The sequence below is a fragment of the Pseudomonas paraversuta genome (assembly GCF_904063065.1).
Taxonomy (GTDB): domain Bacteria; phylum Pseudomonadota; class Gammaproteobacteria; order Pseudomonadales; family Pseudomonadaceae; genus Aquipseudomonas; species Aquipseudomonas paraversuta.
Map to the genome: position 1 here is coordinate 171,700 of NZ_CAJFCL010000008.1, position 57,131 is coordinate 228,830.

Below are 57,131 nucleotides of genomic sequence, written 5' to 3' on the forward strand. Positions count from 1 at the left end.
GCCTGCTGAAACCCCGGAGGCGGCGACGGTTGCGGCCTATCTGCAAGCTCACCCGGATTTCTTCAGCCAGCGTGAGGAGTTGCTCCTGTCGCTGCGGATTCCTCACCAGCGCGGCGATACGATTTCGCTGGTAGAACGACAGCTGGAACTGTTGCGTGGCCGTAATATCGAGATGCGTCATCGTTTGTCACAGTTGATGGACGTAGCCCGCGACAACGATCGGCTGTTCGAAAAAACCCGTCGTCTGAACCTTGCCTTGATGGACGCCACCAGCCTTGAAGAGCTGGTGATTGCCGTCGAAGACAGCCTGCGTCAGGACTTTCAGGTGCCGTTCGTCAGCCTGGTGCTGTTTGGTGACAATCCCATGCCGGTCGGTCGTTGGGTCAGCAGCGCCGATGCTCAGCGTGCCCTGGGTGGCTTGCTGACTGAAGGCAAGGCCGTCAGTGGCAGCTTGCGTGAGCATGAACTGGACTTTTTGTTCGGTGAAGAGCAGCGCAAAGAGATTGGTTCCACCGCGGTGGTGGCTCTCAATCATCTGGGGCTGCATGGTGTTCTGGCCCTTGCCAGCCGCGATCCGCAGCACTACAAAAGCTCGGTAGGCACGCTGTTCCTCGGTTATATCGCGCAAGTACTGGGCCGTGTATTGCCGCGCTTCACCAACGCCCTGCGCCCGGTACGTTAGTCATGGAGCGACAGCTGGACGCTTACTGCACCCACCTGCGCAGTGAGCGCCAAGTGTCGCCCCATACGCTGCAGGCCTACCGCCGCGACCTGAACAAGGTGCTGGCGTTTTGCAGCAAAGAATCAATTGCCGGCTGGCGCGCACTGGATATCCAGCGCCTGCGCCAACTGGTGTCGCGTCTGCATCAGCAAGGCCAGTCCTCACGCAGCATTGCCCGCTTGTTGTCGGCAGTGCGAGGGCTCTATCACTATCTAAATCGTGAAGGCCTGTGCGATCACGACCCGGCCAATGGCCTGGCGCCGCCCAAAGGCGAGCGTCGCTTGCCCAAAACCCTGGACACGGACCGGGCTCTGCAATTGCTTGAGGGCGCGGTTGAAGACGAATTTCTGGCCCTGCGCGACCAGGCCATCCTGGAGCTGTTCTACTCATCGGGGCTGCGCCTGTCAGAGCTCACGGGGCTCAATCTGGATCAGCTCGACCTGGCCGACGGACTGGTTGAAGTACTCGGCAAGGGCAGCAAGACCCGGGTGCTGCCAGTGGGCAGAAAGGCCCGTGAGGCGCTGCAGGCGTGGTTGCCGTTGCGGGCACTGGCCAACCCGGAGGATGACGCCGTGTTTGTCAGTCAGCGTGGCAGGCGTCTTGGGCCGCGGGCCATTCAGTTGCGGGTCAAGGCCGCCGGCGAGCGCGAGTTGGGGCAAAACCTGCATCCGCACATGTTGCGTCATTCATTTGCCAGCCATTTGCTGGAGTCCTCCCAGGACTTGCGCGCCGTGCAAGAATTACTCGGGCATGCCGACATCAAGACCACTCAAATCTATACCCATCTGGATTTCCAGCATCTGGCAACGGTCTATGACAGCGCCCACCCAAGGGCCAAACGCAGTAAGGGCAATGAATGACCATTGAGTTGATTACCTTCGACCTCGACGACACCCTGTGGGATACCGCGCCGGTGATTGTCAGTGCTGAAACCCGGTTGCGCGAATGGTTGGTTGCCAATGCACCAAAAGTGGGCGCGCTGGACGTTGCGGCGTTTCAGGCACTGCGTCAGCAGGTATTGAGCGACGAGCCGCAATTGCGTCACCGAATCAGCGCGCTGCGCCGGCGGGTGTTATTCCATGCATTGCAGGGCGCGGGTTACATGAACGCTGCAACCCTGGCAGACCAGGCATTTGAGGTGTTCATCGAGGCCCGGCATGCGCTGCAGCTGTTCCCGCAGGCAGAGCCGGTACTGACGATACTGGCCCGGGATTACAACCTGGGCGTGGTGACCAACGGCAACGCCGATGTGCGGCGCATCGGCCTGGGGCATCACTTCAAGTTCGTGCTGTGCGCCGAAGACATCGGTATTGCCAAGCCGGATGCGCGCCTGTTTCACGAGGCACTGGTGCGTGGCGGCAATATCTCGCCTGCGGCAGCCGTGCACGTGGGCGATCACCCCGGTGATGATATTGCCGGAGCCCAGCAGGCGGGCATGCGCGCGATCTGGTTCAACCCCGGCGGCAAGCGCTGGGAAGGCGACAAGGCTGCGGATGCCGAGATCGGCTGCCTGAGTGAGTTGCCGGCGGTGTTGAAACACATTTTGTAGAGCAAGCTCGCTCCTGCAGAAGATGGGCCAAGGCTGCAGACACAAAAAAACCCGCAGCGACGGCGGGTTTTTTCTTCAAGCCGGCAATAAATCCTTAGATAGGACGGCTGCCGTACTTGTTGTCAGGCTTCTTGGGTGGGTCTGCCACCACGTTGGCCTCGACTTCCTGCACCTTGCCACCTTTGGACAAAAACTCCTCCATGGCACGGGCCAGAGCATCACGCTCCTTGTTTTTGGCTTCTACACTCGGCAGGTCATCAATCGACACTGCAGCCTTGGATTTACCTTTGGCTGCCGGAACCGGAGCATCATCGCCACTGTCGTCGTCTGCAACGTCTTCGGCTGCCGCTTCCAGGCCTTCCTCGGTTTCGTCCTCGTCACCTACTTCGAGGTCATCATTTTCCAGATCGTCGTCGCTCATGTTCTACCCCATGACTTACTTAAAGCAGATTAGTTATATAGACCAGATGCGACAAATGTCGACCGCCGCCGGTGAAAAAGTAGCCTTGGGTAAACCTCGGCTCACGCCTCACCACTGATTAAAATGATGAGGACTTTACGAGCGCAGCAACAATTGCGGCACTCGCCCAAATAAGCACCTTGCCGAACGTCCGGTGCCAGTTGTTCCGCTGTGTTGGCTGGAGCAACCGGCAGCCCGGCCCTTGGGCCTTGAAAGCGTCTGGAGGTCATCCCCGCCTTCGTCCTGCCAGGACACAGTTTTGTGGCCTTCGGCGCGCATTCTAGCGCGCTGGAAAAAAAAGCAAAGCAGCTAATAGTCGAGTTGCGCTGTAAGTGATCATCCTACAAATCATTGCTGAACCGATCTCGGGACATGGGAGCAGGAAAAGTCATCTGATTGTTGCGAATCAGGCCACATTACAGACAAAAAAATACCCGGCGTGCCGGGTATTTTTCTGACCGTCAGTTACAGGTTGTAACCGCGTTCGTTGTGTTGTGCCAGGTCCAGGCCAACTGCCTCTTCCTCTTCAGCCACACGCAGGCCGATTACGGCATCCAGCACTTTGAGTATGACGAAGGTCACAATCGCGGTGTAGATCACGGTGAAGGCAACGCCTTTGCACTGAATCCAGACTTGAGCGGCGATATCGGTCACGGTGCCGAAACCGCCCAGGGCCGGCGCTGCAAACACACCGGTAAGGATGGCACCGACAATGCCGCCGATACCGTGTACGCCGAATGCATCCAGCGAATCGTCATAGCCCAGCTTGCGCTTGAGGCTGGTGGCGCAGAAGAAGCAGATCACACCCGCCGACAGGCCGATCACGATCGAACCCATAGGGCCAACGGTGCCTGCTGCCGGGGTGATGGCAACCAGGCCGGCGACCACGCCAGAGGCGATCCCCAATGCACTTGGTTTACCGTGGGTGACCCACTCGGCAAACATCCAGCCCAGCGCCGCTGCCGCAGTTGCGATCTGGGTCACCAGCATCGCCATGCCGGCGGTGCCGTTGGCGGCAGCTGCCGAACCTGCGTTGAAACCGAACCAGCCGATCCACAGCATGGCGGCGCCCACCAGGGTGTAGCCAAGGTTGTGCGGGGCCATCGGAGTGTTCGGGTAGCCTTTGCGCTTGCCGAGCACGATGCACGCTACAAGGCCTGCAATACCGGCGTTGATATGCACCACGGTACCGCCCGCGAAATCCAGCACGCCCCAGTCCCACAGCAGGCCACCATTACCGCTCCACACCATGTGGGCAATTGGTGCATACACCAGGGTGAACCACACACCCATGAAAATCAGCATGGCCGAGAACTTCATGCGTTCGGCAAAGGCGCCGACGATCAGTGCCGGGGTGATGATGGCGAAGGTCATCTGGAAGGTGATGAACACCGCTTCCGGAAACAGTGCGGTAGAGGACGTCAGGCTGTCCGGAGTCACCCCTGCCAGGAAGGCTTTGGAGAACCCGCCGATGAACGAGTTGAAGTTGGTGACGCCCTGCTCCATGCCCGTGGTATCGAACGTGATGCTGTAGCCATAAATGACCCACAGAATGCTGATCAAGCCGGTAATGGCGAAGCACTGCATCATCACGGAAAGAATGTTTTTGGAGCGCACCATGCCGCCGTAGAACAGCGCCAGGCCGGGGATGGTCATAAACAGCACCAAAGCCGTTGCAGTCAGCATCCAGGCGGTGTCGCCCGAATTGAGGACTGGAGCCGCTACTTCGTCTGCCGCCATGGCCAGGCCTGGCATTACGACGGACAGCAGGGCTCCGAGCCCTGCGATTTTACGCAGAGTCATAGTGTTTTCTCCTGGGGCGTTGGGGTATGGCGGCTTAGATTGCGTCGGTATCGGTTTCGCCGGTACGGATGCGGATAGCCTGTTCCAGATTGACCACGAAAATCTTGCCGTCACCAATCTTGCCGGTGTTGGCAGCCTTGGTTATCGCCTCGATAACCCGGTCAAGATCTTTGTCGTCGATGGCGACATCAATCTTCACCTTTGGCAGAAAATCGACCACATATTCCGCGCCGCGATACAGCTCGGTGTGACCTTTCTGCCGGCCGAAGCCTTTGACCTCAGTAACGGTAATGCCCTGCACGCCGATTTCAGACAGCGACTCGCGCACGTCGTCTAACTTGAACGGCTTGATTATGGCGGTGACTAGCTTCATGAAACTTCTCCCGAATTGGTGGACTTGCCCCAGGAAAACAAACCCGGCTCAAGTCTAAGCGCAGTGTCTGGCTTTGTAACGCATCGTCAGCCTTGTTCAGGCTGTTCCACGTGTCTCAATCGCCGGTGACGAAAGCTTTCCCTGAACCACCTGCCGCACTGCCTAGGTCACAGCTACTGCATCAGTGCCTGAGTCACAGCCAACTAAGCAGAAACCTTGCCATGTCTGGAAAAGTCAGTAATTACAGGGAGATACCCATAGCTGATAGCTTTTGGCCTGATTTGGCAGGGCATTTGTGCACGTAAACAGTGCGTGCCCGGCAGGCCAGGCGCCCAAAAATCGTGCGAAGGCCCCCGAAGATTGGGCCCGGACACTGCGTGATACACTCGCCACCATCAGTTTTTCAGGACCTTACCCATGCTCGCGCCCAAAGACCTCCTCGACGCCCTGAGTGGCCATGCTTCCCGTGTGCTCAGTGGCGAAACTGCGCTGCCGCGCAATGAAATCGAAAGCCAGTTCAAAGCCTTGCTGCAAAGCGGTTTCAGCAAGCTGGATCTGGTGAGCCGTGAAGAGTTCGACAGCCAAATGGTGGTTCTGGCCCGCACCCGTGCCCGCCTCGAAAGCCTGGAAGCCAAGGTGGCCGAGCTGGAAGCCAGATTGCTGCCGCCGACCGAATAACGCGCCAAGGCGGTGCGTTTACCCATATGAACAAGGACGTTTTTGTATGTTGGTGATGAATCGGCTGGTCCCCGAGATGATCGTCTCGGACCTTGCCAGCAGCCTGGATTTTTACTGCGCAGTGCTGGGCTTTCAGATCGAGTACCAGCGACCTGAGCATCAGTTTGCGTTTCTGTCATATCACGGCAGCCAGCTGATGCTGGAGCAGGATGATCTTGAACCCTCCTCCTGGCGGGTCGGGCCGCTGGAGGCGCCTTTCGGGCGAGGCATCAACCTGTCGATCAAATGCCCCGACGTCCAGGCCCTGATCGACCGTTTCGAAGCCGCCGGGTACACATTGCGCAAACCCCTTGAAGAGCGCTGGTACCGCAGCAACGAGGTGTTGTTCGGTGAGCGCAACTGCCTGCTGCTCGACCCCGATGGCTACCTGCTGCGCTTTGCCGAGGACCTGGGAACCCGGGCCGCCACCCGGACACCCGCGATGCCAGGGTGATCCACCGCTCATTTTTTGAACCAATACGGCTCCCCAGATAATGGCCATTTGACTCTATGGCCCTTAAACATTACTGTCGCCAGCTAATCAAGGAAGCGGTACGGACTCATGTCCGGGTTTTGCCGCGCGAACTTAAAACACGGAGCACGGATGCGCGGCGCACTTCTTCGCAGTGGCAAAAGCGGGGCTTTTACTGCCCTGGGTGAGACCGGTCAGCCAGTCTATCGGGCGGCACTGCAATTGCGCGAAGCGATTCGCTGCCAAAATCCTGACATGGCAACGCATCTGGCCATCCCTCAAAGCGATGAGCTGGGCGACAACATTGACTGGTACAGCGAGCTACCCGGCGATGTGATTCCCTGGGCCAGCGCCACCCCGCAGGAACGTGCTCAAGCCGTTGTCGAGCTGGAACAGCTGCAGTCTTTTCTCAATCAGCTCAGTGCTGAACAACTCGACCCCGACAGTGCCCACAAACCTTCGGTAGACCGTACGGTGTTCGGCAAGCTGCTGGCCCACGTGCTGCCATTTCCGGATGAGAACTACGTTTATCTGGTCAACGGCAAACCGGTACTGACGTTCTGGGGCTTCCGTCGTCCGGGCACTGACCACGGCCTCGACCCGCTGTACTGTCTGCGGCCACAGGTAGCACCCGTTACCCCTGCCCCGGTGATTGCCCCGCTGGCCGAGCCTGCTCCGGCACCCGCCCCGGTGCCGGTGCCAGTGGTGGCCCGGTCGTGGTGGCGCTGGTTGTGGTGGCTGATCCCGCTGTTACTGCTGCTGTTGCTACTGTTTGGTCTGCGCAGCTGTGGCCCGCAGTTGGGGGTGCCAGTGCCGGCATGGCTGGTGGACTTCAACCTGGACGGGCTCAAGGTTTCTGAACCTGTTTCCAGGCCAAACCCCACGTCCACGCTCACGCCATCGCGCGAGCTGTCAGGCAGTGGCCAGGTTGGCGGGGCAGCGGGCACGGCTGAAACTGCAGGCCAGGTGCCTGAAGTGCAGACCCCGCCTGCGGTCCAGCCGGAGTCGGTGGTGCCGCCAGGCACCGATAACGCCCAGGCATCCATGGCTCAAGAGCCGCCGACAGCGGATAACGCGACTACCCCGCCGACGCCGCCGACGCCGCCGACAATCCCGGATGAGCTGCCGAAAACTCCGGCACCTGTGCCTGTACCCGGCGAGCCGTTGATCATCCCGGCCGACAGCGCGGATGGCCAGGCCGCCTTCCTCAACGGCCACTACCGCGCGGGCGCGGGCATTCAAGACAAAAACACCGGTCTGTCACTGCGCCTTGAGTATCAGTTCAAGGACGGCAAGGGCGAGGTCATTGTGCGCAAGGCCAATGGCATCAGCTGCACCGGCCCGGTTTCTGCGGCCATGCAGGCCGGCAGCCTGGCGATCAATAGCCAGGCCCAGGCCGCCTGCAGCGATGGCAGCAGCTATGACATGCCGCAAATCGATTGTCGTCAGGGGGCCAAAAGCATTGCCGACTGCACCGGCGCTTACGAAGACAAAAAAATCCCCATCACCATGCGCCAGACGGGCGAATAATGACTGGAAAACTCTGACATGCTGCCTCAAGTTACCCAATTTGAAGACACCGTTATCCTTGTTGCCGATACCGGCATCCAGTTCATGGATTTCGCCCTGCGCCTGGACCCCAGGAAGCTGCCCTCGGGTGATTTCGCGCCGTTGACCAATGGCCTGTTGTGCCGCCTCGAAGAGGGCGAACGCAACGGCATGACCAGCTACTTTTACGAAAGCGAGCCGGGCAAGACCGTTGACGCACGCAGTACCCTCAATCTCGGCATGGAAGCCAGTCTCAAGCTCTACGACGGGCTCTGGGTACCGATCCCGGTGTTCCGTTACCGCCCGCCCCAGAGCTTTGACCAGGGGCCGGCCAACTGGTCGCGGATGCGCCTGGTGCGCCTGCCCGAGCCGGACATTGATGGCAACACCCATCGCCTGACGGTCGCGCTGGATACCCGGCTCATGGAACAGCATGACACCAGCCTGTATCTGGGGCCGGTCGAGCGCGACGCCAGCTCTGGCGTATCGTTCAAGCTGGCGTGCAAGCCCCAGCAGGCCCGCTGGTTTCTGGATCAGATCTGGGTGCGGGAGTGGCTGCTGGAAGTATTCACGCAAGGCCATCCCAAAACCCCGCGCGATGAGCTGGACAAAGAGATCAAGGACGGTCATGCCGAAGCCCATTACCTGAACCTGCTCAGCTTGTTCATGGAGCCTTGCACCACCCGGGACAACAACACCCCGGCGGCGCAAGTGAAACTGCCCGAACTTAAAATCGTGGCCAGCCATGGCAGTGGTGTCACGCCGCCGATTCCGGTGGATCTGATCCTAGATGTTGGCAACTCGCGCACCTGCGGCATTCTGATCGAAAACCACGGCCAGTCCGGCTCCGGTCTCAAAGACAACTATGTGCTTGAGCTGCGGGACCTGATGAGCCCGGAGCACATCTACAACGACGCGTTCGAAAGTCGCGTCGAGTTTGCCCAGATTTCCTTTGGCAAGGATGACTGTTCGGTAAAAAGTGGCCACACGGAGGCTTTCCTGTGGCCAACCATCGCCCGGGTTGGCAAGGAGGCCGCGCGGCTGGCGAGTCGCCGTCGTGGCACCGAGGGCTCAACCGGACTCTCCAGTCCCAAGCGTTATCTGTGGGATGAAGAGGCCTACGATCACGGATGGCGCTTCAGCTACAGCTTCGACAAAAAGGAAGCCGAGCCGTTTGCCACCGCCAAACCGTTTTCGCTGCTGATCAACGGAACCGGCGACGCGCTGCACAGCTTCAACACCCCAGGCCTGGCGGTGTTTGTACCGCGTTATTCGCGCAGTTCGCTGATGACTTTCATGCTCGCTGAAGTGCTGGCCCAGGCGCTGATGCAAATCAATAGCCCGGCGCAGCGCTCGCGTCAGGGCCATACCCGCGTACCGCGGCGCCTCAACAGCATCACCCTGACCGTACCGCCGGGCATGCCCCAGGCCGAGCGCAGCATCCTGGAAAAGCGCATGCGACACGCCATTGGTCTGGTGTGGAAAAGCATGAACTGGCAGACCGACCGCAAAGACCCCTTCGCTCATGACTCGAGCCCGGCCACTACGCCGCTGCCCAAGGTGCGGGTGGAGTGGGACGAGGCCTCGTGCGGGCAATTGGTCTACCTCTACACCGAGGTCAATGAAAACTTCGCCGGGCACCCGGAAGAATTCTTCGATGCCATCTCGCGCCCCGGCAAGACGGACCGCGAACGTATCACCCTGGCCACCATCGACATAGGCGGCGGTACCACCGACCTGGTGATCACCGATTACCGTCTTGACCGTGCCGGCACTGCCAGCAGTGGCAGCAATGTGCACATCGTGCCCGAGCAGCGTTTCCGTGACGGTTTCAAAGTCGCGGGGGACGACATCCTGCTGGACGTGATTCAGGGGTTCATTCTGCCAAGCTTTGAAAGCGCCTTGCAGAACGCCGGGGTTAAATTCCCCGGCTCCCTGATGTCGCGTCTGTGCGGCGCCGAATCGGGCAGCGCGCAAGACATGGTGTTGCGCCAACAATTGAACCTGCAGGTGTTCACGCCGCTGGCCCTTGAATTGCTGCGCCGCTACGAGCTCTACAACCCGGAGTTCGCCACGCCGGCCAGTGACCACACCTACCTGACGTTGCTGGAAAAAGATGCTGTCAGAGCCAACGTGCTGGAGTATGTGAACACCGCGGTTCGCCGCGAGCTGGGGGTTCAGACCGATTTCGATCTGCTGCAAACGCCGATTACCCTGGACTTGCAGAAACTGCATGGCGCGTTCATCAGCGGTGGCATCAACATCACCAAGATCCTTGCCGGGTTGTGCGAGGTCATTGCGCATTATCCATGCGACATGTTGCTCCTGACAGGGCGGCCATCGCGTCTGCCGGGCATTCAGGCGTTTATCCGCAAGATGCTGCCACTGCCGCCGGGGCGCATCCTTGCGCTGCAAAATTACCGCACCGGCAACTGGTACCCGTTCCATAAAAACGGCCTGATCGACGACCCTAAAAGCACGGCATCTGTCGGCGCCATGCTGTGCCTGCTGTGCGCCAACCACAGTGTGCCGAACTTTTATTTCCGCACCTCGGCCCTGAGGCCGTACTCGACCATCAAGCACATCGGCAAGATCGACGGGGCCAACATCATCGTTGACTCGGACGTCCTGTTCCGCGACCTGACCTCCGAGGACGGGCGCATCGTGCTGCCCGAAATCGGTGAAGGCCTGGATGCAAGGCCGCCAGCGCTGGAAATGCGCGGCAATATGCGCCTGGGCTTCCGTCAGCTGGCGGCCGAGCGCTGGTCTGCCACGCCGCTCTACACCCTGGATTTCTCCCCCCAGGGGCGGCAGCGCTTTACCGAGGCCAAGACCCAGAACAACGAGATGCCCGTGGTCTACGTGTCCTTCAAAGTGAGCGAGGCCACCGAGCAGATGAAGCGCCAGGGACAACTGAGCGACGAGCTTGAGGTGACATACGTGGATTCGAATACCGACAAAACGTTCAGCAAAAATGACCTTTTGCTGCAACTCAACACCACCCTGGTGGAAGGTTTGAGTGACAGCAAGTACTGGCTGGACAGCGGGAGCGTAAAACGCAAATGAGCAATCTGACCCCAGAGCAAATCGCCCTCAGCGCCAGCTGGAATGCCGTCTACGAAGGTGCCGGCCAGGCCCTGGGCTGGGTGGACAAAAGCCGGGTTACGGCGCCCAAACTTGATCGCGATGCGGCTGACCTGAAGCTGGGCCTGTATCAGGCGCGCAACATGGCCCGCAACCTTGGCCGGGTAGCCACCACACCGATGACCACCGGCTTCTTCGGGTTGTCCCAGGCGGGCAAGTCCTACCTGATTTCAGCCCTGGCGGCAGGGGCCAACGGTGCCCTCGAGACCCAGTTCGGCCCGCAGCGTATGAACTTCATCGAGAGCATCAACCCCAGCGGTGGCGGTACCGAAGCCACCGGGCTGGTGACCCGTTTCAGTCGTCTGGCCAAGCCCAGTGAAGACGACAACTTCCCGGTGGAGCTCAAGCTTTTCCGCGAAATCGAACTGGCGAAAATTTTTGCCAACACCTGGTTCAAAGACTTCGACCAGGAAAAAGTCTCCTTCGTGATCGACGACAGCGTGGTGCGCCAGGCCCTGCAACCTTTCGAAGGCCGCGAGCTGGGTCCGCTGCAGCCTGGGGTGAGTGCCGAAGACGTCGTGTCGTTGATGGATTACCTGAACCAGAGCTTTGAACAATCGCTCAAAGTTCTGCCCCATCACTATTGGCCGAAAGTCATCGACCTGGCCCCGCGCCTCAATCCCCAGGAGCGTGGCGAGCTGTTTTCGATTTTGTGGGGCAAGCAGGATGGCTTGACCCAGGTGTACCAGCAGTTGGGCGCAGCGCTCAATCGGCTGGGCATGCCCGACACCGTTTTTGCACCGCTGTCAGTGCTGGCCGAGCGCGTAGGCGATGAATTCAGCCGTCGCAACAGCATCATGAACGTCGACATTCTGGAGCGTTACGGCAGCGCCACTGACGTGCCGGTGTCGGTGCGCCCGATGGTCGAGGGTGTGTTGCACAACCCCGGCCCGATTTCCCTGGTGCAGTTGGCGGCCCTCACCGCCGAGATGACCTTCCGCCTGATTGAAGTACCGGCCGCGCAGATCGTCGAGCAAATGGACCTGCTGGATTTTCCCGGATATCGCGGGCGCCTGAACGTGACCTCCATCGCCAGGGAAAACGGCCAGACCAACTCGATCTCGCAACTGATCCGTCGCGGCAAGGTCGCGTACCTGTTCGAGCGTTATGTCGATGATCAGGAAATGAACGCACTGGTGGTCTGCACCAACAGCACCAAGCAAAGTGATGTCAACGATGTCGGCCCGGTGCTGACGCGCTGGATCAACGCGACACAGGGCGAGACCCCGCAAGAGCGTGGCGCACGTGCCACGGGCTTGATCTGGACCCTGACCATGTTTGACCTGTGCATTTCCCAGTCATTGAACAAGAAGTCGCGCCTGGAGCTGGAAGAAGAGTGGGACGGCATGATGACCCGCACCATGCTCGAGCGCTTCAAAGACTACCCGTGGATGTCGAACTGGCAAGGCGCCCAGGCGTTCAATAACACCTATCTGGTGCGCAAACCGCGCCATCAGGCCGCATTCATTGGTCGTACCGATGGCAACGAAAGCCATTTCACCGAGGACAGTCACAGCACGCTGGAGCTGATGGCCCAAACTCTGGTCGAGCGCCCGAATGTCAAAAAGTACATCAAGGATGCACAGCAGGCATGGGACGCCATGCTCACGCTCAACGACGGCGGTATCACCCGTTTCAGCGAAAGCTTTACGGAACTGGCGAACGTTGACTTCAAACTCAAGCGCATCCGCGAGCAACTGAACAAGGTACTCAACGGCAAAGCCTTGCACACCCTGGGCAGTTACTACGTGGCCGATGGCGCCGATATGGTGGCCATCAAGCGTACCCAGGCGCAGATGATTCTGGCCCAGCTCAAGCGCCGCGGCGGTGTGCTGGGCGAGCTGATCAACACCTTGCAACTGCCGAACGAAGAGATCCGCGAGCTTTACCTCAACGGCGTATACGAAGAGGACAGCGTGTCTGAGACGGGCGATACAGCTCAGGACTCCGCCAGGCAATCGATCGTTTATGCCAGCAGCAACGAGTTTGATTTTGGCGATGATTTCGGTGATTTGTCGGTGGACTTCGATGCCCCGGCCAATGCTCCGTTGCCAGCGTCCAAGGCTCCCGAGCTGCAAAGCAACGAGCACAAATTTGCCCGTGCCGTGTTCAGGAACTGGGTGAAGTACTTGCGTGCAGTTCCGGAGCGTGAGGGTTTGATGCGTGCCCTTGAGCTGGATAAAGAATCGATTGAAGCACTGGTTCAGGAGTTGATCCTCAGCGGTGACCGTCTCGGCTTGCAGGACCAGTTGATTCGCGTCGTGCTCAAGCGTGCGCAAAGTGGCTCGCGCCGCGACCAGATGGTCGAGCGCCAGGTGCTGGAAGTACAGCGCGTGCTGAGCGATTTTGTGGCCTGGTTCGGTTACACCGCTGAACCGCTTGAATCCCGTCCTAAAAGCCATGCCGGCAACCGCGAAGCGCTGTTTTCGTTCTACGGTGATGTGGCCAGAGACGCGTTGCCGCAGCTGCCTGCGCAGCCGATTAACCAGGCGCAGCAGTTCCTTGGCGACTGGTTGTCCGGGGTAGCGCACATCACCCTGGACAATGCCAGCCACGGCACCGGCAGCGAATTCACCCCTGAACAAAATGAACGCCTGGGCCATGTGCTCAAAGCGTTTGAAGCGAGATAAGCAATGTCAATTTTTGTCGATTTGGTCACCCTTGAACCCCACATCGCCGGTCAGGCGTGCCTGATCGTCAAAGACTGGACCGGTGGCCACGAGCGTCTGGAGTTCTCTGTCCAGCGTAACCAGGACGGCTATTTCCTGCAGGGCGACCAGCACTGGAGCAACAGCCAGTACTGGTTCAAGGTGGCGCACTTCAGTGCCGCCGCCAACGGCGAAGCGCTGGAAACCGTGGTTGGCCCGCAATTGGTCGACCCGGTACTCGAAGTGGGCTCCATGGCCACCTTGCGCTTCGAATTGCGCGAGCAGGGCGGTAACGGCCATTGCGATGCCGGCATGCTGATCCCGGCCAAGAACCTGCAATCATCCAGCGCCGCCACGGATGTCAAAGCCCCGGTACACCAGGACACGGGCCAGCTGAAAACCCCGGTGGCGCCAGTGGTGTTGCCTGAACCGGTTCCCGAGCCGGTTACCGAACCGGCCCCGGAACCCGTGCCGGTCATTGAGCCCGCACCTGCGGCCCCGCCGCCACCGGTGCCAGCCAGGAAAAAACCCTGGTTGTTGATGGTGCTCATTGCATTGCTGGTACTGGCCGCCCTTGCCCTGGGCGCATGGTTCTGGCTCAACAAAACACCCCAGGCAGTGCCTGAACCGATGCCACCGCAGCCTGTACCGGGCGATGCCGCCTGTACCCTGGAAAGCATGGCCGTGCTGCCTGAGCTGAGTGTTGTGCAGGCCTGCATCAAGAATTCGCCGGGCAGCGCCGAGTTGCTGGAAATCATCACCGTGGCCAAGGCCAACAACCATTGCGGCATCGCCCAGCGGCTGTACGCCAACCGTGCGCAAGCCGGTGACCTGCAAATTGCCACCGCCTACGCCCATGAGTACGACCCGAAATTCCATCAGGCCAGCCAGTGCTTTGCCGAGCCGGACCCGGCCACCGCGGCGTACTGGTACGAAACCATCCTCAGCCACGACCCTGAGAATGCCGAAGCCAAGGCGCGCTTTGAGGAGTTGAAACCGTGAGCCGTTTTGCATTGGCTGCCAGCGCTTTGCTGGCGCTGACCATCGGCAGCTCGCTGGCCCGCGCCGACGACAAGCCCTTGATTCAGGAAGGCAAGAAAACTCTGTTCCAGCGCGTGTTGACCACCCCGGGTTGTCAGCTCAGCAGTGCTGCTGGCGGTGATGCCGGTGCGGCGCAGCCAACATTCAGCCGCTTTTACGTATATGAACGGGCCCAGGCGGGTAATGCCGAGTGGCTCAAGGTCGGCCCTGACAGCTACGGCAAAACTATCGGCTGGTTGCCTGCAGCCTGTACCACGGACTGGAAGATGCAGCTCACGCTGGCATTCACCAACCCGGCCAACCGCGACCGTCTGATGTTCTTCAAAGACCGCGCCACCCTTGAAGGCATCCTCGATGCCCCGGACCCGGTGAGCAAAGTCGCGCCGTTGCGCGCCAAGCTCAAGCAAGGAGTACAGGCTCCGGGAGTACTGGCCCAGGAGCCGGAATACTTCGTTGACCTGCACAAGCAGTTTTACTTGCTGCCGGTGTTGAGCGGCGAAGAAGTCATGACCGAAGAAGGCTTTCGCACCCGCCTGTTGAATGTAGCGTCGGTGAGCAAGGCTGAAGACAAACCGCTGCAGGCCGGCGCAAACCCAGGCGCTACGGGGGCCGCGAAATCCAGCCAGTTGAAGGAATTCAGCGCGGCGGTGGTGTTTGTCATCGACTCCACGATCTCGATGGATCCTTATATCGACCGTACCCGCGAGGCCATTCGCAAGGTCTACAAACAGATTGAAAGCGAGAACCTGGGTAATCAGGTCAAGTTCGGTCTGGTGGCATTCCGTTCCAGCACCCAAGCCGTACCCGGCCTGGAATACGTGAGCAAAATGTACGCCGACCCGAACAAGGTCACCGGCAGCGAAGATTTTCTGGCCAGGGTGGCTGACCTCAAACAGGCCAAAGTCTCGAGCAAGGCCTTTGATGAGGACTCGCTCGCGGGCGTGATGCACAGTATCGACAAAGTGGACTGGACCCAGTTCGGTGCGCGCTACGTGGTGTTGATCACCGATGCGGGTGCCATCGAGGGCGACGACCCACTGAGCAGCACCGGGCTGAGCGCTGACCAGGTGCGCCTTGAGGCGGCCAACCCCGGCGTTGCGATTTACACCCTGCACTTGAAAACGCCGGCCGGGATCAAAGATCACGGCAAAGCCGAAGCGCAATATCAAAACCTGTCGACTTACCCGGGCACCAATACCTCGCTGTACTACCCGGTCAACGCCGGTGACGTGCAAGCATTCGGGCGCAAAGTGGATGCGCTGGCCAGCGCGATTACCTCCCAGGTCAAGGCCGCCTACATGGGCGACGATGCCATTGGCAGCGCGCTGAACGCCAAGCAAGCGCCTGTCGCCGGCAAAGACCCGGCCGAGCAAAAACTGCTGGATGACGCGGCCCTGATCGGCCACGCGATGCAACTGGCGTACCTCGGTGAAAAAACCAACAGTCAGGCGCCGCCAGTGTTTCAGGCGTGGATCACTGACCGCGACCTGATCAAGCAAAACATCCCCACCACCGATGTCCGGGTGTTACTGACCAAGTCACAGCTCAGCGATTTGAGCGACGTGATGAAGCAGATTCTGGATGCCGCCAACGAAGGCCTGATTTCGCCGACCGAGATGTTCGATCGCCTGCGTTCCGTCGCCGCGACCATGGGCGCCGATCCCAATCAGCTCAAGCAGAACGGCAACGCCAGGCTGGCGGACATGGGTGTGCTCGGTGAGTACCTCGAAGACCTGCCGTACCAGAGCGAAGTCCTCAACCTGGATGAAGAAACCTGGAAGAGCTGGGATGGTCTGGCCCAGGAGAAATTCATTCGTAACCTGAACACCAAGCTGCGCCACTACCAGCGTTACAACGCTGACGTGGACCGTTGGGTGGCCTTGGCCAAAGACAGCGATGCACGGGACAACGTGTACCCGGTGCCATTGGAAATGATGCCTTAACGGGACGCCCATGCTCGATATTCAGGACATGCTGGTGCGCCGTGGCAGCGGTGCGCAGGCCCATAGCGTGCGGTTGCCGGCCTTGCAGGTAAAGGCCGGCGAAATCCTCGCCATCACCGGCGAAAGCGGCTGTGGCAAAAGTACCCTGCTCGAAGCCATCGGCCTGCTGCTGATGCCCGTCGAACTGGGGCGCTTCAGCCTTGGTCCGGCGCGTCATGAGCCAGGGGCCAAGGCACTGGATATAGCCCGCATGCTCGCGGCCAATGACCAGCCGGCGTTGTCGGCGGTGCGTTCGCGGCATCTGGGGTTCATCTTGCAAAGTGGCGGCTTGCTACCGTTTTTGAGCGTGCGCGACAACATCACACTGCCCCGCCGCCTGCTCGGCATGCCGGTCGAGAGTGCGCAGGTCGAGCGTGCAGTGCAGGCGCTGCGGCTGGAGGGCTTGCTGGACAAGTTGCCCCAGGCCTTGTCCATCGGCGAACGCCAGCGCGTGGCGTGCGTGCGGGCTATCGCCCATGAGCCGCAGTTGCTGCTGGCCGATGAGCCCACCGCGGCACTTGATCCCCACAGCGCCAGGCGTTTGTTTGAATTGTTGCTGAGTCTGGTGAATGAGCTGGGCTTGAGCGCACTGGTGGTGTCCCATGACTGGGCGCTGGTGCGCGACTTTGGTTTGCCGCGTCTGGGTGCCATCAGCGGTCAGGGAGAAACACGCTTTGAAGCCATGGATTAGCCGCCTCGGCCTGCTCGGCAAGCTGGCGGTCGAAGACCTCTGGCATGACCGCAAAGTGTCCTTGTGCATCGCCGCGTCGCTGGTGGCGGTGATCGCACCGCTGTTGCTGCTGTTCGGGCTCAAGCATGGCGTAGTCAGCCAGTTGCAGAACGAACTGCTCAGCGACCCGCGCAACCTTGAAGTGAAAATGCTCAGTAGCGGCAATTACGACACCGCCTGGATCGAGGGTTTGCGCCAGCGACCTGAAGTCGGTTTCGCCATCGGCCAGACCCGTTCGCTGAATACGCAGGCCGACCTGCTGGTGGGCCTGCAGCGTTTTGTCGAAAACGCCGAAATTATCCCCAGCGCGGCGGCTGACCCGTTGCTGAACCTGCCCGATATCACGTTGAGTGCCAATCAGGTGATCCTCAGTGCCCGTGCCGCCCAACGTCTGCAAGCCGATGTCGGCGACAGCGTGCGGGTGCGGGTGAGCCGACGTCTGGACGGCATCAATGAGCGCGGCGAGCTGAATCTGATCGTGGTCGCGGTGCTCGACGCCGCCCGCTTTGGCCGCGCCGCCGGTTTCGTTGCACCGCCGTTATTGCTCGAGCTGGAACGCTTTCGCGATGGCTATCAGGTCCCGGCGTTTGGCCTTGCTACCGGCAAACCGGTCGGCGACTTGCAGCCGCTGTATGCCCGCGCCCGGGTCTATGCCCGTGATATCGATAGCGTGGCGCCGCTGGAACGCTGGCTGAACCAGCAGAACATCGAGACATCGAGCCGCCTGGCCGATATCGACAACGTCAAAGCCATCAACCATGTACTGGGGCTGATCTTTGGCGTGATCGCCGGGGCCGCTCTGATTGGCTGCATCGCCTCGATGATCGGTGCGTTCCTGGCCAATATCGACCGCAAACGCAAAAGCCTGGCGGTTCTGCGATTACTGGGCTTCAGCAGCCCGGCAGTGGCCGGGTTCGTGATCGCTCAGGCATTGCTCTTAAGCCTGGCCGGCTATGTCGGCGGGCTGGCGTTTTATGGCGTGGGCAGCCTGCTGTTCGACCATCTGCTGGGCAGCAGTCAGGCCACCGGCACCTTTGTCTGCCACATCACTGTCTGGCACGGGCTGGCAGCCCTGCTGATCGCCCTGTTGGTCGCTGCACTGGTCGCCGTGATCGGCGCCCTGCGGGCCATCAGCATCCAACCTGCGGAGAGTCTGCGTGAGTTATAAATCTGTTGTTGCGCTCGCATTCCTGAGCCTTGGCTACCTGCCCGGCGCCTCGGCGGCGGCCTGGGACGAGAAATTCTACAACCCGGCCGCCGACGCCAGTGACGTCGTATTGCCCATGCCCTGCGACGGCTCGATGGTATTTCGCAAGGTGTTCATTCCCGTTACCGGCCCGCTGGACGACTACCCGATCAATATCGGTCAGGACAGCGCCGAATGGGGGTATGTGGAGCAGAAGCGCCCCGCGTTTATTTCCGGCAGTTTCACCGGCAGCAAAACCGACAAATCCCGTTATTACTTGATGGCCAAGTACGAGATGAGCCAGTTGCAGTATCAGGCTCTGACCGATGAAACCTGCCCGGTGCCGTCGAACAAGCTGCGCTTGGCGCAGGTGGCGATCAGTTGGGTACAAGCCATCGAAGTGGCCGACAAATACAACCTGTGGTTGCGTAAAAACGCTGCCGCCGCGCTGCCCAAGGAAGATGGTGCGCTGGGCTTTTTGCGCCTGCCGACCGAAACCGAATGGGAGTTCGCCGCCCGTGGCGGGCTGGAAGTGGGTGCCGCCGAATTCAGCGATACACGCTACCCGATGCCGGACGGCCTGAACGCTTATGAGTGGTTCGGCGGTGCGCAATCGTCCAACGGCAAGCTGCAACTGGGCGGGTTACAAAAACCCAACCCGCTGGGCCTGCACGACATGCTCGGTAATGCCGATGAAATGATGTTCGAGCCCTTTCGCCTGAATAAACTCGACCGGCAACACGGTCAGGCCGGCGGCTATGTGGTACGCGGTGGCAACTACCTGACGCCCCAGGCGGACGTGCGCACGTCCTTGCGCAAAGAGGAGCCTTACTACAACGCCGACGGCCAGGTTAAGAATAAAACCACCGGCCTGCGGCTGGTTCTGGTGTCGCCGACACTGACCTCGCGCGAGCGTGTGGGCAGCATCGAAAAGAGTTGGCAGAGCCTCGGCACGGGCGCTGTCCAGGGTGACACCGGGAAAGACCGCGGCGCGGTCCAGGAGCTGAACTCGCTGGCCTCCGCGGTGGAAGACAAGGCCCTCAAAGAAAAGCTCCAGGCCCTGGAAAACCAGCTGCGTGCCAGCAATCAGCAGCAGGAAGAAACCCGCGACCAGGCGATTCGCGCCAGCCTCAATCTGGGGGCGTTCCTGTGTACCAAAATGCTCGATGACGGCCAGTACCTGGACTTCCTGCAGAAAAATTACGCCCTCAATTGCGAGTCCGAAGACAAGGACCCGAGCTGCGACATGCGCAAAGGCAAGCTGGACGAACAGAAAGACCGTCTGCACAAACTCAGCCGTTATTACGCCAGCAGCCTGGTGGAGTCGGCGTCCTTGTACGGCCAGTCCCTGCTGGAACCGCAGGTGCCGGTGATGGAAGAAATCATCGGCCAGAACAAACAACTGCAAGAACTCAAACCTTACCTGCGCACTCACTGGGCGAATCAGAAGACCTATCTGCAAAAGCAGAGGATCGACACTGACGCCTGGTTGAAGAGCTGCAAATCGGTCACCCAATAAGCCCAATACCTGCTTCAACAAGGAGAAATACGATGATGCGCAGCCTGTGGTCCTCTTCCAAGTTACTGATCAGTTCTGTACTCACAGGCAGCCTGCTGTTGGGCGGTTGCGCCAGCACGGGCAGCAGCATGGTCGATCCGCGCCTGACCCAGAGCTCGGACGCCCAGTTCTTCAGCAAGTCGGGCTATCAGGCCTGCGCCATGGGGGTCGGTACCGGTGTATTGGCCTGTGTACTGGCCGATAGCGGCAATAAAACCGTGTGCATGATTGCTGCGGGTGTCACCGCATGTGGCGTGGCAATGGGCGCCAACTACTACCTGGATCAGCGTCGCAGCGAATACTCCAACACCAGCGAGCGTTTGCAGAAGTACAACAGCGATGTGCAGCTGGACACCCAAAAAGTAGTGTCGCGTACCGCGACGGCTCAGCAGGTGATCAAGGATGACCAGGCGCAGATCGCGCAGATCAAGCGCGACCTGGCCAGCAAGAAAATCGATCAGGCCCAGGCTAAAAAACAAATCGCCATGGTTGACGGCAACATTGCTCAGTTGCGCCAGGAGCTGGACAACATGCGGGTCAAGGTCAAGGGCTACAACGACGTGGTGCAAGCCGAGCGTGCCCAGGGCAATGCCCCGGAGCTCAAGCAAATCGACGCCAATATCTCGAAGATGAACGAGAAAGTCGCCAGCCTGCAAAAAGAAGTCGATGGCTTGTACAGCCAGCGCTCTGCAATCACTCTGGGTTGAGACGATGAACGCACGATTGATACTGGGTTTCGGTGTTTTGCTGGCGTTGTCCGGTTGCGCCACACAGCCGGGTGAATGTGATGCCGGCAACCGTGACGCCGGGCTGTTCACCAAAATGAACTGCGACGCCGGTGGCGGTTACAGCGAGCAGATTCGTCAAAACGAATTGGCGCTGGCCAAGTCGCAGCAGGAAAATGCGCTGTTCCATCAGGTCTACGAAAACATTGCCGCGCAACAGGCGGTGTCGCGCACCGACCTGCTGGGCCAGCAAAAGTCCCAGGCGGCATTGAACCAGTCGCTGAACCAGTTACTGGGTTCGCTCAAAGCCCGCAGTGGCAACAAGGCGCAGGTACAGCAGCAGATTGCCGGGCTTGAACAGCAGCTCCAGGCCGCCCGTGCCAAGCCGGCCAGCAGCGCTGATCCGGCGGTGGTGGCCGCCAGGCAGCAGGAGCTCAAGACGTTGCAGAAGAAGGTGAACCAGCTGCAATTCAGCCTCGGTTACGAATAACCCTGCATCCCCGTCCAGTCGGCGGCCAAGTGCCGCCGACCCTTTTTCAGGAAGCCACTGCATGCAGCGCATTACCCGGGATGAGCACGCCAGCTCTACAGAGCTGGATGTGCTGGAAGCGAAAATTGCGCTGATCCTCAAGCATTTCCCGCCGTCGGTGGCGAGCGTCTACGCGATCCCGCGCATCGGCAGCGGCAATGTGGTGGAGTGGTGGACGGAGCTGGGCGGCCAGCCTACGCGCTTCCACGAGTTGAACGAAGATCAGCAGGCGGCGTTGCTGGAACGCTATCGCCAGCGCCAGGAAACCCTGGGCTTGCTGGCCGATGAGCTGGTCGCGCGCGGCCAGGCCGAACAGGCCGCCAGCTTGCGTTCACTGATCCGCCCGCCGGACCTGAACAATCTGTACAGCGTCAACGGTGACCCGGTTGTGGTGCGTTGGGGGCTGCAGCCGCGGGCTGCGGTCGTGGCCCCGCCGCCGGCACCCGCGCCAGCCCCGCGTCCGGTGGTGCGCCGGGTAATAGTGTGGCGGGTCTGGCGCGGCTGGTTGTGGCTGCTTGCCGGGTTATTGGGGTTGGGGCTGTTGCTGTGGGCGTTGTGGCAGTGGCGTTTGCCACTGATGAACCTGTGGCCGGGCCAGAGCAGTTATGCCTGTCGGGCCAAGGTACCGGGTGGCGGGGAGCTGCCGCCGGAGTTTGTGGTGATTCTGGACACCTCGGGCTCGATGAACCTGAACATTGCCGCCACCAAGGCTGACGAAGACTGGTATTTCAAGACGCGCCCCCGACCGGCGGCTGACGACCCGCGCACAATCAGGATGTTCAGCCCACAAACCCGGCTGGACGTGGCCAAGGCCTCGTTGTCGGGAATGATCAATAACCTGCACCCGGACATTGATACGCGCTTGATGACCTTCGCCGGCTGTTCGCAACAACCGGATCACGGCGTTTTCAACGCGGCCCGGCGTGGGCAATTAATCGACGGGATTCAGCGTTTGAACGCCGACGACGGTACTCCCCTGGCGTCGAGCCTGAAAAAGGCCGCGCGCACGGTCAACGGCCGTGACCGCGATGCGGTGATTGTGATGTTTGTCGACGGTGACGATGGCTGTAACCAGAACGTGTGCAAGGTGGCGCAGACCATTGCCACCGAACAGCCGCGTCTGCGGGTCAACGTGGTCAATATTGGCGACAGCTCGCTGTCTGACTGCATCGCTGAAAATACCGGAGGCAGTATTTACTCCAGTCGCAACGCCAGCGATTTGGCCGATGCGTTGAAAGAGGCCACCGGCCCGGTTTCGGAATGTGAATGATCGCGGCGAGTCTGCCCGGCGTTTAACGCGCTGACGACCGGGGCTCGCAACACATTCCGTATCCATTGCGACCCTGCCCCGGGTCGTTGATTCGCGCAGGATGGACGCTTTGTGAACTCAAGGAGTGAGTCATGTCGCTGGCCATCGTTTACAGCCGAGCCAGAGTGGGCGTCGAGGCCCCGGCCGTTACAGTCGAAACGCATCTGGCCAACGGGTTGCCGGCACTGACCCTGGTCGGGCTGCCGGAAACCGCAGTCAAGGAAAGCAAGGACCGGGTACGCAGCGCGATTCTAAACTCCGGGTTTGAGTTTCCGGCCCGGCGTATCACCCTCAATCTGGCGCCTGCCGACCTGCCCAAGGACGGCGGGCGTTTTGACCTGGCCATTGCTCTCGGCATCCTGGCTGCCAGCGGGCAAATCCCCGCTGTATCCCTGGCCCAGGTCGAGTGTCTCGGTGAACTGGCCCTGTCGGGCGCCATCAGGTCGGTGCAGGGCGTACTGCCTGCCGCCCTGGCAGCCCGTGCTGCGGGCCGGGCTTTGCTGGTGCCGCTGGCCAATGCCGAGGAAGCCTGTCTGGCCTCCGGCCTGACGGTCATCGCGGTCGAACACTTGTTGCAGGCCGTGGCGCACTTCGCCGGCCGTACAGTGCTTGAACCTTACGGCGCCAGTGGCTTGCTGCGCGAGAGCATGCCTTATCCGGACTTGAGCGATGTACAGGGCCAGCTCTCGGCCAAGCGGGCGTTAGTGATTGCCGCTGCTGGCAGCCACAATTTGTTGTTCACCGGGCCGCCCGGCACGGGCAAAACCCTGCTGGCCAGCCGCCTTCCGGGGTTATTGCCGCCCCTCAACGAGCAAGAGGCGCTGGAGGTGGCGGCCATTCAATCGGTGGCCAGTCATGTGCCCCTCAAGTGCTGGCCGCAGCGTCCGTTTCGCCAGCCGCACCATTCGGCTTCCGGCCCGGCGCTGGTTGGCGGCGGCTCAAAACCCCAGCCGGGCGAGATCACTTTGGCGCACCACGGGGTGTTGTTTCTGGATGAACTGCCCGAATTCGATCGCAAAGTGCTGGAGGTGCTCAGAGAACCGATGGAATCGGGATTTATCGTGATCGCCCGGGCCCGGGATCGAATGCGGTTTCCGGCGCGCTTCCAGCTGGTGGCGGCAATGAACCCCTGCCCCTGTGGCTATCTGGGAGAGCCCACGGGCCGTTGTCGCTGTACCCCGGAGCACATCCAGCGCTACCGCAACAAGCTGTCCGGGCCCTTGCTCGATCGCATCGACCTGCACCTGACCGTGGCCCGCGAAACCACCTCGCTCAACCCCGCTCTTGCCTGCGGCTTGACCACGGCCAGCGCCGCTGCGTCAGTGGCTGGTGCCCGTGAACGGCAGCTGCAGCGCCAGGGCTGTGCCAATGCTTTTCTGGACCTGCCCGGGGTGCGGAGCCAGTGCAGGCTCAGTGCTGTGGATAACACCTGGCTGGAGACGGCCTGCGAGCGCATGGGCCTGTCGCTGCGGGCCGCTCACCGGTTGTTGAAAGTTGCACGAACCCTGGCCGATCTGGAGCAAGTGGACGCTATAGAGCGCAAGCATCTGGCGGAGGCGTTGCAGTACCGGCCGGTGAGCGGGTAACGGGCCTGACTCACGCCATGCGCCTGACCACCGGCAGTTCCATCGCGGCCACTTCGTGTTGCAAGAAATCACTCAGACGGCGCAAACGCTCGCCGCCGGGGCGGGTTTTGGGCCACACCAGATAGTAGTTTTCGCCGCTGGCCACGGCGGTTCTAAAGGGCAGGCTCAGACGATCCTGAGCAACGTCTTCGGCCACCATCAGCAGGTCGCCCATTGAGATGCCGTAGCCACGGGCGGCGGCGATCATGCCCAGCTCCAGGGTGTCGAATACCTGCCCGCCCTTGAGGGACACCTGGCCGCTCAGGCCCATGCAGTCGAGCCAGCGCCGCCAGTCGCGACGGTCAGGTGTGGGGTGCAGCAGTTCAGTGGCCGCCAGACGCCTGGCATCCCATGGCTGGTCGTCTTGCAGGTTGGGCGCGCCGACGGGAATCAGCATCTCCGGGAACAGCAATGTGGCCTCCCAGTCGGGCGGGAAGTGACCGTTGCTCAGCAGCACCGCGCAGTCGAAGGGTTCCTGGTTGAAGTCCACATGGTCGATATCCATCCAGGCGCTGGTCAGTTGCACTTCATTGCCCGGCTGCAAATGGCGAAAGCGACTGAGGCGGGCCAGTAACCAGCGCATGGTCAGGGTCGAGGGGGCCTTCATGCGCAAGATGTCATCTTCGGCACGCAAGGTGGTACAGGCGCGCTCCAGGGCGGCAAAACCTTCGCGCACGCCCGGCAACAGCAAGCGGGCAGATTCGGTGAGTTGCAAGGTGCGGCCATTGCGCTGGAATAACCGGCAGGCGAAATGCGCTTCCAGGGTTTTGATATGGCGACTGACGGCGCTCTGGGTGATCGACAGCTCTTCGCCCGCCCGGGTAAATGAGCTGTGGCGGGCCGCGGCTTCAAAGGCGCGCAAGGCATAAAGCGGAGGAAGGCTACGTGACATGAGGATTATTCCTGGGCGCAACACTAAACAGTGGAAAATTACGGATCTATATATGAGTTTTAATCATGTCATGGATCGTTTTTATCCCTTTGCTTAAAACACTCAACGCGCCGAGAATCAAGCCCTTCAACGCACCTACAGAAATTTTACTGATGACCCTACAGCATCCCGTTCGTATCGAACTCCGGGCCCTTTTGCGGCTGGCCGGGCCGCTTATTGCCTCGCAGTTGGCTCATATGCTGATGGTGCTTACCGACACCCTGATGATGGCTCGTCTGAGCCCGGAGGCTTTGGCAGGCGGGAGCCTGGGGGCGGCCAGTTACTCATTCGTGTCGATTTTCTGCATCGGTGTGATTGCGGCGGTGGGCACCCTGGTGTCGATTCGTCAGGGGGCAGGCGATATCGAAGGCGCGACCCGCCTGACCCAGGCCGGACTGTGGCTGGCCTGGGGCCTGGCCCTGGGCGGCGCGCTGATGCTGTGGAATATCAAACCGCTGCTGCTGTTGTTTGGCCAGACGCCTACCAACGTTGAAGCCGCGGGCCAGTTTTTGCTGCTGCTGCCCTTCGCCCTGCCCGGCTACATGACGTTCATGGCGTTGCGTGGTTTTACCAGCGCCATGGGGCGAGCGACGCCGGTGATGGTGATCAGTCTGATCGGCACCGTGGCCAACTTTCTGCTCAATTATGCGTTGATCACCGGTATGTTCGGCCTGCCCAAGCTGGGCTTGATGGGCATCGGCCTGGTCACGGCAATCGTGGCCACCTGTATGGCCGCAGGCTTGGCCTGGCATATTCATCGGCATCCTGCCTACGACGCGTATCCGATTCGCAATGGCCTGTCGCGGATTAATCTGACGTACCTGCGTGAACTGTGGCGCCTTGGCTTGCCGATTGGCGGCACCTACGCGGTGGAAGTCGGGTTGTTTGCCTTTGCAGCACTGTGCATGGGCACGATGGGCAGCACTCAACTGGCTGCGCATCAGATTGCGCTGCAGATTGTGTCGGCGGCGTTCATGGTTCCGGCCGGGTTGTCCTATGCAATTACCATGCGTATCGGTAAGCACTATGGCGGTGGCGATTTGCTCCGGGCGCGACTGGCCGGTCGGGTCGGGATCGGTTGCGGCGCGCTGATCATGCTTGGTTTTTCAGTGGTGTTCTGGTTCTGGCCGAGCCAGCTGATTGGTCTGTTTCTGGATTACAACGACCCGGCATTCCGCCCGGTGTTCGAGCTGGCTATCAGTTTGCTGGCGGTGGCGGCGTGGTTCGAGCTGTTCGATGGAGTGCAAACCATTGCCATGGGCGCTATCCGCGGGCTCAAGGATGCCCGGACCACGTTCCTGGTGGGGCTGTTCTGCTATTGGGCTATTGGTGCGCCGATGGCCTGGTTGCTGGCGTTCACCCTTGGCTGGGGCCCTACCGGGGTTTGGTGGGGGCTGGCATTGGGCCTGGCTTGCGCGTCGGTAAGCCTGACCCTGGCATTCGAATGGAAGATGCGGCGCATGTTAAAGCGTGAGCTCAAGGCAAGTTGAGTCTGCAGGAGCGAGTTCCTGGCTGGCGTATTGAACAGCTCGCTCCTGCAGGTGACGGCGACGGCTAGATAACCTGCGGTACCTTCTGCTGCTCGCCCAAGGTCAAAAACTCCACCAGGTCTGCCAGCGGCAGCGGTTTGCTGATGAAGTAGCCCTGCACCTGATCGCAGCCAAACCCCCGCAGCAAGGACAATTGCTCAGGGGTTTCGACGCCTTCGGCAACCACTTCCAGTTTCAGGTTGTGGGCCAGGTTGATCATGGCATGCACCAGCTTGCGGTTTTCTTCGCGGTCTTCCATGCCGCCGACGAAACTCTTGTCGATTTTGAGCAGCGCAATCGGCAGGCTGTTGAGATGCACGAACGATGAAAAACCGGTGCCGAAGTCGTCCAGCGAGAAGCGCACCCCCAGCCTTCCCAAGGCATCCATTGTCTGTTTGACCAGGTCACTGCGGCGCATGACAGCCGTTTCGGTCAGCTCGAATTCCAGCCACTGGGCTTCAACTGCGCGCTCGGTGATCAAGCGGCTGAGGGTTGAAAGCAACTGACTGTCCTGGAATTGGCGGAACGACAGGTTGACCGCCATGTGCAGCGCCGGCAGGCCAAGCTCGCGCAGGGTCTGCATATCGCGCAGGGCCCGGGAAATGACCCAGTAACCCAGCGGCACGATCAGCCCGCTTTGCTCGGCCAGTGGCACGAACTCGTTGGGCGCGAGCAAGCCGCGCTCGGCATGGCGCCAGCGTACCAGTGCCTCGAGCCCGACGATCTTGCCCGTGCCCAGATCCAGGCGCGGCTGGTAATGCAGTTCAAGTTCGTCACGGCGCAAGGCCCGGCGCAGCTCGCTTTCAAGGTCGGCCAGGCTTCTGGCATTGCGATTGATGCGTTCGTCGAACACATGAAAGGTGCAGCCCTGGGTGCTTTTGGCCTGCTGCATGGCAATGTGTGCGTGCCACATCAATGGGTCGGCCCCGGCGCTGGCCCGTGCATGGGCAATGCCAAGGCTGCAGCCGATCAGCAGGCTTTCACCGTCGATCCAGTAGGGCTCGGCCATGACTTCGGTGATGCGCTCGGCGATCCATTCGGCGCGCTCGGGGGCACGGCGGGTATCGATCAGCAGGGCGAATTCATCACTGCCCAGCCTGGCAAGCTGATCGCCGGCCTCGAGCTGGCTTTTGAGACGTGCGACTACTTGCAGGATCAGGCGGTCTCCCGCCTGATGCCCGAGGGCGTCGTTGGCGTGACGGAAATTGTCCAGGTCAAGGTGCCCGAGGGCGATGCCACGCCCGTCGCTTTCGGCCAAACGCACGGCCAGCAGGGTCTGGAAGCCCTGGCGGTTGGCAATGCCGGTCAGCGGGTCTTCTTCGGCCAGGCGCTGCAAGGTGTGTTCAAGCACTCCGCGCTCGCGCACATGGCGCAAACAGCGGCGCAGGACATCGGTGTTCAGGCTGGTACTGATTAACCAGTCGCTGACCCCCTGGGGAGGATCCACGGGTTCGCTGTCGAGCAACAGAACCGTGGGCATGCGACAGCGTCCCGGGGCGGGTTGCAGCGCCGGGGTGGTCAGAAGCAGTGCATTTCGATCGTGCTCGAACAGGTAGCTGACAGATTCCCAGTCCGGTGCGCACATCAGTACGACCTTGCTTCCCATGGGCGCCAGGCACTCGCGCACTAACGCTGCCCAAGATGGCTCTTCGGCCAGTAGCAGTAAACGCAAGGGTTCAACATGCTTGGACAAGCTAGCTCCCTAGACTCTGCATAATTCAGGCGATGGGCATTATGACGCGCCAATACTTAATGGTAAATGACACCGATTATCAATTACGCGCGGTCGGTGTATACCAAACGGTAGACTAAAACCCCCCGGTATCCTGCGGCAAACTAACAAAAGCGGCAAATTTAGATAGAGTGCCACGTCACACCGTCGCACGGAGGCAGCAATATCTGCTCAGCCTGTTAAAATGCCTGCCCTTTTTGCACACGACCCCTATTTTCGTCATGTCCCGACTCAATCCCCGGCAGCAAGAAGCCGTGAACTACGTCGGCGGCCCTCTTTTGGTGCTCGCCGGCGCAGGCTCCGGCAAAACCAGCGTGATTACCCGCAAAATCGCGCACCTGATTCAGAACTGCGGCATTCGTGCCCAGTACATCGTCGCCATGACGTTTACCAACAAAGCGGCGCGCGAGATGAAGGAGCGGGTGGGCACCCTGCTCAAGAAGGGCGAGGGTCGTGGCCTGACGGTGTGTACCTTCCACAATCTGGGGCTTAACATCATCCGCAAGGAGCATGCGCGGCTGGGCTACAAGCCCGGGTTCTCGATCTTTGACGAGGCCGACGTCAAAGCGCTGATGACCGATATCATGCAAAAGGAATACTCGGGCGACGACGGGGTCGACGAGATCAAGAATATGATCGGCTCGTGGAAAAACGATCTGATTCTGCCGCCCCAGGCCCTGGAAAACGCGCGCAATCCCAAGGAACAGACGGCGGCCATTGTCTACACCCACTACCAGCGCACGCTTAAAGCCTACAACGCGGTGGACTTTGACGATCTGATTCTGCTGCCGGTGAAGCTCTTCGAAGAGCACACCGACATTCGCGAAAAGTGGCAGAACAAGGTCCGCTACCTGCTGGTGGACGAGTATCAGGACACCAACGCCAGCCAGTATTTGCTGGTGAAATACCTGATCGGTACACGCAATCAGTTCACCGTTGTGGGCGACGATGACCAGTCGATCTATGCCTGGCGCGGTGCCCGCCCGGAAAACCTGATGTTGCTCAAGGACGACTATCCGTCCCTGAAAGTGGTGATGCTGGAGCAAAACTATCGCTCCACCAGCCGCATTCTGCGCTGCGCCAACGTGCTGATCTCCAACAACCCCCACGCGTTCGAGAAGCAACTGTGGAGTGAGATGGGCCACGGCGACGAAGTCCGGGTCATCCGCTGCCGCAACGAAGATGCCGAAGCCGAGCGCGTGGCTGTTGAAATCCTGACCCTGCACTTGCGCACCGATCGGCCTTACAGTGACTTTGCGATCCTGTATCGCGGCAACTATCAGGCAAAGCTGATCGAATTGAAGCTGCAACACCATCAGATCCCGTACCGCTTGTCGGGCGGAAACAGCTTCTTCGGGCGTCAGGAAGTGAAAGATCTGATGGCCTACTTTCGACTGATCGTGAACCCGGACGACGACAACGCCTTCCTGCGGGTGATCAACGTCCCGCGTCGCGAAATCGGTTCTACCACCCTCGAGAAGCTGGGCAACTACGCCACCGAGCGAAAAATCTCGATGTATGCGGCCACTGACGAGATAGGTCTGGGTGAGCATCTGGACCCCCGCTTTACCGACCGTCTGGCGCGGTTCAAGCGCTTTATGGACCGTGTGCGCGAGCAATGCTCGGGCGAAGATCCGATCGCGGCGCTGCGCAGCATGATCATGGACATCGACTACGAGAACTGGCTGCGCACCAACAGTTCCAGCGAAAAGGCTGCTGACTATCGTATGTCCAACGTCTGGTTCCTGGTCGAGGCGTTGAAAAACACCCTCGAAAAAGACGAAGACGGTGCCATGACGATCGAGGAAGCCATCGGCAAGCTGGTGTTGCGCGACATGCTCGAACGCCAGCAAGAAGAGGAAGATGGCGCCGAGGGCGTGCAAATGATGACGTTGCACGCCTCCAAAGGTCTGGAATTTCCCTACGTGTTCATCATGGGCATGGAAGAAGAGATCCTGCCGCACCGCTCCAGTATCGAAGCCGACACCATCGAAGAAGAGCGCCGGCTGGCCTATGTGGGCATTACCCGTGCACGTGAGACCCTGGCATTTACCTTTGCAGCGAAGCGCAAGCAGTACGGCGAAATCATCGATTGCGCACCGAGCCGCTTCCTGGATGAGTTGCCCCCGGACGATCTGGCCTGGGAAGGTAACGATGACACCCCCACCGAAGTGAAAGCGGTTCGCGGAAATACGGCATTGGCCGATATACGCGCCATGCTAAAACGCTAAAATTGACTATTTTTTACTCTACCTTCAGCGCATAAGCGCTATTTGAGGACGTTACGTTGGAAGCACTGCACAAGAAAATTCGCGAAGAAGGCATCGTGCTTTCCGATCAGGTTTTGAAGGTCGACGCCTTTTTGAACCATCAGATTGATCCGTACCTGATGAAGCAGATTGGCGATGAATTCGCGCGTTTGTTCAAGGATGCGGGCATCACCAAGATCGTTACCATCGAAGCATCGGGCATCGCCCCGGCGGTGATGACGGGCCTGAACCTGGGTGTACCGGTGATTTTCGCGCGTAAGCACCAGTCCCTGACCCTGACTGAAAACCTGCTGTCGGCCACGGTGTATTCGTTCACCAAGCAAACCGAAAGCACTGTGGCGATCTCTCCGCGTCACCTGACCAGCACCGATCGCGTGCTGGTGATCGACGATTTCCTGGCCAACGGCAAAGCTTCCCAGGCGCTGATTTCGATTATCAAGCAAGCGGGCGCAACGGTTGCCGGTCTGGGTATCGTGATCGAGAAGTCGTTCCAGGGCGGTCGTGCTGAACTGGACGCGCAGGGTTATCGCGTTGAATCGTTGGCACGGGTTAAATCCCTGGCTGACGGTAAAGTGACCTTTATCGACTGATACCGCTGCCCTCCCTGCAGGAGCACGCTCCTGCAGGTGACAGGTGTCAGATGCCGGTCTTTGCGGTTGCCTGCAAACCTGCCAGCAGCAGGCGCTGATACAGCTCTTCGCGCAGACCCTCGGGCTTTTCAAGCCCCATGCGCGAGAGGTGTTCGGGGAATGCTTGCGCTGCAGGTGCGTCCAGCGTGGCTTTGCCCAGTTCATAGATCTGCGTGAGTTTGAATTTGCTCTTGAGCCAGTTCAACGCCCGCAGCAGGTCTTGCTCCTGGGTGCTGAAATCGCTGCCCAGCGGGTACTCCGGGAATAAATGCGGGTGGCGCGCGGCAATCGATTGCAGGCGCTGCGGACTGTTGTCGGCAAATCGCGGATCGAGGCAAAAGTCCTTGGGCAATTTGCCGATTTGCTGTGCCTGTTCGATCAGTTCGGTCTGGAAGCGTGAATCGGTGATGGACAGCATCGCCTCGATCACATGACGATCGGTCTTGCCGCGCAGATCTGCGATGCCGTATTCGGTTATCACGATGTCGCGCAAATGCCGGGGAATGGTGCAGTGGCCATATTCCCAGACGATGTTGGAACTCACATCGCCTCCCGACTCGCGCCAGCTGCGCAGGATGATCACCGAGCGCGCGTCATGCAGCGCATGGCCCTGGGCCACAAAGTTGTATTGGCCGCCGACCCCGCTGAGTACGCGGCCGTCTTCCAGTTGATCGGCGACGGCGGCCCCGAGCAAGGTGGCGGTGAACGCGCTGTTCACAAAACGCGCATCGCGCCGCTGCAAGCGCTTCAGGTCTTCCTGGCCATACAGTTCGTTGATGTAGCTGATGGCGGTCATGTTGAATTCACTGCGCCTGCTCAGTGGCAACTCCCTCAGGCGCTGGTAAAAGCTGGCCGGACCAAGGATGAAGCCGCCGTGTACGCTGATGCCATCGCGGTGCAGGCTTTCGTCCAGGGTGCCGGCATTGGCCTGCGTCTGACGCTCGATATCCGGGTACACCTTGCGCCGCACAATACCTGCGTCCGCCAACACCATCAGCCCGTGCACAAACATCTCGCTACAGCCATACAGGCCCCGGGCGAACGGTTCGACCCCGCCTTCGCGTTCAATCAGCGAGCGCCATGGGGTTATATCGATATCGCCGAGCAAGGCCCGGTAGCCGTCATTATCGCCCTGACGCGCGAGCAACGCGGCGCTCAGCGCATCGCCCATCGAACCAATGCCAATCTGTAGCGTGCCGCCATCACGCACCAGAGTGCTGGCGTGCAGGCCGATAAAATGGTCTTGCTGGCTCACCGGCATATTGGGGGTAGAAAACAGCGTGGTGTGCTCATCCTCGTCGATCAGCAGGTCAAAATCTTCGATGTCGAGCTCAGAGTCCCCGGGCATGTAGGGCAAGTCGCTGTGCACGTGGCCCAGTATCAGAATGGTTTCGCCCGCGGCCCGGCGTCTGGCGATCATGGGCAGTAAATCGAGGGTGACATCGGGGTTGCAGCTCAGGCTCAGGCGCGTGGCATCCTGGGGATCACGGGCGACCATCTGCGCCACCAGATTCAAGCCGTTGGCGTTGATATCGCGGGCGGCATGGCTGTAGTTGCTGCTGACGTAATCCTGTTGCGCCGCCGGGCTATTGAGCAGGCTGCCCGGCTGCATAAAGAACTGCTCGACGTGAATGTTGCCCGGCATGCTGTTGCGATGCAGGTCGGCGAGGTAATCCAGTTCGATATAGTCGCCAAACACCCGCTCCACAAAGGGCTCGAGAAAGCGGCGCTGCAAACCGTCACCCAGGGGCGGGCGACCAAGGCTCAAGGCGGTGTAAATCGTCAGCCGGCGCTCGGGCAGCAACTTGATGCGCCGATATAGCGCGTTAACGAACCGGTTGGCCTTGCCCAGACCCAGCGGCAAGCCGAGGTGAATATGCATCGGCAAACGTGCGAGCACATCATCGACTGCGCGCTCGATCGAACAGGACTGCACCATCTGACCCTCCAAGACCATCCGTGTATAGAGATGTGACAGAGAGTGACCGGTCTTGGTTGCAAAGAGCAAGGAGGATCAAGGGCGTGCCGGAGCAAATTTCAGGCACAAAAAAGCCGCCCATCAGCGGCTTTTCTGGTGAAGATCGGCTTACTTCAAGCCGGACATCTTCTCGATGGCGCCTTTCAGTTCTTCATCGGTACAGGTCATGCACGTGCCTTTTGGCGGCATGGCGTTGATCCCGGTGATGGCCTTGGCCAGGATGCCATCGAGGCCGCCCTGGTGATCGGCACGTTCTTTCCAGGCTGCGGTGTCACCGATTTTCGGTGCGCCCAGCAAGCCTGTGCCGTGGCACGCGTTGCAATGCTTGGCAATGATGTCGTCCGGGCTTTGAGCACCGCCGCCACCAGCTGAAGCGACGACATCCATGCCTTTACATTCTTCGCCCTGAACACAGACTTTGCCTACAGGCTCGAGACGTTTTGCAATGTCATCGTTTGTTGCCGCTTGAGCGTTGACTGCCCAAAGGGCCAATACAGTTGCTGGTACGGCCAGCATTTTCATAATTAGGTTCACGCGTACACCCTCAATGGTGGCTATTCACGCCCACAACCACGGTTTCGCGGGCGGCAAAAGTATAACGGTTAGCCCGCCACTCTGAAACAACCCTAAAGACAAAGGGGGAATAGAGATGGCGAAATGCAGCTGCGGATGCCTCTGCCCATAAGCAGGGCGCCTCTTTTCTTAGAAATTCGCCGGGGTGGCTGCGCTGATTAGTCGCGCTGCGACATCGAACGGATTGCGAAAACGGTGCGGCTTGGAGCTTTCGAAATAGTAGCTGTCGCCGGCTTCGAGCACGAAGGTCTCAAGACCTACGGTCAACTCCAGACGGCCTTCCACCAGGATTCCGGTTTCTTCGCCTTCGTGGGTCAGCATTTCGTCCCCGGTATCGGCGCCCGGTGGATAGATTTCGTTAAGAAATGCGATGGCCCGACTCGGATGCGCCTTGCCGACCAGTTTCATGGTCACGGCACCATCTGAAATGTCGATCAATTCATTGGCTTTGTAGACAATTTGCGTCGGTTTTTCCTGAAGGATCTCTTCGGAAAAAAATTCGACCATGGACATTGGAATGCCACTCAGCACTTTTCTCAGGGAGCTTATTGAAGGGCTCACGCTGTTTTTTTCGATCATCGAAATAGTGCTGTTAGTGACGCCCGCACGCTTGGCGAGTTCACGCTGTGACAGGCCTTTAAGTTTGCGGATGGATTGCAGTCGTTCACCGACGTCCAATGCGGGAGCCTCCTAGGGGTCAGGTTCAGGTCGAGAAGCCGCCATCATGGCGATAGCGTTCAGTATTTACAACACTTCGACTTCAAACCTGTACACCCATTTTGCTCCGCACATTGGATACAACTCATCAGTTCCCGGAATAGAGGCGCGGGGCTCGTTTCAGGTTGCAAAAAATCTGGTAAGGAATGGTGTCAGCCTTGGCCGCCACCTCACTGGCGAGGATGGTTTTGCCCCACAACTCGACGGGTGAACCGAGGCCGGCTTGCGGCACATCCGTGAGATCAATGCACAGCATGTCCATCGACACCCGCCCCAGCAGCTGGCTGCGTACACCGGCCACCAGTACCGGGGTGCCGGTGGGCGCCTGACGCGGGTAGCCATCGGCATAACCCATGGCCACTACGCCGACGCGCATTGGTCGGGTGGTGATGAATCTGGCGCCGTAGCCCACCGGCTCGCCTGCCGGCAATTCGCGTACGCAAATGACTCTGGATTCCAGGCTCATCACTGGCTGCAGGCGGGAAGCTTGAGCCTGCGGCTCTTCAAACGGGGTTGCCCCGTACAGCATGAGCCCCGGACGGACCCAGTCACTCGGGGTGGTTGGCCAGCCAAGGATCGACGGCGAGTTGCGCAAGCTGACTTCGGCAGACAAGTCCGCACGGGCCGCCTGAAACACCGCCAGCTGTTCTTCACTGCGGCTGCAGTCCAGTTCATCGGCGCGGGCGAAGTGGCTCATGAGTACGATTTTTGCCACTTTGCCGCTGGCCTGCAGGCGCTGGTAGGCGGCTTTGTAATCATGCGGGTGCAAGCCGACGCGGTGCATGCCGCTGTCGAGTTTTAACCACACCTGAATCGGTCTGGCGAGGCGGGCCTGCTCGATCGCGTCGAGCTGCCACAGCGAATGCACCACGCACCAGAAGTCGTGCTCGACGATCAGCGGCAGTTCATCTGCTTCAAAAAAACCTTCAAGCAGCAGAATAGGGGCGCGAATGCCGGCAGCGCGCAGTTCCAGAGCTTCTTCGATACAGGCAACAGCAAAGCCGTCGGCTTCAGCCTCCAGGGCCTGGGCGCAACGAACGGCGCCATGGCCGTAGGCGTCGGCCTTGATCACGGCGAGGGCTTTGGCCCCCGTCACTTCACGGGCCAGTTGGTAGTTATGACGCAGGGCTTGAAGGTCGATCAGGGCACGGGCTGGGCGCATGGCGGCGGGCTTCTAACGGCTGTTGAATAAAAAACCGGCGCCAACCCGTGGCTTGACCACGGTGGCACCGGAAGAGGGACAGTTATGACATCAAGGGTGTTATGGCAGTGCCGCGATAACCGACAGTTCCACCAGAATTTCCGGTTCGCACAGCTTGGCTTCGACCGTTGCGCGTGCAGGCTGTACGCCTTTAGGCAGCCACTCGTCCCAGACACTGTTCATGCCGGCAAAGTCGGCATCGATGTTCTTGAGGTAGATGGTGACCGACAGGATGTGGCTTTTGTCGGTGCCCGCCAGGTCCAGCAGGTGCTCGATATTTTTCAGGGTTTCGCGGGTTTGTTGCTCGACCCCGGCATACATGTCATTGCCGACTTGCCCTGACAGGTAAACAGTGCCGTTGTGAGCCACGATCTGGCTCATGCGTTCATTGGTGAGCTGGCGCTGGATTGCCATGTTTTGCAGTCTCCTGGTGGTTTCCGTAACGGGAAATATCAAGGCCTTCGGCGCTGATCTGTGGCGTCTTTTTGGCCATCACGTCAGCGAGGAAGCGGCCGGAGCCGCAGGCCATGGTCCAGCCGAGTGTGCCATGACCGGTGTTCAGGAACAGGTTTTTAAATGGCGTCGGGCCCACGATCGGCGTGCCGTCCGGAGTGGTCGGGCGCAGGCCGGTCCAGAAACTTGCCTGGCTCAAATCACCGCCCCGAGGATAAAGATCATTGACGATCATCTCCAGGGTTTCACGCCGACGTGGATTGAGCGACAGGTCAAAACCGGCTATCTCGGCCATGCCGCCGACACGGATACGGTTGTCGAAACGGGTGATGGCGACTTTGTAGGTCTCATCCAGAATGGTCGAGGTTGGGGCCATGGCCGGATCGGTGATCGGGATGGTCAGCGAGTAGCCTTTGAGCGGGTAAACCGGGGCCTTGATGCCCAGTGGCTTGAGCATTTGCGGTGAGTAGCTGCCCAGGGCCAGTACGTAGCGGTCAGCGGTTTCGAGCTTGCCGTCGATCATTACGCCATTGATGCGATCGCCCGCGAAGTCCAGGTGCTGGATATCCTGACCGAAGCGGAATTCGACACCCAGGTTTTTAGCCATTTCAGCCAAGCGGGTGGTGAACATCTGACAGTCACCTGTCTGGTCATTCGGCAGGCGCAGGGCGCCGGCCAGAATGTCAGTGACACCGGCCAGTGCCGGCTCAACCCGGGCGATACCCGCACGGTCGAGCAGCTCGTAAGGCACCCCGGACTCCTTGAGTACGGCGATATCTTTGGCTGCGCCGTCCAGTTGGGCCTGGGTGCGGAACAATTGAGTGGTACCGAGGTTGCGAGCCTCGTAGGCAATACCGGTTTCGGCGCGCAGTTCATCGAGGCAGTCGCGGCTGTACTCGGACAAACGCACCATGCGCTCCTTGTTCACGGCATAGCGGCTGGCGGTGCAGTTGCGCAGCATCTGCGCCATCCACAGGTACTGGTCGATATTGGTGGTGGCCTTGATTGCCAGGGGCGCGTGGCGCTCGAGCAGCCATTTGATCGCCTTGAGCGGAACGCCCGGCGCGGCCCATGGCGATGCATAGCCCGGGGATACCTGGCCGGCGTTGGCAAAGCTGGTTTCCATCGCAACGGCTGGCTGACGGTCTACGACGACTACATCGAAACCGGCTCGGGCCAGATAATAGGCGCTGGCAGTACCAATAACGCCGCCACCCAATACCATAACTCGCATATTTATTTCCCTCATCGCGGCCAGCCGCAGACGTTTATTGTTCAAAGCGAAGATGAGCGCAGTATAAGAAGCATTTGCCAGTGGATTTCACTGTATAAAAAGCTATATTTGGCGACAATTCTCGGCCAAAACGCTTTTTACAAAGGAGATTCTCCTATGCGTACAAATCATCAGACAAAGCGTGAACTGGACAAGATCGATCGCAACATTTTGCGCATCCTGCAGGCCGATGGCCGGATCTCGTTTACCGAGCTTGGAGAGAAGGTAGGGTTGTCGACCACGCCCTGTACCGAGCGGGTACGCAGGCTGGAACGCGAAGGGATCATCATGGGCTACAACGCCCGGCTCAACCCCCAGCATTTGCAGGGCAGTTTGCTGGTGTTCGTCGAAATCAGCCTCGACTACAAGTCAGGCGATACTTTTGAAGAATTCCGCCGTGCAGTGCTGAAATTGCCCCACGTACTGGAGTGTCATCTGGTGTCGGGTGACTTCGACTATCTGGTCAAGGCGCGGATCAGCGAGATGGCCTCGTACCGCAAGCTGCTGGGCGATATCTTGCTCAAACTGCCCCACGTGCGTGAGTCCAAGAGCTATATCGTGATGGAAGAGGTGAAAGAGAGCCTGAATTTGCCGATCCCGGATTGACCCCGGGGCTCTGCAGGAGCGAGCTTGCTCCTGCAGGGGCAGGAAGGTTCTAGACCAGCACCTGGCGGGTACTGGCGATGTATTCATGCACCAGCTTCTCCGCCGAAGGATGGATCATTTCCACCGGGCGGCGGCCGTTAGGGCACGGCAAGGTCGGGGTGGTGCCAAACAGACGGCAGATCAGCGGGCGCTCTTCATACACAGTGCAGCCATTGGGGCCCAGGTGTACGCAGTTCAGCTCGTCCATGGCCGCCTCTTGTTCGGCAGCGGTCTTGCGTGGCAGGCGGGCCATTTCTTCAGATGAGGTGGTCACGGGCCCGCAGCAGTCATGGCAACCCGGAACGCATTCGAACGACGGGATCTGCTGCCTGAGAAAGCGGATTTTATGACTGTTACAGCTCATCTAAGGCTCACCGGATTTGAAAAGGCCGCAGAGTCTGCCCGAAAAGCCTCACTCTAGACAGGGCCGTCCGGCTGTTCTTGCCCCGCAGGAAGGGCCGGGCTTATGCTCCGTCAAATTTTTCTAACATGAATAATCAGGATTAATCACATGAGCGCCCCGGATCCGCGCAGCCAGCACACCGCTTCTTATTACGCCGCCAGCAGTCTGCCGCAGCCCGATCATCCGGTGCTGCAAGGTGAGCATGTGGCTGATGTGTGCGTGGTGGGCGGCGGCTTTTCCGGCCTGAACACGGCGCTGGAACTGGCCGAGCGCGGCATGAGCGTGATTGTGCTCGAAGCGCACAAGATCGGCTGGGGCGCCAGCGGGCGCAATGGCGGGCAACTGATTCGCGGCGTCGGCCACGGGCTTGAGCAGTTTGAAGGGATCATCGGCAAGGACGGTGTGCGGCAAATGAAGTTGATGGGCCTGGAGGCGGTGGAAATCGTGCGCCAGCGGGTCGAACGCTACAACATTGCCTGCGACCTGACCTGGGGTTATTGCGACCTGGCCAACAAGCCTCGCGACCTGGAAGGTTTTGCCGAAGAGGCCGAAGAATTGCGCGGTTTGGGTTATCGCCACCAGACCCGTTTGCTGCAAGCCAACGAAGTGCACAGTGTGGTGGGTTCGGACCGTTATGTCGGAGGCCTGGTCGACATGGGCTCGGGTCATTTGCACCCGCTTAACCTGGCGCTGGGTGAAGCCGCCGTCGCGGCGCAATTGGGCGTGAAGCTGTTCGAAAACAGCGCGGTAACCCGGATCGATTACGGCCCTGAAGTGCGTGTGCATACGGCTCAGGGATCGGTGCGGGCCAGGAGCCTTGTGCTGGGCTGCAATGCCTATCTCAAGGATCTCAACCCGCAACTCAGTGGCAAAGTACTGCCTGCGGGCAGTTACATCATTGCCACCGAGCCGTTGAGTGAAGCCCAGGCTCATGCTTTGTTGCCGCAGAACATGGCGGTATGCGATCAGCGTGTGGCGCTGGATTATTACCGGCTTTCGGCGGACCGGCGTTTGCTGTTCGGTGGTGCCTGCCATTACTCAGGCCGCGACCCGCAGGACATCGGCGCTTACATGCGGCCGAAAATGCTCGAAGTGTTCCCGCACCTGGCCAATGTAAAAATCGATTACCAGTGGGGCGGGATGATTGGTATTGGCGCCAACCGCTTGCCGCAGATCGGTCGTCTGCCGGATCAGCCCAACGTGTATTTCGCCCAGGCGTATTCAGGACATGGGGTGAACGCCACGCACCTGGCCGGCAAGCTGCTGGCCGAGGCCATCAGCGGCCAGCAAAGCCACGGTTTTGACCTGTTCGCCAAAGTCCCGCACATCACCTTTCCGGGCGGCAAGTACCTGCGTTCGCCGTTGCTGGCGCTGGGCATGTTGTGGCATCGGCTCAAAGAGCTGGGTTAACCCGCCCCCCTGCAGGCGCTCGCTGCTGCCAGTCAGGTCAAGAACGCCAGAACGGTTTGCAGCCTTCGCGCAGGGCCAGCTCCGGGCTCAAACCCACGTCCCGCAGCTGCTGTGCATCCAGCTGGAGCAAGGCCCGGCGGGTGCGTGAGCGGTGACAGAACAGGCCCCAGCGGCTTAAAGCGGCAGGTGAACTGACGACCTGAAAAGATTCGTGCTCAGCCTGTAATTGCGGGCCGTGTAACGTCAGACGCACATCGCTTAAACCATTCATTCGCCAGCTCCTTTTGACTCGGTTGCTATGAGTCAGCATGATGGCCTTGCGTCAAAAACCATGACAGATTCAGCAAACTGTTTTTATATGCATACAGATTCGTCTTTTTAGAGCCTGAATCCTCGGTTTATAGCCCATCTGTACCGGTCAATCTTTCGAGAGCACCGCCATGACCCTATACGTCAACCTCGCCGACCTGCTCGGTACGCGCATCGAACAGGGCTTTTATCGCCCCGGCGACCGCTTGCCTTCAGTGCGTGCATTAAGCGCCGAACATGGTGTGAGCCTGAGTACGGTGCAGCAGGCGTATCGGTTGCTGGAGGACAATGGCCTGGCTTCGCCGCGCCCCAAGTCCGGATACTTTGTACCGATGGAGCGCCAGTTGCCGGCCTTGCCGGGCATGGGCAAGCCCGCTCAGCGGCCGGTGGAAATTTCCCAGTGGGAGCAGGTGCTGGAACTGGTGCGCTCGGTGCCGCAAAAGGATGTGATTCAACTGGGGCGCGGCATGCCCGACGTTACTGTGCCGACCATCAAGCCGTTGTTGCGCAGCCTGGCGCAAATCAGTCGCCGCCTGGACTTGCCCGGCCTGTATTACGACAACGTCTACGGGGTGCTGGCCCTGCGCGAGCAACTGGCGCGCCTGCTGCTCGACTCGGGCTGTCAGTTGAGCCCCGACGAGATAGTGATCACCACTGGCTGCCATGAAGCGCTGTCATGCAGTATTCGGGCGGTGTGTGAGCCGGGAGATATTGTGGCGGTCGATTCGCCGAGCTTTCACGGCGCCATGCAAACCCTCAAAGGGTTGGGCATGAAGGCGCTGGAGATACCCACCGACCCGCTGACCGGCATCAGCCTGGATGCGCTGGAGCTGGCGCTGGAGCAGTGGCCGATCAAGGCAATCCAGATCACCCCCAGTTGCAACAATCCGCTGGGCTACATCATGCCCGAGGCGCGCAAACGGGCCTTGGTGACCCTGGCCCAGCGCTTTGACGTGGCCATTATCGAAGACGATGTCTACGGTGAGCTGGCCTACACCTACCCTCGCCCGCGGACCATCAAGTCGTTCGACGATGACGGTCGGGTGCTGCTGTGCAGCTCGTTCTCCAAGACCCTGGCCCCGGGCCTGCGGGTAGGCTGGGTCGCGCCGGGCCGTTATCTGGAGCGGGTGCTGCACATGAAGTACATCTCCACCGGCTCCACCGCGCCGCAGCCGCAGCTGGCGGTTGCCGACTTTTTGAAAAACGGTCATTTCGAGCCGCACCTGCGCAAAATGCGCACCCAATATCAGCGCAATCGCGATTTGATGCTGGGCTGGATCAGCCGCTACTTTCCGCCCGGTACCCGCGCCAGCCGGCCTCAGGGCAGTTTTATGCTGTGGCTTGAACTGCCCGAGGGGTTTGATAGCTTGCGCCTCAATCGCGCGCTGCTTGAGCAGGGGGTGCAGGTCGCGGTGGGCAGCATCTTTTCTGCCTCGGGCAAGTACCGTAATTGCTTGCGCATGAACTACGCTGCCAAGCCAACGCTGCAGATTGAAGAGGCCGTGCGCAAGGTCGGTGAAACGGCCAGCAAATTGTGGGCTCAGGCGGCCGGTCACGCGGACAGTTGAACGGGGCACCGTACGTTGAAATCACTCTGCATGTTGTTTTTCGCGCTGTTGCTGGGAGGTTGTAGCACCTTGGATGTACCTCGAGAGTCAAGTCAGGCTACCCCCGCGGTGGATTCATCCTTTGGCCGCTCGATCATGGCTCAGGCGGCGCCCTACCGGGGCCGCTCGGGGTTCCGTTTATTGCCCAACAGCGGCGAAGCGTTCCGGGCCCGGGCAGAGCTGATTCGCAATGCGCAGAGCAGTCTTGATCTGCAGTACTACATCGTCCACGACGGGCTGAGTACGCGGATGCTGGTTGATGAGCTGCTCAAGGCGGCAGATCGCGGGGTGAGGGTACGACTGCTGCTCGACGACACCGCCAGCGATGGCCTGGACGATATTCTGGCCACCCTGGCGGCCCATCCCAATATTCAGGTCCGCCTGTTCAATCCGCTGCAATTGGGACGTGGCACGGGGGTGACCCGGGCGATGGGCCGGCTATTCAATCTTTCGCGCCAGCACCGGCGCATGCACAACAAGCTGTGGCTGGCCGATAACAGTGCGGCGATTGTCGGCGGGCGGAATTTGGGCGATGAGTATTTCGATGCTCAGCCGGATCTGAATTTCACCGACATCGACCTGCTCGGAGTGGGGCCGGTGGCTGAGCAACTGGGGTACAGCTTCGATCAATACTGGAACAGTGCCCTGAGCCAGCCCATTGGTGATTTTGTTTCGGCACGGCTGTCCCGGTCGGAGCTGGCCAGGGCGCGGGAAAAACTCGAGGCGTCGCTCAAACTGGCACAACAACGCAACAACACGCTGTACCAGCAACTGGCTTCGTATGAAACCAGCCCGCAGCTGGATACCTGGCGCAAAGAGCTGATCTGGGCCTGGGGTCAGGCCTTGTGGGATGCACCGAGCAAGGTGCTGGCCAAGGACGAGCCGGATCCGCATTTGTTGCTGACCACGCAACTGGCGCCGGAACTGGCCGGGGTGAACAAAGAGCTGATTCTGGTCTCGGCCTACTTTGTGCCGGGTGAAACCGGGCTGGTGTACCTGACGGGCCGTGCGGATGCCGGGGTCGATGTACGTTTATTGACCAACTCCCTGGAAGCCACGGACGTGCCGGTGGTGCATGGCGGCTATGCCCCCTATCGCAAGGCGTTGCTGGAGCATGGGGTCAAGCTCTTTGAGCTGCGGCGCCAGCCCGGCAGCCACCCGGGCAGCGGTCCGCATCTGTTTAAACACGGGATGAGCAGCGATTCGAGCCTGCACAGCAAGGCGATGATTTTCGACGGGCAAAAATCCTTTATCGGCTCGTTCAATTTCGACCCGCGTTCGGGCTTGTGGAACACCGAGGTCGGGGTGCTGGTGGACAGCCCGCAGCTGGCGGACGAGGCGCGCAAGCTGGCGTTGCAGGGCATGTCGCCGGCCTTGAGCTACGAGCCGACCCTGGAGCAGGGCAAGATCGTCTGGGTAACCGAAGACAATGGCCGGTTACATGCGTTGAGCCACGAGCCGGGCAACTGGTGGCGCCGGCTGAACGCCTGGTTCAGCAAGAGCGTGGGGCTGGAGAAGATGTTGTAACCACCCAGGCCCCTCTGCAGGCGCATGTTTTATGCGGCTGTTTGCTCTGCGCCAAAGGCGCCCTGGCGCAACACCAGGATCACCAGCACCAAGGCTCCGGCGGCCATGAACAGCGGCAAGGCATGGCCGCTGATCCACTGGCTGCCAGCACCTGCGGCCAGCGGCCCGATCAGGCAGCCAATGCCCCATAGCTGTGCAATGTGGGCATTGGCACGTACCAGCGCGTCGTCACGGTAGCGCTCGCCGATCAGAATCAACGACAGGGTGAACAGGCCGCCTGCGCTGGCGCCGAAAATCACCCACAGCGGCCAGATCAACAGGGTATTGAGCAACAATGGCACCGCCAGGCTCGACAGCATCAGCAGCACCGCGCAACCGGTGAACAACGAACGCCGGGACAGGCGGTCGGCCAGCGCACCAATCGGCAGTTGCAGCAGGGCATCGCCCACCACCACGGTACTGACCATTGCCAGGGCGATGTCGGCGGTAAAGCCCTGACGCAGGCAATAGACCGGCAGCAGGGTCAGAATCATGGCTTCAAAGGCCGCAAATAACCCTACAGCCCAGGCGATGGCCGGCAAGCCTCGACAGAACTCCAGCAAGTCCTTGAAGGTCACGCTGTACGCTTCGGTGACGGGGGCGCCATCGCGGCCCATCAGCAGCAAGGGGGCCAGCGTCAGCAGAGCTACGCCGATCCAGAATCCGTAGTCCCCTTCAGAGCCAACCAGGCCCAATAGCAGGGGCCCGGAGAGTTGGCTCAAGGCGTAGGCCGAGCCATACAGTGCGACCAGGCGGCCGCGCCATTGTTCGACCACCAGTTGGTTGATCCAGCTTTCACCGAGAATAAAAATGATCGTGAGCACTACCCCGATCAGCAGTCGCAGCACCAGCCACACCGGGTAGCTGGGCAGTAACGCCAGCAGCCCGATGGACAGCGCGCCACACCACAAACACAGACGCATCAGGGCCGGCGTACCAAAGCGCGAGGCCAGTTTGCTGGCCAGGCTGGCGCCCACCAGCACGCCGATTGCCGGCATGGCTGCCATCACGCCAATTGCGAACCCGCCGTAACCCCAGCTTTCGAGCCGGAACGACACCAGCGGCATGCTCACGCCCAGCGCCAGGCCGACGCTGAGTACCGAGGCCAGTACGGCGAAGTAAGTCGCCCAACGCATCGCTGTGCTCCTGTGGATAACTGGAAATAAAGGTTTGAAACAAATGTGGGAGCGGCTGCTCGCGATGCTAGCACCGGGGTCCATAGCGCAGACCGGGTGCGATCATCGCGGGCAAGCCCGCTCCCACAGGGTGTTACCAGTGTTGTGTTACAGCTTGATCCAGGTGGATTTCAGCTCGGTGTATTTGTCGAATGCGTGCAGCGACTTGTCACGGCCGTTACCCGACTGTTTGAAGCCGCCAAACGGAGCGGTCATGTCGCCGCCATCGTATTGGTTGACCCATACGCTACCGGCGCGCAGGGCTTTGGCAGTCAGGTGAGCCTTGGAGATATCGGCTGTCCAGACTGCAGCCGCCAGGCCATATGGCGTGTCGTTGGCAATCTGGATCGCTTCTGCGGCGCTGTCGAAGGCGATAACCGACAAGACCGGGCCAAAAATTTCTTCCTGGGCGATTTTCATCGCGTTGCTCACACCGTCGAAAATGGTCGGCTCAACGTAGGTGCCACCGGTTTCCTGCAGGATTCGTTTGCCACCGGCAACCAGTTTGGCGCCTTCGCTGTGGCCGGCTTCGATGTACGACAGCACAGTGTTCATTTGCTGAGTGTCGACCAGGGCGCCCACGGTGGTGGCCGGGTCCAGCGGATTGCCCGGCTTCCAGTCCTTGAGCGCTTCGATCACCAGCGGCAGGAATTTGTCTTTGATGGAGCGCTCGACCAGCAGGCGCGAACCTGCGGTACAGACTTCGCCCTGGTTGAAGGCGATGGCGCTGGCAGCGGATTCGGCAGCGGCTTGCAGGTCGGGAGCATCGGCGAAGACGATGTTCGGGCTCTTGCCGCCGGCTTCGAGCCAGATGCGCTTCATGTTGGATTCGCCGGAATAGATCATCAACTGCTTGGCGATTTTGGTCGAACCGGTAAACACCAGGGTGTCGACGTCCATGTGCAAGGCCAGGGCTTTGCCGACAGTGTGGCCGTAACCTGGCAGGACGTTCAGGACGCCAGCCGGAATGCCGGCTTCAACGGCCAGTGCCGCAATGCGGATGGCTGTCAGTGGCGATTTTTCGGAGGGCTTGAGGATTACCGAGTTACCGGTCGACAGCGCCGGACCGAGCTTCCAGCAGGCCATCATCAACGGGAAGTTCCACGGCACGATGGCGGCGACTACGCCGACCGCTTCGCGGGTCACCAGACCCAACTGGTCGTGGGGGGTGGCGGCGACCTCGTCGTAAATCTTGTCGATGGCTTCACCGCTCCAGCTCAGCGCACCGGCTGCACCGGGGACGTCGATGTGCAGCGAGTCGCTGATAGGCTTGCCCATGTCCAGGGTTTCAAGCAGGGCCAGTTCTTCGGCGTTTTGCTTGAGCAGATCGGCAAAGCGGATCATGGCGGCTTTGCGCTTGGCCGGTGCCAGGCGCGACCAGACGCCCGACTCAAAGGTTTTGCGTGCCACTTCTACGGCGCGCTGGGCGTCAGCTGCATCGCAGCTGGCAACTTTGCCCAGCAAGCGGCCGTCGACCGGGCTGAGACACTCGAACGTTTCATTGGAGACCGCGTCGGTGTATTCACCGTTGATGTAGGCGCGACCTTCGATTTTCAGCTGTTTGGCCCGTTGTTCCCAATCAGCACGCGTCAGGGTGGTCATTCGAGTGTCCTCCTCTTATTAAGAATTGCAGCGCTCAGGCTTTGGCATGGCGCGTCATGGATGCTGTCCGATTCACTAAAGTGATCAGTACGAGACATCCGCCACCCTAAACCAGTGGCCCTGGAACTTTCAATATATTTGACACATGTGTCGCAAACGGCAAGGCTTGTTCGTTTTAATAAACATCAGCTTTTGTCTTTCTGACCACACACGCAGCAATTTCGGGGGTACAAAAATAATGAGCATTGCCACAATCGTCGACTTCAGCACTGCCAAAACCCAGGCTGACCGATTCAGTCCTGCGCCGGAAAAAGTGCTCAAGGGTAATCCGGAGCAAGTTGTCCACAACCATTACGACAGCCCTTGCGGGCAGATGAGCGCGGGGGTGTGGGAAGGTGCTGTGGGGCACTGGACGGTCAATTACACCGAGCATGAATATTGCGAAATTCTGCAGGGCGTTTCAGTTCTGCGTGACCAGGAAGGCAACGCCAAGACCCTGCGGGCCGGTGACCGCTTTGTCATCCCTGCCGGCTTCAGTGGCACGTGGGAAGTGCTGGAGCCATGTCGCAAAGTTTACGTCGTGTTTGAACACAAACCCTGAGCCGATAGATGGCGGCTGAGGATCGTGGCGCAGGAGGGGTAATGGTGACCATGAAACTGAGTCAGGCCGGGAAATGCAGGGAAGTGCCGGTCTCACGTTGAACCGTCAGCGCTGAGCAACAAAAAAGGCCCGTATCGTGAGATGCGGGCCTTTTTTGTAAGAAGTAAAACCAATTACTTGATTTTGGCTTCTTTGTAGATCACGTGCTTGCGAACCCGCGGATCGAATTTTTTGATTTCGATTTTGTCCGGAGTGGTGCGCTTGTTCTTATCTGTGGTGTAGAAATGGCCTGTACCAGCGCTCGACACCAAACGGATCAATTCACGCATGATTAGCTCCCTTAGATCTTGCCATCGCGGCGGATTTCGGCCAGCACGACAGTGATGCCACGCTTGTCGATGATGCGCATGCCTTTAGCAGATACGCGCAGACGAACAAAACGTTTCTCTTCTTCAACCCAGAAGCGGTGATGCTGCAGGTTCGGCAGGAAACGACGACGGGTTTTGTTATTTGCGTGGGAAATGTTATTCCCAGTCACCGGACCCTTACCGGTAACTTGACAGACTCTCGACATGCCTCAGCCCTCTAAAACCACATGCCCAACCCGGCATGGGTTGGCCGCTTAATCTCTCAGTCATGGCGCCAGGCGCCGCGTTTCTTTAAGGGTCTTACCGGCTACACCTACAAACGAAGGAACCGGGCCCCTAGAAAAGAGCGCTGCTTTATACCAGAAAGACTAAAGAGCAACAACACGAACTGTGGTTTGCTGTAATTAATTAAGTCGGCAGTCTAACGGCATTTCGCGCTAAAGCCTATGCCTGCTTGGGTTTTACCGCTCGTCGCGAGATGAAAGGTTTCAGTGCGAAAATTGCGCTTTATTGCAGTCGGCGACGGTCGCGACAAGGGCGGACGGGTCTTGATATGGCCGAAAATACCCCCGTTTCGAGCTCTGCAGGCGCCTTCGGCAGCCGCTACAGGGAACGGATCGTATTAAAAAGTAGTCATTTGTCCATCAGGTCACTAGGGTTAGTCTTTTCCAGACTGCACCTGCAGATGGGCCACATCGACTTGCAAAGGAAACAGATCATGCGCCTCGCTGCCGCCCCCTTATTGCTTACCTTTTGCCTGAGTCCGCTGGTTCAGGCGGCCACCTTGAGTGTTTGCACCGAGGCCAGCCCCGAAGGGTTCGATGTGGTGCAGTACAACTCGCTCACGACCACCAATGCCTCGGCAGACGTGCTGATGAATCGTCTGGTGGATTTTGATGCCCGGGCTGCCAGGTTGGTGCCGAGTCTGGCGCAAAGCTGGTCAGTGTCCCCTGACGGTCTTGTGTACGACTTCAAATTACGCCCCGGGGTCAAGTTTCACAGCACGCCTTATTTCACCCCGAGCCGTGAACTGAATGCCGATGACGTGCGCTTCAGCTTCGAGCGCATGCTTGATCCGGACAATCCGTGGCACAAGGTGGCGCAAAGCGGTTTCCCCCATGCGCAGTCCTTGCAACTGCCGCAGCTGGTGAAAAAGATCGAAACCCCGGACCCGTTGACCGTGCGCTTTACCCTCAGCCATCCGGATTCAACGTTCCTGCCGGCGCTGAGTATGGGCTTTGCATCGATCTATTCGGCCGAATATGCCGACAAACTGCTCAAGGCCGGAACGCCGGAGCTGATGAACAGCCAGCCGATCGGTACCGGGCCTTTTGTGTTCTCGCGCTTCCAGAAAGACGCGGTGGTGCGTTACAAGGCCAACCCGGACTATTTCGCGGGCAAGCCGGCCATTGACGGGCTGATTTTTGCCATCACCCCGGACGCCAACGTGCGCCTGCAGAAATTGCGCCGCAATGAGTGCCAGATTGCCCTCTCGCCCAAACCGCTGGATGTGGATGCCGCCACCAAGGACCCGGCGTTGAGCGTTGCGCAAACCCCGGCCTTCATGACTGCTTTTGTGGCCATCAATAGTCAGCATCCGCCACTGGACAAGCCCCAGGTGCGGCAGGCGATCAATCTGGCCTTCGATAAAGACACTTACCTCAAGGCGGTGTTCGAGAACGGTGCACAGACCGCCAATGGCATCTATCCGGCCACGACCTGGAGCTATGCCAAAGATTTGCCGGGCTATGCCCATGATCCGCAAAAAGCCAAAGAGCTGCTGGCCAGTGCAGGCTTCAAGGACGGCTTTAAAACCACCATCTGGACCCGGCCGACCGGTAGCGTGCTGAACCCGAACCCAAGCCTTGGGGCGCAGTTGCTGCAGGCGGACTTGGGCAAGGTGGGCATCAAGGCGGACATCCGGGTGATTGAATGGGGCGAATTGATCCGTCGCGCCAAAGCGGGTGAGCACGACCTGTTGTTCATGGGCTGGGCCGGTGATAACGGCGACCCGGACAACTTCCTGACTCCGCAGTTTTCATGCGCCGCGGTGAAGTCCGGGACCAACTTTGCGCGTTATTGCGACAAGACCCTGGACAGCCTGATCAGTGAGGGCAAAACCCTCACCGACCAGGACAAGCGCAGCGCGCTGTATCAAAAGGCCCAGGCCCTGATTCAGCAGCAGGCGCTGTGGCTGCCGCTGGCACACCCAACGGCCTACGCGCTTACCCGTAAAGACGTACAGGGTTATCAGGTGAGTCCGTTCGGGCGTCAGGACTTTTCGACGGTCAGCATCAAGCCCTGAGTGTCACATCCAGCCATGTTCGACCATTGAGAGCGGTTCACCGTCGCCAACGATAAAGTGATCCAGAACCCGCACTTCGATCAGGTCCAGCGCATCGCTCAGGCGCTTGGTCAGGGTACGGTCGGCCTGGCTGGGCTCGGTGACACCCGAGGGGTGGTTGTGGCAAAAAATCACCGCTGCGGCGTTATGTGCGAGGGCGCGCTTGACCACCTGGCGCGGGTACACGCTGGCACTGTCGATGGAGCCCCTGAACAGCACTTCAAAGGACAGCATCCGGTGTTTGGAGTCCATAAACAGGCAGCCAAACACTTCGTGGAGTTCGTGACGCAGTAACGACTTGAGATAGTCACGAACGGCCTGCGGGCTCTCTAGCGCCGAGTCCCGGCGCAGGCGCTCGGCCAGGTGCCGGCGGCTCATCTCCAGTACCGCCTGCAACTGACTGAACTTGGCCGGCCCGAGCCCCAGCTGGCGACAGAACCCGGCGAGGTCGGCTTCGAGCAAGGCCCTCAGGCTGCCGAATTCAGCGAGTAAATGCCGTGCCAGGTCGACCGCGCTTTTGCCCGAGACCCCGGTGCGCAGGAAGATTGCCAGCAGTTCGGCGTCGGAAAGACTGGATGCTCCGTGTTCTAAAAGCTTCTCGCGCGGCCGCTCTGCTGCCGGCCAATCCCTGATGCTCATAACACCTCCATGTATGTGGGCGCCGCTGTTCCCTGGCAGGCGCTGTGTTATCTTAGCCCATCATTTTTGCGTGGCATTTGGCCATTTTCCGCGCAGTCATCATCGAACTAGAAGGCAGGCCTATGCAGCGGCTGTATCGAAAACGCATTGTTTTGGGCGTCGGCGGCGGCATCGCGGCTTACAAGAGTGCAGAGCTGGTTCGCCGTTTGCTGGATCAAGGCGCCGAAGTGCGGGTTGTCATGACCCGTGGCGGTAGCGAGTTCATCACTCCGCTGACCATGCAGGCCCTGTCCGGGCACCCGGTTCACCTGGATTTGCTGGACCCGGCGGCTGAAGCCGCGATGGGCCATATCGAGCTGGCCAAGTGGGCTGACCTGGTACTGATCGCGCCAGCCACGGCTGACCTGATCGCCCGTCTTGCCCAGGGCCTGGCCAATGATCTGCTGACCACCCTGGTGCTGGCCACTGACGCGACGGTCGCCATTGCGCCGGCGATGAATCAGGCCATGTGGCGTGATCCGGCCACCCAGGCCAACACCCGATTGCTTGAAACCCGCGGCCTGCGCGTGTTTGGTCCGGCTTCCGGAAGCCAGGCCTGCGGTGACGTGGGCTTTGGCCGCATGCTTGAGGCCGATGATCTGGTGCACTGCGCCGCCGAGTGTTTTCAGCGTCAGGTATTGACCGGCAAGCATGTACTGATTACGGCCGGCCCGACCCAGGAAAACATCGACCCGGTGCGCTATATCACCAACCACAGCTCCGGAAAAATGGGCTTTGCCCTGGCTGAAGCGGCGGTTGAGGCCGGTGCCCGGGTAACCCTGATTACCGGGCCGGTGCACTTGCCGACCCCGGACCGGGTGAGCCGGATCGATGTGGTCAGTGCCCGCGATATGCTCGCGGCCTGTGAAGCGGCGATCCCCTGTGACGTGTTTATTGCGTCCGCTGCAGTCGCGGATTACCGCCCGGAAGTCGTTGCCCCGCAGAAACTCAAGAAAGACCCTACCAAGGGTGACGGCCTGTTGCTGCAGATGGTGCGCAATCCAGACATTCTGGCCACCATCGCTTCGCGCCCTGACCGCCCTTTTAGTGTCGGCTTTGCCGCAGAGACCGAGCACTTGCTCGATTACGCCGCGCGCAAGCTCAAAGACAAAAACCTCGACCTGATTGTGGCCAACGATGTGGCTAACCCCAGCATCGGCTTCAACAGCGAAGAAAACGCCTGCAGCGTGATTGACCGTCAACTGCATGCCACTGTGTTTGCCCAGACCAGCAAGGGCAAAATTGCCCGCCAGCTGATCACTTTTATCGCCGAACGTCTGAACCAGGTTTAACTCGTATGCACGCTTTGCAAGCCAAAATCCTCGATCCACGCATTGGTAGCGAATTTCCGCTGCCGCAGTACGCCACGCCCGGCTCCGCCGGTCTTGATCTGCGCGCCATGCTTAAACAAGACACCGTTCTGGAACCGGGCCAGACCCTGTTGATCCCGACCGGTCTGTCGGTATACATCGGTGATCCGGGCCTGGCGGCGCTGATCCTGCCGCGCTCCGGCCTGGGTCATAAGCACGGCATCGTGCTGGGTAACCTGGTCGGCCTGATCGACTCCGATTATCAGGGCGAACTGATGGTTTCGTGCTGGAACCGTGGTCAAACCGCCTTCAACATCACCATCGGTGAGCGTATTGCTCAGCTGGTGCTGGTGCCGGTGGTGCAGGCGCACTTTGAGCTGGTCGAAGAATTCGACGAAAGCCAGCGTGGCGCTGGCGGCTTCGGTCATTCCGGCAGCCTCTGATCGTACTCAGGTCAGGCGCCCTGCCTGACCTGACTCGTTAGCGTGGTAATTCAGGATGAAGCTCGCGCCAATGCAGTCACTCTGTTTATTGCCAAAATCGATGGCAGCCTTGTGCCATACGCCCCGTAATGCCAACTGGCCTCACGAACTCTCGCGTCAAAACGCCGTCCAAAGCCACAGCTTATGCTCGACCGCTCCCCGTCAACCGGTGAATGCTCGCCGTAGGGCAAGGTCGACGTTCGTGTGCCTGGCAGTTTCAGTGCACACCCCGAATTCTCAGAAAATGGAGCATCCTTTTTAATGAGCAGCCAAGCTTCGGTCGCGCCGCAATTCCCTGACAGCATCTTCCGCGCCTATGACATTCGCGGTGTGGTGCCTGAAACCTTGACCGCTGAAACTGCCTACTGGATTGGCCGTGCCATTGGCGCCGAAAGCCTGGCCCAGGGTGAGCCCCATGTATCGGTGGGGCGTGACGGGCGGTTGTCGGGTCCGGAACTGGTGGAGCGTTTGATTCAGGGTGTGGCCGACAGCGGTTGCCATGTCAGCGATGTAGGCCTGGTACCGACGCCGGCGCTGTATTACGCGGCCAGCGTGCTGAGGGGCAAGTCGGGGGTGATGCTCACGGGCAGCCATAACCCGTCCAACTACAACGGCTTCAAGATCGTGATCGCTGGCGACACCCTGGCCAACGAGCAAATACAGGCGCTGCATACCCGCCTCAAGAGCAATGATCTGACTTGGGGGGAAGGCAGCATCACCCGGGTTGAGATTTTGCCGCGCTACTTCGATGAAATTACCGGGGACATCAAGCTGGCCCGGCGTCTTAAAGTGGTGGTCGACTGTGGTAACGGTGCGGCAGGCGTGATTGCCCCGCAACTGATCGAAGCCCTGAATTGCGAAGTGATCCCGTTGTTCTGCGAGGTGGACGGTAATTTCCCCAACCACCACCCGGACCCGGGCAAGCCCGAGAATCTGCTGGACCTGATCGCCAAGGTTAAAGAAACCAATGCCGACCTTGGCCTGGCCTTTGATGGCGACGGCGACCGTGTCGGTGTCGTGACCAATACCGGCACCATGGTGTTCCCGGATCGCTTGCTGATGCTGTTCGCTCAGGATGTGCTGGTGCGCAACCCGGCTGCCGAGATCATTTTTGATGTGAAATGCAGCCGTCGTCTGGCGCCCTGGATCGAAGAATGTGGCGGTCGGCCACTTATGTGGAAGACCGGTCATTCGTTAATCAAAAAGAAGATGAAGGAAACCAGTGCCTTGCTGGCCGGAGAAATGAGCGGGCATATCTTTTTCAAAGAGCGCTGGTTCGGTTTTGATGACGGTATTTACAGTGCTGCGCGCCTGCTGGAGATCCTCAGCAAGCGCCAGGCGACAGCCGAAGAGCTGTTTGAGACCTTCCCCAACGATATTTCTACGCCAGAGATCAATATCGATGTGACGGATGAGAGCAAATTCAGCATCATTGACGCCCTGCACGATGCCCAATGGGGTGAAGCCGCCGAGCTGACCACCATTGATGGTGTTAGGGTCGACTATCCACACGGCTGGGGCCTGGTTCGCGCCTCCAACACCACTCCGGTGCTGGTGCTGCGATTCGAGGCAGAGACCGAGGCCGAACTGCAACGTATCAAGGATGTCTTTCACGCCCAATTGAAGCGTGTGGCGCCTGATCTCCAACTACCGTTTTGATCGATTTGTTCTACCGGAGCCCTGAATGACCCTCGAACGTGATGCCGCCTCCAACGTCGCCAAGGTTTTGTCCGAAGCGCTGCCCTATATTCGCCGTTACGTCGGCAAGACGCTGGTGATCAAGTACGGCGGCAACGCTATGGAAAACGATGAGCTGAAAACCGGGTTTGCCCGCGACATCGTGTTGATGAAGGCCGTGGGTATCAATCCGGTCGTGGTCCATGGTGGCGGTCCGCAAATCGGTGATTTGCTCAAGCGCCTGTCCATCGAGAGCCATTTCATCGACGGTATGCGGGTCACAGACTCGCAAACCATGGATGTGGTTGAAATGGTGCTCGGCGGCCATGTGAACAAAGAGATCGTCAACCTGATCAACCGCCATGGCGGTAGCGCCATAGGCCTGACCGGTAAAGACGCCACGCTGATCCGGGCCAAGAAAATGGTGGTTACCCGCCAGACACCGGAAATGACCAGCCCGGAAATCATCGATTTCGGGCATGTGGGCGAAGTGGTCGGGATCAACACTGACCTGCTGAACATGCTGACCAAGGGTGATTTCATCCCGGTAATTGCGCCGATTGGCGTGGGTGAAAACGGCGAGTCCTACAACATCAACGCGGATCTGGTGGCGGGTAAGGTCGCCGAAGCGCTGAAAGCTGAAAAGCTTATGTTGCTGACCAATATCGCGGGCCTGATGGACAAGCAGGGCAAGGTGCTGACCGGGCTGACCACTGCCCAGGTGGATGACCTGATTGCCGATGGCACCATCTACGGGGGCATGCTGCCCAAGATCCGCTGCGCGCTGGAAGCCGTGCAAGGTGGCGTGACCACTGCACACATCGTCGACGGTCGTGTACCGAACGCGGTGCTGCTGGAAATCTTCACCGATACCGGTGTCGGTACCCTGATTACCAACAGCAAGACGGTTTAAGCAAAACCAGAAAAGCCCCGTCCGGCGATTGCCGGGCGGGGCTTTTTTTTGGCTGTGCGGACTAGATCCCGTACTGCGCCCGATAGGCTTCAACGGCTGGCAGGTATTGCTTGAGCGTTTCGTCTTCGGCCAGGTACTGCAGCACCTGGTTCAAGGAAACGATGCTGACCACAGGAATACCAAAGTCACGCTCGACTTCCTGAATGGCTGACAACTCGCCATTGCCACGCTCCTGACGGTTCAGGGCAATCAGCACGCCTGCGGCGTTGGCGCCCTGGGCCTGGATGATCTGCATGACTTCACGGATGGCGGTGCCGGCGGTGATCACGTCGTCGATGATCAGGATATTGCCTTCGAGCGGCGAGCCGACCAGGCTGCCACCTTCGCCGTGGGCTTTGGCTTCTTTGCGGTTGAAGCACCATGGCAGGTCGCGGTCATGGTGTTCTGCCAGGGCCACTGCGGTGGTTGCCGCCAGTGGAATGCCTTTGTAGGCCGGGCCAAACAGGACGTCGAAGGAGATACCGCTGTCAACGATGGCGGCAGCGTAGAAACGCCCCAGTTGAGCCAGTGCGGAGCCGGTGTTGAACAGGCCGGCATTGAAGAAGTAAGGACTGGTGCGCCCGGACTTCAGGGTGAACTCACCGAAGCGCAAAACGCCGCGATCGATGGCAAAACGGATGAAGTCGCGCTGATACGCTTGCATGTAAAGGCCCCAGATGCCACGGATTTAGCTAATTGGTTAGACGGCGTGTATCATACACGCACGTGATTTTTGGGGCCATTTATGCGGATCATCAGTGTGAACGTCAATGGTATTCAGACGGCAGTCGAGCGCGGTTTGCTCAGTTGGCTGCAAGCTCAGAATGCCGACGTTATCTGCCTGCAGGACACCCGCGCCTCCGCCTTTGAACTGGACGATCCAGCCTACCAGCTGGATGGCTACTTTCTTTATGCCTGCGAAGCTGAAGTCCCTGCCCAAGGCGGTGTGGCTTTGTATTCGCGCTTGCAACCGAAAGCAGTCATCACTGGGCTTGGCTTCGAGACGGCCGATCGCTACGGGCGCTACCTGCAAGCCGATTTCGATAAGGTCAGCATCGCGACCTTGCTGCTCCCTTCGGGGCAGAACGGCGATGAAGACTTGAATCAAAAATTCAAGCTAATGGACGACTTTGCACGCTATCTGGATAAGCAGCGTCGCAAGCGTCGTGAGTACATCTACTGCGGCTCGCTGTATGTGGCGCAGCAGAAACTCGACATTAAAAACTGGCGTGACAGCCAGCAATCTCCTGGTTTCCTGGCGCCTGAGCGGGCCTGGATGGACGAGATTGTCGGCAATATGGGCTATGTCGATGCCCTGCGTGAAGTCAGTCGTGAAGGCGATCAGTACAGCTGGTGGCCGGATAACGAACAGGCCGAGATGCTTAATCTGGGCTGGCGTTTCGACTACCAGTTGTTGACACCGGGTCTGCGCCGCTTCGTACGAAGCGCTCGCCTGCCGCGTCAGCCACGCTTCTCGCAACATGCGCCATTGATCGTGGACTACGACTGGACACTGACTATCTAGGTGTTTTTTCGAAGCCACAAAAAAGCCGACATCGCTGTCGGCTTTTTTGTGGGTGCTGGTTTACTTGATCGGGCGCCAGGTGAAGGGGTAGCGGTATACCACTCCGTCATTGGCCTTGACGCCGGCAATCACCACCAGCACCACTGCGCCGATCAGGACCAGGCCGAGCAGGGCGAAACCGATCAGAACAAACATCAGCACGTAGCAAATGGCCGAAGCAATCGCCACGGTGATCTGAAAGTTCAGGGCTTCCTTGCCCTGGTCATCGATGAACGGATCGCTTTCACGCTTTACCTGCCACAGGATCAGCGGGCCGATCAGGCTGCCAAACGGAAACCACATCCCGAGGAACGCTGAAAAGTGACAAAACATGGCCCATTTACGAGCATCGCGGCTCGGCTCGGGTTTTGAAAGGTCCAGCTCGCTCATGGCGTTCTCCAGATGGTTACAGACGGCTTCGGCATACAGCTCGGCGATGTTAGTCGGCCAGTGCAGCTTGTTGCAGGGCGAAAATTTCGGTCATGCCCTTTTGCGCCAGTGCCAGCATGGCGTTCAGCTCTTCAGGCTGGAATGGCGCGCCTTCGGCAGTGCCCTGAACTTCGATGAAGCCACCGGTGCTGGTCATTACGACGTTCAGGTCGGTTTCGGCTGCCGAATCTTCAGGATAGTCGAGGTCGAGCACTGGCTCGCCCTGATACATGCCCACCGAGACCGCTGCAATCATCTGCTTGAGAGGGTCGCCGCCCTTGAGGCCGCCGCGTTTCTTGATCAGCTTCAAAGCGTCGACCAGGGCAACCATGGCGCCGGTGATCGAGGCCGTGCGAGTGCCGCCGTCGGCCTGGATCACGTCGCAGTCGACGTACAGGGTGATGTCGCCCAGCTTGGACATGTCCAGTGCGGCGCGTAGCGAGCGGCCGATCAGGCGCTGGATTTCCAGGGTGCGTCCGCCTTGCTTGCCGCGGCTGGCTTCACGCTGGTTGCGGTCGCCGGTGGCGCGGGGCAGCATGCCGTATTCGGCAGTCAGCCAGCCCTGGCCCTGGCCTTTAAGGAAGCGTGGCACGCCGTTTTCGA

General features: G+C 59.7%; 51 protein-coding genes and 1 pseudogene (2 of these 52 only partly in view). 31 read left to right on the plus strand and 21 right to left on the minus strand.

The genetic code is table 11. The features are described 5' to 3' along the window. The 3 genes in view from JQ845_RS17395 to JQ845_RS17405 are tightly spaced (at most 2 nt apart) and all read left to right on the plus strand, a layout consistent with a single transcriptional unit that may run on beyond the window. Nucleotides 1-682, plus strand: the 3' portion of a protein-coding gene (locus JQ845_RS17395) for a DUF484 family protein (RefSeq protein WP_010656738.1). It extends 35 nt beyond the left edge of the window; 682 of the gene's 717 nt are visible here — the last part of the coding sequence; the start codon falls outside the window, past its left edge; it ends in the stop codon at nt 680-682. Nucleotides 683-684: 2 nt separating this feature from the next. After that, nucleotides 685-1,581 carry a tyrosine recombinase XerC gene (gene xerC / locus JQ845_RS17400; protein ID WP_003437900.1) on the plus strand — a complete coding sequence of 299 codons (897 nt, stop codon included), beginning with the start codon at nt 685-687 and terminating at the stop codon, nt 1,579-1,581. Next, complete coding sequence (locus tag JQ845_RS17405) at nt 1,578-2,270, plus strand: HAD family hydrolase (RefSeq protein ID WP_127196628.1); 693 nt, start codon at nt 1,578-1,580, stop codon at nt 2,268-2,270. The genes xerC and JQ845_RS17405 overlap by 4 nt, the downstream gene beginning before the upstream one ends. A gap of 94 nt (nt 2,271-2,364) precedes the next feature. Here the strand turns inward: JQ845_RS17405 and sutA are convergent, their stop codons facing one another. From sutA to glnK, 3 genes are all read right to left on the minus strand, one after another. Beyond that, nucleotides 2,365-2,691: a transcriptional regulator SutA gene (gene sutA, locus JQ845_RS17410; protein ID WP_003437896.1), complete on the minus strand. Its 327-nt coding sequence runs from the start codon at nt 2,689-2,691 to the stop codon at nt 2,365-2,367. A gap of 504 nt (nt 2,692-3,195) precedes the next feature. After that, complete coding sequence (locus JQ845_RS17415) at nt 3,196-4,533, minus strand: ammonium transporter (protein WP_003437894.1); 1,338 nt, start codon at nt 4,531-4,533, stop codon at nt 3,196-3,198. Between the two features lie 34 nt (nt 4,534-4,567). Then, complete coding sequence (gene glnK / locus JQ845_RS17420) at nt 4,568-4,906, minus strand: P-II family nitrogen regulator (protein WP_002555808.1); 339 nt, start codon at nt 4,904-4,906, stop codon at nt 4,568-4,570. Nucleotides 4,907-5,323: 417 nt separating this feature from the next. On the opposite strand from glnK, the gene JQ845_RS17425 reads away from it, so the two are divergent. From JQ845_RS17425 to JQ845_RS17490, 14 genes are all read left to right on the plus strand, one after another. Beyond that, nucleotides 5,324-5,584 (plus strand): accessory factor UbiK family protein, encoded by a 261-nt coding sequence (locus JQ845_RS17425; protein ID WP_003437892.1) that lies wholly within the window; start codon nt 5,324-5,326, stop codon nt 5,582-5,584. A gap of 46 nt (nt 5,585-5,630) precedes the next feature. Further along, entirely contained in the window at nt 5,631-6,077 is a 447-nt protein-coding gene (locus JQ845_RS17430; RefSeq protein WP_010656740.1) for a bleomycin resistance protein, read from the plus strand. Nucleotides 6,078-6,227: 150 nt separating this feature from the next. Continuing rightward, nucleotides 6,228-7,625, plus strand: a complete 1,398-nt coding sequence (locus JQ845_RS17435; RefSeq protein ID WP_203009296.1) for an SrfA family protein — start codon at nt 6,228-6,230, stop codon at nt 7,623-7,625. Nucleotides 7,626-7,643: 18 nt separating this feature from the next. Beyond that, the gene (locus JQ845_RS17440; RefSeq protein WP_127196631.1) at nt 7,644-10,709 is read left to right on the plus strand and encodes a virulence factor SrfB; all 3,066 of its coding nucleotides are present in this window, start codon (nt 7,644-7,646) and stop codon (nt 10,707-10,709) included. After that, the gene (locus JQ845_RS17445) at nt 10,706-13,417 is read left to right on the plus strand and encodes a virulence factor SrfC family protein (RefSeq protein WP_203009297.1); all 2,712 of its coding nucleotides are present in this window, start codon (nt 10,706-10,708) and stop codon (nt 13,415-13,417) included. Before JQ845_RS17440 ends, JQ845_RS17445 begins: the two co-directional genes overlap by 4 nt. Before the next feature lie 3 nt (nt 13,418-13,420). Beyond that, nucleotides 13,421-14,437, plus strand: coding sequence for a hypothetical protein (locus JQ845_RS17450; protein WP_203009298.1), 1,017 nt, complete (start codon nt 13,421-13,423; stop codon nt 14,435-14,437). Next, nucleotides 14,434-16,419 carry a vWA domain-containing protein gene (locus JQ845_RS17455; RefSeq protein WP_003437880.1) on the plus strand — a complete coding sequence of 662 codons (1,986 nt, stop codon included), beginning with the start codon at nt 14,434-14,436 and terminating at the stop codon, nt 16,417-16,419. Before JQ845_RS17450 ends, JQ845_RS17455 begins: the two co-directional genes overlap by 4 nt. Nucleotides 16,420-16,429: 10 nt before the next feature. Further along, nucleotides 16,430-17,149 carry an ABC transporter ATP-binding protein gene (locus JQ845_RS17460; protein WP_003437878.1) on the plus strand — a complete coding sequence of 240 codons (720 nt, stop codon included), beginning with the start codon at nt 16,430-16,432 and terminating at the stop codon, nt 17,147-17,149. Beyond that, entirely contained in the window at nt 17,133-18,356 is a 1,224-nt protein-coding gene (locus JQ845_RS17465) for an ABC transporter permease (protein WP_127196635.1), read from the plus strand. Before JQ845_RS17460 ends, JQ845_RS17465 begins: the two co-directional genes overlap by 17 nt. Beyond that, a complete protein-coding gene (locus JQ845_RS17470; RefSeq protein WP_203009299.1) occupies nt 18,346-19,893 on the plus strand; it encodes an SUMF1/EgtB/PvdO family nonheme iron enzyme in 1,548 nt (515 codons plus the stop codon). The genes JQ845_RS17465 and JQ845_RS17470 overlap by 11 nt, the downstream gene beginning before the upstream one ends. Before the next feature lie 32 nt (nt 19,894-19,925). Continuing rightward, entirely contained in the window at nt 19,926-20,639 is a 714-nt protein-coding gene (locus tag JQ845_RS17475) for a hypothetical protein (protein ID WP_003437870.1), read from the plus strand. 4 nt (nt 20,640-20,643) lie between these two features. Then, a complete protein-coding gene (locus JQ845_RS17480) occupies nt 20,644-21,147 on the plus strand; it encodes a hypothetical protein (RefSeq protein ID WP_203009300.1) in 504 nt (167 codons plus the stop codon). Nucleotides 21,148-21,208: 61 nt separating this feature from the next. Then, entirely contained in the window at nt 21,209-22,456 is a 1,248-nt protein-coding gene (locus tag JQ845_RS17485) for a VWA domain-containing protein (protein ID WP_003437866.1), read from the plus strand. A 131-nt stretch (nt 22,457-22,587) separates the two neighbouring features. Beyond that, nucleotides 22,588-24,081, plus strand: a complete 1,494-nt coding sequence (locus JQ845_RS17490) for a YifB family Mg chelatase-like AAA ATPase (protein ID WP_003437864.1) — start codon at nt 22,588-22,590, stop codon at nt 24,079-24,081. A gap of 10 nt (nt 24,082-24,091) precedes the next feature. Here JQ845_RS17490 and JQ845_RS17495 read toward each other — a convergent pair whose 3' ends face one another. Beyond that, nucleotides 24,092-25,012, minus strand: coding sequence for a LysR substrate-binding domain-containing protein (locus JQ845_RS17495; RefSeq protein WP_003437862.1), 921 nt, complete (start codon nt 25,010-25,012; stop codon nt 24,092-24,094). A gap of 152 nt (nt 25,013-25,164) precedes the next feature. Between JQ845_RS17495 and JQ845_RS17500 the strand changes: the two genes are divergently transcribed. Next, nucleotides 25,165-26,541 carry a NorM family multidrug efflux MATE transporter gene (locus JQ845_RS17500; RefSeq protein ID WP_003437859.1) on the plus strand — a complete coding sequence of 459 codons (1,377 nt, stop codon included), beginning with the start codon at nt 25,165-25,167 and terminating at the stop codon, nt 26,539-26,541. A gap of 64 nt (nt 26,542-26,605) precedes the next feature. Here the strand turns inward: JQ845_RS17500 and JQ845_RS17505 are convergent, their stop codons facing one another. Continuing rightward, nucleotides 26,606-28,273 carry a putative bifunctional diguanylate cyclase/phosphodiesterase gene (locus tag JQ845_RS17505; RefSeq protein ID WP_003437857.1) on the minus strand — a complete coding sequence of 556 codons (1,668 nt, stop codon included), beginning with the start codon at nt 28,271-28,273 and terminating at the stop codon, nt 26,606-26,608. Between the two features lie 260 nt (nt 28,274-28,533). Here JQ845_RS17505 and rep point away from each other — a divergent pair, with 260 nt between their 5' ends. Next, on the plus strand, nt 28,534-30,543 hold the full coding sequence (gene rep / locus JQ845_RS17510) for a DNA helicase Rep (protein ID WP_127196640.1): 2,010 nt from the start codon (nt 28,534-28,536) through the stop codon (nt 30,541-30,543). 56 nt (nt 30,544-30,599) lie between these two features. Continuing rightward, nucleotides 30,600-31,172 (plus strand): xanthine phosphoribosyltransferase, encoded by a 573-nt coding sequence (locus JQ845_RS17515; RefSeq protein WP_003437854.1) that lies wholly within the window; start codon nt 30,600-30,602, stop codon nt 31,170-31,172. Between the two features lie 46 nt (nt 31,173-31,218). Here the strand turns inward: JQ845_RS17515 and JQ845_RS17520 are convergent, their stop codons facing one another. The 6 genes from JQ845_RS17520 to dadA all read right to left on the minus strand — a co-directional run bounded on the left by JQ845_RS17520 (nt 31,219) and on the right by dadA (nt 37,367). Further along, complete coding sequence (locus JQ845_RS17520; protein ID WP_203009301.1) at nt 31,219-33,150, minus strand: acetyl-CoA hydrolase/transferase C-terminal domain-containing protein; 1,932 nt, start codon at nt 33,148-33,150, stop codon at nt 31,219-31,221. 147 nt (nt 33,151-33,297) lie between these two features. Beyond that, complete coding sequence (locus tag JQ845_RS17525; protein ID WP_127196668.1) at nt 33,298-33,711, minus strand: c-type cytochrome; 414 nt, start codon at nt 33,709-33,711, stop codon at nt 33,298-33,300. A gap of 180 nt (nt 33,712-33,891) precedes the next feature. Further along, nucleotides 33,892-34,440, minus strand: a complete 549-nt coding sequence (locus JQ845_RS17530; protein ID WP_003437848.1) for a cupin domain-containing protein — start codon at nt 34,438-34,440, stop codon at nt 33,892-33,894. Between the two features lie 127 nt (nt 34,441-34,567). After that, nucleotides 34,568-35,641 (minus strand): alanine racemase, encoded by a 1,074-nt coding sequence (gene alr / locus JQ845_RS17535; protein WP_203009302.1) that lies wholly within the window; start codon nt 35,639-35,641, stop codon nt 34,568-34,570. A gap of 99 nt (nt 35,642-35,740) precedes the next feature. Further along, complete coding sequence (locus tag JQ845_RS17540) at nt 35,741-36,094, minus strand: RidA family protein (RefSeq protein WP_003437845.1); 354 nt, start codon at nt 36,092-36,094, stop codon at nt 35,741-35,743. Next, the gene (gene dadA, locus JQ845_RS17545) at nt 36,066-37,367 is read right to left on the minus strand and encodes a D-amino acid dehydrogenase (RefSeq protein ID WP_003437843.1); all 1,302 of its coding nucleotides are present in this window, start codon (nt 37,365-37,367) and stop codon (nt 36,066-36,068) included. Before dadA ends, JQ845_RS17540 begins: the two co-directional genes overlap by 29 nt. A 156-nt stretch (nt 37,368-37,523) precedes the next feature. Between dadA and JQ845_RS17550 the strand changes: the two genes are divergently transcribed. Then, a complete protein-coding gene (locus JQ845_RS17550; RefSeq protein WP_003437842.1) occupies nt 37,524-38,012 on the plus strand; it encodes an Lrp/AsnC ligand binding domain-containing protein in 489 nt (162 codons plus the stop codon). 49 nt (nt 38,013-38,061) lie between these two features. Here the strand turns inward: JQ845_RS17550 and JQ845_RS17555 are convergent, their stop codons facing one another. Further along, on the minus strand, nt 38,062-38,415 hold the full coding sequence (locus JQ845_RS17555) for a YkgJ family cysteine cluster protein (protein WP_003437837.1): 354 nt from the start codon (nt 38,413-38,415) through the stop codon (nt 38,062-38,064). A 147-nt stretch (nt 38,416-38,562) separates the two neighbouring features. Between JQ845_RS17555 and JQ845_RS17560 the strand changes: the two genes are divergently transcribed. Further along, on the plus strand, nt 38,563-39,864 hold the full coding sequence (locus JQ845_RS17560; protein WP_003437833.1) for an NAD(P)/FAD-dependent oxidoreductase: 1,302 nt from the start codon (nt 38,563-38,565) through the stop codon (nt 39,862-39,864). Between the two features lie 37 nt (nt 39,865-39,901). Here JQ845_RS17560 and JQ845_RS17565 read toward each other — a convergent pair whose 3' ends face one another. Continuing rightward, nucleotides 39,902-40,135 carry a DUF1127 domain-containing protein gene (locus JQ845_RS17565; protein WP_003437832.1) on the minus strand — a complete coding sequence of 78 codons (234 nt, stop codon included), beginning with the start codon at nt 40,133-40,135 and terminating at the stop codon, nt 39,902-39,904. 169 nt (nt 40,136-40,304) lie between these two features. Here JQ845_RS17565 and JQ845_RS17570 point away from each other — a divergent pair, with 169 nt between their 5' ends. Together JQ845_RS17570 and JQ845_RS17575 are read left to right on the plus strand one after the other, a co-directional pair. After that, entirely contained in the window at nt 40,305-41,741 is a 1,437-nt protein-coding gene (locus tag JQ845_RS17570; protein WP_003437829.1) for an aminotransferase-like domain-containing protein, read from the plus strand. Nucleotides 41,742-41,771: 30 nt separating this feature from the next. Further along, entirely contained in the window at nt 41,772-43,307 is a 1,536-nt protein-coding gene (locus JQ845_RS17575) for a phospholipase D family protein (RefSeq protein WP_029612719.1), read from the plus strand. 29 nt (nt 43,308-43,336) lie between these two features. Here JQ845_RS17575 and JQ845_RS17580 read toward each other — a convergent pair whose 3' ends face one another. Both JQ845_RS17580 and JQ845_RS17585 read right to left on the minus strand, forming a co-directional pair. Next, nucleotides 43,337-44,482 carry an MFS transporter gene (locus JQ845_RS17580; protein ID WP_010656754.1) on the minus strand — a complete coding sequence of 382 codons (1,146 nt, stop codon included), beginning with the start codon at nt 44,480-44,482 and terminating at the stop codon, nt 43,337-43,339. Between the two features lie 147 nt (nt 44,483-44,629). Continuing rightward, a complete protein-coding gene (locus JQ845_RS17585) occupies nt 44,630-46,123 on the minus strand; it encodes an aldehyde dehydrogenase (protein WP_003437826.1) in 1,494 nt (497 codons plus the stop codon). 238 nt (nt 46,124-46,361) lie between these two features. Between JQ845_RS17585 and JQ845_RS17590 the strand changes: the two genes are divergently transcribed. Continuing rightward, complete coding sequence (locus tag JQ845_RS17590) at nt 46,362-46,724, plus strand: cupin domain-containing protein (protein ID WP_003437825.1); 363 nt, start codon at nt 46,362-46,364, stop codon at nt 46,722-46,724. A gap of 173 nt (nt 46,725-46,897) precedes the next feature. Here the strand turns inward: JQ845_RS17590 and rpmG are convergent, their stop codons facing one another. Both rpmG and rpmB read right to left on the minus strand, forming a co-directional pair. Next, a complete protein-coding gene (gene rpmG / locus JQ845_RS17595) occupies nt 46,898-47,053 on the minus strand; it encodes a 50S ribosomal protein L33 (protein ID WP_003437824.1) in 156 nt (51 codons plus the stop codon). 11 nt (nt 47,054-47,064) lie between these two features. After that, nucleotides 47,065-47,298 carry a 50S ribosomal protein L28 gene (gene rpmB / locus JQ845_RS17600; protein WP_003437823.1) on the minus strand — a complete coding sequence of 78 codons (234 nt, stop codon included), beginning with the start codon at nt 47,296-47,298 and terminating at the stop codon, nt 47,065-47,067. A 512-nt stretch (nt 47,299-47,810) separates the two neighbouring features. Between rpmB and JQ845_RS17605 the strand changes: the two genes are divergently transcribed. After that, the gene (locus tag JQ845_RS17605) at nt 47,811-49,397 is read left to right on the plus strand and encodes an ABC transporter substrate-binding protein (protein WP_010656756.1); all 1,587 of its coding nucleotides are present in this window, start codon (nt 47,811-47,813) and stop codon (nt 49,395-49,397) included. A 3-nt stretch (nt 49,398-49,400) separates the two neighbouring features. On the opposite strand, the gene radC is transcribed toward JQ845_RS17605, so the two are convergent. Continuing rightward, nucleotides 49,401-50,075, minus strand: a complete 675-nt coding sequence (gene radC, locus JQ845_RS17610; RefSeq protein ID WP_003437820.1) for a RadC family protein — start codon at nt 50,073-50,075, stop codon at nt 49,401-49,403. Between the two features lie 122 nt (nt 50,076-50,197). Between radC and coaBC the strand changes: the two genes are divergently transcribed. The 4 genes and pseudogenes from coaBC (at nt 50,198) to argB (ending at nt 54,496) form a co-directional block, all read left to right on the plus strand. Further along, nucleotides 50,198-51,406, plus strand: a complete 1,209-nt coding sequence (gene coaBC / locus JQ845_RS17615) for a bifunctional phosphopantothenoylcysteine decarboxylase/phosphopantothenate--cysteine ligase CoaBC (protein ID WP_003437818.1) — start codon at nt 50,198-50,200, stop codon at nt 51,404-51,406. 5 nt (nt 51,407-51,411) lie between these two features. Then, on the plus strand, nt 51,412-51,867 hold the full coding sequence (gene dut / locus JQ845_RS17620) for a dUTP diphosphatase (protein WP_003437816.1): 456 nt from the start codon (nt 51,412-51,414) through the stop codon (nt 51,865-51,867). A 321-nt stretch (nt 51,868-52,188) separates the two neighbouring features. Then, a pseudogene (locus JQ845_RS17625) lies at nt 52,189-53,565 on the plus strand (phosphomannomutase/phosphoglucomutase); the annotation flags it as partial. 25 nt (nt 53,566-53,590) lie between these two features. Continuing rightward, nucleotides 53,591-54,496 (plus strand): acetylglutamate kinase, encoded by a 906-nt coding sequence (gene argB / locus JQ845_RS17630; RefSeq protein WP_003437812.1) that lies wholly within the window; start codon nt 53,591-53,593, stop codon nt 54,494-54,496. 61 nt (nt 54,497-54,557) lie between these two features. Here the strand turns inward: argB and pyrE are convergent, their stop codons facing one another. After that, nucleotides 54,558-55,199, minus strand: a complete 642-nt coding sequence (gene pyrE / locus JQ845_RS17635) for an orotate phosphoribosyltransferase (RefSeq protein WP_203009303.1) — start codon at nt 55,197-55,199, stop codon at nt 54,558-54,560. A gap of 81 nt (nt 55,200-55,280) precedes the next feature. Between pyrE and JQ845_RS17640 the strand changes: the two genes are divergently transcribed. Continuing rightward, the gene (locus JQ845_RS17640) at nt 55,281-56,060 is read left to right on the plus strand and encodes an exodeoxyribonuclease III (protein WP_003437806.1); all 780 of its coding nucleotides are present in this window, start codon (nt 55,281-55,283) and stop codon (nt 56,058-56,060) included. Between the two features lie 60 nt (nt 56,061-56,120). On the opposite strand, the gene JQ845_RS17645 is transcribed toward JQ845_RS17640, so the two are convergent. Together JQ845_RS17645 and rph are read right to left on the minus strand one after the other, a co-directional pair. Next, complete coding sequence (locus tag JQ845_RS17645; RefSeq protein WP_003437794.1) at nt 56,121-56,489, minus strand: DUF4870 domain-containing protein; 369 nt, start codon at nt 56,487-56,489, stop codon at nt 56,121-56,123. 49 nt (nt 56,490-56,538) lie between these two features. After that, nucleotides 56,539-57,131: the 3' portion of a ribonuclease PH gene (gene rph / locus JQ845_RS17650; protein ID WP_003437790.1), read on the minus strand. 130 nt of this gene lie beyond the right edge of the window; the window shows 593 of its 723 coding nt (coding positions 131-723); the start codon falls outside the window, past its right edge; the stop codon is at nt 56,539-56,541.

Bases quoted from the DNA above. Each gene is read 5' to 3' on its own strand.
- xerC (WP_003437900.1), top strand. From the start codon at position 685: ATGGAGCGACAGCTGGACGCTTACTGCACCCACCTGCGCAGTGAGCGC.
- JQ845_RS17405 (WP_127196628.1), top strand. From the start codon at position 1,578: ATGACCATTGAGTTGATTACCTTCGACCTCGACGACACCCTGTGGGAT.
- sutA (WP_003437896.1), bottom strand. From the start codon at position 2,691: ATGAGCGACGACGATCTGGAAAATGATGACCTCGAAGTAGGTGACGAG.
- JQ845_RS17415 (WP_003437894.1), bottom strand. From the start codon at position 4,533: ATGACTCTGCGTAAAATCGCAGGGCTCGGAGCCCTGCTGTCCGTCGTA.
- glnK (WP_002555808.1), bottom strand. From the start codon at position 4,906: ATGAAGCTAGTCACCGCCATAATCAAGCCGTTCAAGTTAGACGACGTG.
- JQ845_RS17425 (WP_003437892.1), top strand. From the start codon at position 5,324: ATGCTCGCGCCCAAAGACCTCCTCGACGCCCTGAGTGGCCATGCTTCC.
- JQ845_RS17430 (WP_010656740.1), top strand. From the start codon at position 5,631: ATGTTGGTGATGAATCGGCTGGTCCCCGAGATGATCGTCTCGGACCTT.
- JQ845_RS17435 (WP_203009296.1), top strand. From the start codon at position 6,228: ATGCGCGGCGCACTTCTTCGCAGTGGCAAAAGCGGGGCTTTTACTGCC.
- JQ845_RS17440 (WP_127196631.1), top strand. From the start codon at position 7,644: ATGCTGCCTCAAGTTACCCAATTTGAAGACACCGTTATCCTTGTTGCC.
- JQ845_RS17445 (WP_203009297.1), top strand. From the start codon at position 10,706: ATGAGCAATCTGACCCCAGAGCAAATCGCCCTCAGCGCCAGCTGGAAT.
- JQ845_RS17450 (WP_203009298.1), top strand. From the start codon at position 13,421: ATGTCAATTTTTGTCGATTTGGTCACCCTTGAACCCCACATCGCCGGT.
- JQ845_RS17460 (WP_003437878.1), top strand. From the start codon at position 16,430: ATGCTCGATATTCAGGACATGCTGGTGCGCCGTGGCAGCGGTGCGCAG.
- JQ845_RS17475 (WP_003437870.1), top strand. From the start codon at position 19,926: ATGATGCGCAGCCTGTGGTCCTCTTCCAAGTTACTGATCAGTTCTGTA.
- JQ845_RS17480 (WP_203009300.1), top strand. From the start codon at position 20,644: ATGAACGCACGATTGATACTGGGTTTCGGTGTTTTGCTGGCGTTGTCC.
- JQ845_RS17485 (WP_003437866.1), top strand. From the start codon at position 21,209: ATGCAGCGCATTACCCGGGATGAGCACGCCAGCTCTACAGAGCTGGAT.
- JQ845_RS17490 (WP_003437864.1), top strand. From the start codon at position 22,588: ATGTCGCTGGCCATCGTTTACAGCCGAGCCAGAGTGGGCGTCGAGGCC.
- JQ845_RS17495 (WP_003437862.1), bottom strand. From the start codon at position 25,012: ATGTCACGTAGCCTTCCTCCGCTTTATGCCTTGCGCGCCTTTGAAGCC.
- JQ845_RS17500 (WP_003437859.1), top strand. From the start codon at position 25,165: ATGACCCTACAGCATCCCGTTCGTATCGAACTCCGGGCCCTTTTGCGG.
- rep (WP_127196640.1), top strand. From the start codon at position 28,534: ATGTCCCGACTCAATCCCCGGCAGCAAGAAGCCGTGAACTACGTCGGC.
- JQ845_RS17520 (WP_203009301.1), bottom strand. From the start codon at position 33,150: ATGGTGCAGTCCTGTTCGATCGAGCGCGCAGTCGATGATGTGCTCGCA.
- JQ845_RS17525 (WP_127196668.1), bottom strand. From the start codon at position 33,711: ATGAAAATGCTGGCCGTACCAGCAACTGTATTGGCCCTTTGGGCAGTC.
- alr (WP_203009302.1), bottom strand. From the start codon at position 35,641: ATGCGCCCAGCCCGTGCCCTGATCGACCTTCAAGCCCTGCGTCATAAC.
- JQ845_RS17540 (WP_003437845.1), bottom strand. From the start codon at position 36,094: ATGGCAATCCAGCGCCAGCTCACCAATGAACGCATGAGCCAGATCGTG.
- dadA (WP_003437843.1), bottom strand. From the start codon at position 37,367: ATGCGAGTTATGGTATTGGGTGGCGGCGTTATTGGTACTGCCAGCGCC.
- JQ845_RS17550 (WP_003437842.1), top strand. From the start codon at position 37,524: ATGCGTACAAATCATCAGACAAAGCGTGAACTGGACAAGATCGATCGC.
- JQ845_RS17555 (WP_003437837.1), bottom strand. From the start codon at position 38,415: ATGAGCTGTAACAGTCATAAAATCCGCTTTCTCAGGCAGCAGATCCCG.
- JQ845_RS17560 (WP_003437833.1), top strand. From the start codon at position 38,563: ATGAGCGCCCCGGATCCGCGCAGCCAGCACACCGCTTCTTATTACGCC.
- JQ845_RS17565 (WP_003437832.1), bottom strand. From the start codon at position 40,135: ATGAATGGTTTAAGCGATGTGCGTCTGACGTTACACGGCCCGCAATTA.
- JQ845_RS17570 (WP_003437829.1), top strand. From the start codon at position 40,305: ATGACCCTATACGTCAACCTCGCCGACCTGCTCGGTACGCGCATCGAA.
- JQ845_RS17575 (WP_029612719.1), top strand. From the start codon at position 41,772: ATGTTGTTTTTCGCGCTGTTGCTGGGAGGTTGTAGCACCTTGGATGTA.
- JQ845_RS17580 (WP_010656754.1), bottom strand. From the start codon at position 44,482: ATGCGTTGGGCGACTTACTTCGCCGTACTGGCCTCGGTACTCAGCGTC.
- JQ845_RS17585 (WP_003437826.1), bottom strand. From the start codon at position 46,123: ATGACCACCCTGACGCGTGCTGATTGGGAACAACGGGCCAAACAGCTG.
- JQ845_RS17590 (WP_003437825.1), top strand. From the start codon at position 46,362: ATGAGCATTGCCACAATCGTCGACTTCAGCACTGCCAAAACCCAGGCT.
- rpmG (WP_003437824.1), bottom strand. From the start codon at position 47,053: ATGCGTGAATTGATCCGTTTGGTGTCGAGCGCTGGTACAGGCCATTTC.
- rpmB (WP_003437823.1), bottom strand. From the start codon at position 47,298: ATGTCGAGAGTCTGTCAAGTTACCGGTAAGGGTCCGGTGACTGGGAAT.
- JQ845_RS17605 (WP_010656756.1), top strand. From the start codon at position 47,811: ATGCGCCTCGCTGCCGCCCCCTTATTGCTTACCTTTTGCCTGAGTCCG.
- radC (WP_003437820.1), bottom strand. From the start codon at position 50,075: ATGAGCATCAGGGATTGGCCGGCAGCAGAGCGGCCGCGCGAGAAGCTT.
- coaBC (WP_003437818.1), top strand. From the start codon at position 50,198: ATGCAGCGGCTGTATCGAAAACGCATTGTTTTGGGCGTCGGCGGCGGC.
- dut (WP_003437816.1), top strand. From the start codon at position 51,412: ATGCACGCTTTGCAAGCCAAAATCCTCGATCCACGCATTGGTAGCGAA.
- argB (WP_003437812.1), top strand. From the start codon at position 53,591: ATGACCCTCGAACGTGATGCCGCCTCCAACGTCGCCAAGGTTTTGTCC.
- pyrE (WP_203009303.1), bottom strand. From the start codon at position 55,199: ATGCAAGCGTATCAGCGCGACTTCATCCGTTTTGCCATCGATCGCGGC.
- JQ845_RS17640 (WP_003437806.1), top strand. From the start codon at position 55,281: ATGCGGATCATCAGTGTGAACGTCAATGGTATTCAGACGGCAGTCGAG.
- JQ845_RS17645 (WP_003437794.1), bottom strand. From the start codon at position 56,489: ATGAGCGAGCTGGACCTTTCAAAACCCGAGCCGAGCCGCGATGCTCGT.